Genomic DNA, 57270 nt, shown 5'->3' with positions numbered 1-57270 from the left:
GAGGAGGTGATCCACTGTGGCTGACCAGCGCGTGGACGCCGACACCCCGGTGTTCGCGATCGCCGTCGCCGCCCAGCTCTCGGGTCTTCACCCGCAGACGCTGCGGCAGTACGACCGCATCGGGCTCGTGGTGCCCGGTCGCACCTCCGGCGGCTCTCGTCGCTATTCGACCCGCAACATCGAACAGCTCCGCGAGGTCGCCCAGCTGTCATCCGAGGGCATGAGTCTTCCGGCGATCGCGCGTGTCCTCGACCTCGAAGACGAGAACCGGATGCTGCGCAGCCGCGTGGCCGAACTCGACGCCGCGCTGCGTGCCGAGCGCGACAACCGTCCGGGCATGCGCGTGTTCGCCGCGGGATCCGCCGGCGTCATTCCGGTGCCCAGTGGCCGCCGCATCCGCCGCTCGGCCGAGGTCGTGCTCTGGCACCCGGGCAGCGGCCGCAGTTGATAGTCGGCGAACTGCACGACTGCTAGGCGGCACCGAAGAATCGGGTTGCGATGTCGGCCACCTCTTTGTCGAGCGTGTCGATGCGCGCGGTCAGTTTCGAGTCGAGAGCGTCGATCCTGCCGTTGAGCCGCCACTCGAGCGACTCGATCTGTCCGCTGAGCCGGTGGTCGAGTGCTTCGATCTTGCCGGTGAGTCGGTGGTCGAGTGCCTCGATCTTGCCGGTGAGCATTCCTTCGAGCCCGCTGATCTGTCCGGTGAGCCTGCCGTCGAGACGGCCGATCTCAGCCCGGATGACTCTGCTGAACTGCGTGGTCATGACCGTCACGACCCCCAGCATCGTCGCGGAGAACACCGCGATGAGCGTCCAGATCTGAGGTTCGTTCATCGTCATGTCTCCATCCTGTGAACGTCGCGCCAGAATGGCAGTGTTGCGTGATCGGACGAGGCCCGACCGCGATGATCCCGCAGGCGTGGGGGCGGATCGAGCGGCAGGCGAGTCTGTGCAGGAGGGGTCCTCGCACGCGTCGGCCACCCGCGCGCGGTATCGTTGCGACACGATGAGGATGACGCGTCGCACACTGCTGATGGGCGCCGGAGCCGGTGTCCTGGGAGTCCTGCTGGCCTCCTGCACGCCCGAGCCGGCGCCGTCGCCCACGCCCGATCGCTCGCCCACTCCGAAGCCGACCGCGGGTGCGATCACCCCCGCCGCGTTCGCCCGCAGCTCGTGGACGACCGACCCGTTCGCGCTCGGCGCTGCGAGCTTCACTCCGGTCGGCACACAGGCGAGGGCCCGCGAGGCGCTGGCCGAGCCGGTCGACGACCGGCTCTTCTTCTCGGGCGAAGCGACCGACGTCGAGGCGCCGGGCACGATCGCCGCCGCGCTCCGATCCGGTGATCGAGCCGCCGACGAGCTCGTTCGCGCCGCCGACAGCGGTGAGCGCGTGGCGATCGTCGGCGCAGGTCTCGCCGGTGCCGCCGCCGCTGCCCGACTCGTCGCCGAGGGGCTGCAGGTCACGGTGTTCGAGGCGCGTGACCGCATCGGCGGACGCGTGCACTCGGTGGTCGACGACATGGCCTGGCCCTTCCCCGCGCAACTGGGCGGCTGGCTGCTCGGCTCGTCCGACGACGTCCTGCTCGAGACTCTCAACGCCCGTGACATCCGGACGGCTCCGATCTCGGGTTCGCTGTGGCGATCGACTGACGGAGACGTCGAGCCGGTGCCGATCGAACCTGTGCAGGCGGCGATCGCCACCGCCCAGCAGGGGCCGACCGACTCGTCTCTCGAGGATGCGCTGACGGCAGCGGGCGCTGATCCTGACGAGCCGGGACTCGCGGCGCTGCTCGCTTCGATCGCGGCCGCATCGGGGGCCGATGCCTCCGACGAGTCGACCTGGTTCCCCCCTCGGCTTCCCACCGACGAGCTGGTGGCACCTCTCGGCGACCTGACCCCGGCCCTCGACGAGCTTCTCGAGGGCGCGAAGCTGAGCCTCTCATCGCCCGTCAGTCGCGTGGCCTACGACGACGCCGGCGTCAGCCTCGGCATCGCCTCGGGGGAGTCGCTGTCGTTCGACCGGGTCCTGATCACGGTGCCGCTCGGAGTGCTGAAGGGCGAGGGCGTGGAGTTCGCTCCGGCGCTGCCCTTCGGTCATCGCGGTGCCATCGCCGAGCTCGGGATGGGACTCATCGAGACGGTCTGGCTGCGCTTCGACGATCCTCTGATCGTGTCGGCACCCGAGCCCGAAGGTGACGCTGAAGGCGACGCCGAAGAGGGTGCTGACGCCGAGTCCGCTGCGACGCTCTGGCACGTCGTCGGCGGCGATGCGCTGATCCGCACCTGGATCAACCTCGCACCGGCCACGGGCGAGAACGTCGTGGTGGGCATCGTCGGCGGAGAAGCGGCAGCCACGTTCGCCGAGATGAGCGAGCAGAAGGCGCTCGAGGCGGCGATCGCCTCGCTCGCACCGTTCCTCACGGCACCGGCCTGACTCTCCCGAGCCTGACTCGCACCGGCCTGACTCGCACCGGCCGCAGCGGGCTCAGACCTCCGGGCGCTCCTGACCGCGTCGCCGCATCCGGCTGACGAGCACGATGAACGTCGCGACGAGCGCGAAGATCGCCAGCGCCACCCCACTGGTGAGCAGGAATTCGGGAGGCCCTGATACCTGTCGGGGGTCGAGGAAGTAATACGGGTACCACCCCACAGACGGCCCGCGCCACATCGTGACACCGCCCCACGCGAGCGGGAAGGTGAGCGCCGTCGGCACCACCCACCAGGGCACGCCGCGGTGCCCCGGTGTGAGCACCCAGGCGAGGGCGGTGCACGCAGGCAGCCAGAAATGCAGCACTTGATCAGACCATGGCACGTCGACGCGGATGCCGCGGAGCCCCGCCTGCCAGACGATCAGCGCGAAGGCGAGTCCTGCCGTGATCGTCCAGGTGAGCACGAGCGCCAGCGCGACCGTGAACCAGCGAGGATCCGTCGCCCGGATGAAGGCGAGCACCGCGCCGATCAGCAGCACGACCACGAGCGCGCAATTGGACTGGACCGTCAGGTACGCGAAGAAGTTCTCTCCCGCGATCGATCGGGAGCTCAGGCCCCAGAACAGCCGGTGCACGAGCGCGACGGTGCACACTGCGGCCGTGGCCAAGCGCAGCACGCCGAACGCCGATCGTGCCCTCACTCTCGCCTCGTGCCCCTTTCCGGCTGTGCGCATCGTCGTCCAGACGGCGCATCTCCCATCCGGCGAGTCTACGGAAGGCGCGGCGAGCGGGGCTGCGACGAGCTGCGCACAGGAGACGGAAAAGTCGTCTGAATAGCGTGGAAGGAGGGATAGCCCCTGCTCCGCGCCTGGCGCGCGGTGTCCTGCCACGAAGGAACACCTCCTCATGACGAACACCACCGCCCCCTCCGCCGCCGCCTCGCTGGGACTCCTCGTCCTGCGCATCGTGGTCGGCGCCGTCTTCACCGCTCACGGGGCGCAGAAGATCTTCGAATACACGATCCCCGGCACGATCGGCAGCTTCGCGGGCATGGGGGTCCCCATGCCCGAGATCGCGGCACCGTTCGTCGCCTTCGTCGAGCTGATCGGCGGAATCCTGCTGGTCCTCGGCCTCTTCACCCGCCTGGCCGGCATCCTGCTCGCGATCGACATGGTCGTGGCGCTGGTCCTCGTGCACCTCGCCGCGGGACTCTGGGTCGGTGAAGGCGGATACGAGTTCGTCGCCGTGCTCGGTGCAGCCGCGCTGGCTCTCGCGCTCACGGGCGCTGGGCGCTTCTCGCTCGACGGCGCCTTCCTGCGCGGCCGGGTTCCCGCCTGGCTCAGCTGACGAGACGAGGGGGCGTTCCACGGGACGCCCCCTCGGCCGGTGTGTATCCTGTCAACAGTTAACAGGAGGTCACCGTGACACAGACGGTCAAGCGCGGAGAGTCCCTCGGCGCACAGGTGGCGCAGGTCCTGCGTCAGCGCATCGTCCGAGGCGAGCTCTCGCCCGGCGCGCGCATCACCGAAGAGGCGCTCGCCGAGGAGTTCTCGGTGAGCCGGGGGCCGATCCGCGACGCCCTCACCCAGCTCAGCTTCGAGAAGCTCGTCGAAGTGCAGCGTCCGCGCGGGGTGTACATCACGGGTCTCTCGCAGGACGACGTCGATCAGCTCTACAGTCTGCGCGGCGCTCTCGAGCAGCTCGCGCTCTCACGTGCCATGAGAGTCGACGACGACGCGCGCTGGGCGGCGATGGCGGCCGCCGTCGAGAGAATGGGGCAGGCCGCGGACGCGGGCGACCATGCGGCGTTCGTCGCAGCCGACCTCGAGTTCCATTCGGAGATCTACGTGCTGGCCGACCATCCGCGCCTGCAGGGTGCGTGGAGTCAGTATCTGCCGACCTTCGCGTCGCTTCTCGAGGTCACCATCAACCACGACGACGACCTTCACGAGTCCTCCGACGACCACATGAAGCTCATGGACGTGATGCGCTCAGGCACGCCCGAGGAGGCGGCGTCAGTGCTCACCGCGCACCTCGACGGCGCGCGCGATCGGATGCTCAGCGAACTGGCCGACCGGCCGGCCTGACTGCGGCTGCCGCCTGACAGCGGCTGCCGCGCGGCGCCAGGCGCCGGGCTCAGGCGTGCGGTGCGAGACGGCGTCGCAGCACCCAGGTGTTGCCGGTCGCATCGACGCTGTGCTCGAAGTCGTCGAGCACAGCCGTCGTGAGGGCCAGACCGCGTCCGCTCTCGCTGTCGACGCCGGGCATCGCCACCGCATCCCAGTCGATCCTGGCCGGATCAGCCGTGTCGACGAAGGTGGCGACGAGTTCATCGTCGGCCACCGCGATGTCGACCTCGACGGTGATGCCGGCATCCGGCTCGCCCTCGGCCTCGCCGTGCGCGGCGATGTTCGTGGACACCTCGCTGACCGCCAGCGCGAACAGCGTGCGGTCTTCCGGGGCCACGTGCGGAGACGCCTCCCACAGCGCGTCGAGGGCGTCGAGGACGTGCTCGACGAAGGCGGGCCCAGCGAGGCCGGCGACGTGCGCGGTGCGCCGGTCAGCGCCCATCGAACGCCGTCTCGGGCGTGGGGTGGTCGAGCAGGACGCGGTCGAGGTTGGTCAGGTGCAGCACCGTCCGAACCGCCTCGGGCACTGCCGCGATGCGCAGATCGCCGCCCGCGACCCTGGCGCTCTTGAGTCCGCCGACGAGAGCGCCGAGACCAGAGGAGTCGACGAACTGCAGGTCGGTCATGTCGATGACGATCCGGGAATCGCCTCCTGCCACGAGGTCGTTGACCGCTTTGCGCAGCAGAGGCGCTCCTGTCGCGGTGAGGCGGCCGGACAGGGCGATCACGGCGAAGCCGTCTCTGATGTCAGTTCTGAGATCCATGGTTCTCCTCCTCGAGGGTGCGGGCCGGTCCGCGGTAGCGGGCGGCTTGGATGATGACGCTGAGCACGACGAGGTCGTACAGCACCCACACCGTGTTGACGAGAGTGCCCGTCCCGTCGCCGGTGCCGATGATGACCCGGGTCACACCGATCACGAGAGCGATGCCGAGCACGACCATCGCCGTCAGCTGCGGCCAGATCTCCCGCCACGGCACCCCTCGTGGATCCCGTCCGTCCTTGCGCGTCACGGCGAATGTGAGCGGGCGGTGGAGCACGACGTTGGCGAACGCCGACCAGCAGGCGCGGATCCAGACAGGGAACAGTGCGAGCGAGTACTGCTGCCCCCTCCACGTTCGCAGCCCCTTGGCCACCACGAGGAACAGCACCTGGTTGACGAGGAAATACGGGAGGAACCTCACGAAGAAATCGACCGACCAGGCGGTGACCGGCAGCACGCCGAAGACGAGGTAGACGACCGGCGCCGTGAGGTAGACCACAGCGGCGAACCCGGACAGGTAGCTCCACATCGTGGCGAAGTACATCAGCCGCTGACCGATCGACAGCCCGCGCTTGGCGAGCGGGTTGTCGCGCAGCATGACCTGCAGGGTGCCCTGCGCCCAGCGCAGACGCTGCGTCAGCATCGTGCGCAGATCCTCGGGGGCGAGGCCCTTGGCGAGGATCTCGTGGTGATAGACGCTGCGCCAGCCGAGCGAGTGCAGCTGCATGGCCGTGGCCATGTCCTCGGTCACCGAGATCGTGGCGAGGGGGAGGATCGGCTGCGCCTCGTCGCCTCGATCGAGCCGGAGCGCGTCGAGCAGTGCCCTGACCGCATCCAGCGCGTTGATGGGGGAGAGGTCGGAGTCGGCGAGTGCGGTGAGGCCCACCTCGTCGACGACGATCGCATCGAGCTGCGCGTCGTGTGCGATCGGCAGCGAGCCGAGCTCTGCGAGATCGGCGCGGATCCCCGCGAGGTCCTTCGCGACGAGGATCACCGACGCGTTGTGCACCGCAGCGAGCACGGCGTCCGCGACCTCCCTGACGGGGGCGCCGCCGGCGAGATCGCGACGACCCCGGCCGATCGCCACGTGCAGCGCGAAGAGCTCGCGGCGGAGTTCGGGATCGGATGCCGAGCGCATCTCCTTCTCGATCAGGGTCTCCGACGTGCGCAGCGCGCGGGCCGCGGTGTCGGTCACCTCTCGCACGTAGCCGATGATGCCCAGTTGCATCAGGGCGTCGCGACGGAGCACCGCGTTGGATCCGCAGAAGAACGCCGCGTTCCAGCCGTCCTTGCCCTGCTGGATCGGGCCGTAGAACAGCGGAGCCTGGCTGCCGAGGGGGTCTGCCTCGTCGACGTTGACGAACCACTGCGGGGTCTGCACCACGGCGACCTCGGGATCGTCGGCGAAATACCCCAGGGTGCGGTGCAGGATCAGCGGGTCGGGTATCTGGTCGGCGTCGAGGATGAGGAGGAATTCCCCGTCGGTCTCGAACAGCGCGCTGTTGAGGTTGCCCGCCTTGGCGTGGCGCGGCTTGCCCGTCCAGTCGTCGGAGCGGGTGAGGTAGCCGATGTCGGCCTCGCGAGCCGCCCGCTCGAGTTCGGGGCGGGCCCCGTCGTCGAGGATCCAGGTCGTGTGCGGGTAGGCGATCCCCCGTGCGGCGCGGGCCGTCGTCATCACGAGCTCGATCGGCTCGTCGTACGTGGTGATGAACACGTCGACCGTGCCCTGGGGCGGCGAGACGGGCGCCGGGCGCTCTTTCGCTCGCCACATCGTCAGGCAGAAGAGGAAGGTGTCGATCAGGCTGTAGGTCTCGGCGACCACGAGAGGCACGGCGATCCACCATGCCGACCAGTTGACCGATTCCAGCCACCGCCAGGTGACGTAGTTCACTCCCAGCAGCACCGAGAGAACAGCGATCACCCGGATCGCGGCGAAGCGAGCTGTCATGCGTCGCGCCTCACCACGACCACGGTGATGTCGTCGGTCGCCCTGTCGTCCGAGATGAGCCGGAGCGCCTCGCCGATCGCCCCGTCGGGGCCGAGGGTGTCGAGCACCCTGGCCACGTGGGCGAACGGGTCATCGGCGTCGAGCACGTCCAGCAGCCCGTCGCTGCAGCAGACGAACGCGTCACCGGGTTCGAGGCGGGTGCGCCGCGACTCCCGAGCGCCCTGGTCGGGCAGTGCGGCGCCCATTCCGAGGGGCAGCCCGGTCGAACGAAGGTGCTCCCACGAGCCGTCGCCGCGCAGGATGAACGCCAGGCTGTGACCGGCATCGATCACCTCCAGGTCGCCGGTCTCGGGCTGGAGCTCGGCATGGACGGCCGTGACGAACATCGTCGTCTCCGAGAGGTCCTCCTCGAGAAGGCGGTCGGCGTCGGCGATCGCTTCGGCGATGCTGCGTTCGGGTGCCGTGCGCAGCGATGCGCGCACTCCGGCCGCGACGATGGCGGGTCCCGTGCCCTTGCCCATCGCATCGGCGAGGGTGATGCGCAGAGCCCCGTCGTGGAGGCGCAGGTCGTAGAAGTCCCCTGCCAGGCGCCCGCGCGAGGCGCCGCCGCCCGCGACCGTGTATCCGGTGATCGTGGGGATGGACTGCGGGCGCAGGGCGCTCTGGATCAGAGTGGCCTGATCGAGTTCGACGTCGGAGGCGATCTCGCTCTGCACCCAGAAGGCGAGGTCGCGGAGCAGGCCGCGCTGCGCCTCCGAGAACGAGTGCGGTTCCGTGTCGAGCACGCACAGCGTGCCGACGGGCTCGCCGCCGGGTGCGTGGAGCGGGTGGCCGGCGTAGAACCGGAGGTGCGGGTCACCGACAACGAACGGGTTCGTGGCGAACGTCTCCGTCGCGCTGGCATCCTCGATCACGACCGTGCGGTCCTGGCCGACCGTGTAGTCGCAGAACGAATCCTGCCGCGGGGCCTCGTCGCCGCCGAGGCCGATCTCGGATTTGCGCCACTGGCGGTCGCCGTCGAGCAGAGAGACGCTCACCATCGGCACGCCGAACATCTGCTTCGCCAGGCGGGCCACGCGATCGACTCGTTCATCCCGGGGGGTGTCCAGGATCCCGAGTTCCTCCAGTGCCTGCTGTCTTCTGAGCTCGTCGAACATGCTCCGCCTCCCTCGTAGCTGCTCTCATACTGGCATCTTGGAGGGCGGTGCGGACAGTGAGCCTCGCGGGAGGAGCACAGGGCAAGAGTGTTGACTGTTAACAGTCAACACTGGTACGGTCGGGGAGTCGACAACAAGGTCGACCCACGTAGAGGAGCAAAGATGCCCCGCAAGCGCATCACCCGGGCGGCCGCCGCCCTCGCGGCCGTCGCCGCCACCGCTCTCGTCCTGTCGGCCTGCACGAAGGTCGAAGAGGGGGAGGAAGCGGCGTCGACCTTTCCGGAGAACGACATCCGCCTGATCATCCAGGCCAACCCCGGTGGGGGATCCGACCTGTCGTCCCGCGCCCTCGCGACCGAACTCGAGGGCATCCTCGGCGTGAGCGTGATCCCCGAGAACATGCCGGGCGCCGCAGGTGCGCTCGCCATGGAGTACGTCGGAGCGCAGGACCCCGACGGCTACGTCATCGGGTTCGCCCCGGTCGAGATCGCGATGCTCAACACCACGCAGAGCGCGAACGTCCTGCCCGAGGACTTCGACCTCCTGGGTCAGATCATGCTGGCTCCCGGCGTCGTCACGGTCGGCGCCAACAGCGGGATCGAGACGCTGGAAGACCTCGTCACGCAGGCGGAGTCCGGCGCGGTGACCGTCGCCAACTCCGGAGCCGGCTCGATCTGGGAGGCCGCGACGATCGGCCTCGGCGACGCGACCGGCGCCGACTTCACCCCGGTGCCCTATGACGGTGGAGCCACCGCCGTGGCGGCCGCGGCCTCCGGTGAGACCGTCGCCGCGGTGTCGGGCCTCGGCGAGGCTCTCGCACAGGGCGAAGCCGTGCGCATCCTCGCCGTCCTGAACGATGAGCGTCACCCCGATGCGGAAGACGTGCCGACGGCCGACGAGGCCATCGGCGAAGACGTGGTCTTCGGCGGGTGGGGCGGCATCTACGCCCCGAAGGGTCTGCCGGACGACGTGAAGACCGAGCTCGAGGCAGCCGTCAAGGAGGCCGTCGAGTCCGACACCTACCAGCAGTTCCAGAAGGACGCCGGCAACCTCGTGGTCTACCGCGACTCCGCCGAGTGGACGACGTTCGTCGACGAGCAGTTCGACCTCTTCAAGGACCTCCTGGGCTGACCGGCCCGGACTGCGGGGCCGGCCGCCACGCCGGCCCCGCAGCCAGTCGCCGAACGTCAGACCAGGGAAGGAGCACCATGTCCCACGCCGATGCCACATCCGCGGTCGAGCAGGACGAACACCAGGGCGCACCCGCGTCCAGACCGCTCGAGATCGTCTTCGGGGCCGTCGCCCTGGCCTTCAGCGCCGGGTATCTCTTCCTCACGACGCAGATCCCGCTGCGCCGCGAAGCGCTCCCGGGTCAGATCGACGCGCGCTTCTGGCCGATGGTCATCGCCGTCACGGCGGTCGTCATCTCGCTCGCGATCCTGGCGCTCGCCGTCACCCGGCCCGCGCCGGGGCGCGAGGATCTCGACCGCATCCAGCCCGGCGGTGTGGTCAGGGTCGTCGCCACCCTCGCGATCACGGGAGCGTTCATCGCGGTGTGGTCGCTGGGCACCGTCATCCTGTTCGGATACCGCATCGAGGTCTTCCCGGTGGCCGCCGCCGTGCTGATGGCCGCTCTCATGCTCCTCTACGGCCACCGCCGCTGGCTGAGCCTGATCATCTACTCCGCCTCCGTCACCGCGTTCGTCTACGTCGTGTTCGGCATGCTCCTGAGGATTCCCCTGTGAACGCGCTCATGGAGGGGCTGAACTCGCTCCTCGACATCTCGATCCTGCTCTACATGCTCGTCGGGCTGCTGCTCGGCTTCATGGTCGGAGCCTTCCCCGGCATCACCGCGACCATGGCGGTCGCGCTCGCCGCCGGATTCACGCTCACGCTCGAGCCCGTCCAGGGTCTCGCCGTGCTGCTGACGATCTACGTGGCCGCGAACTTCGGTGACCGCGTGCCGTCGATCCTCATCAACACCCCGGGCACGCCCGCCTCGATCGCCACGACCCTCGACGGCTATCCGATGGCGAAGCAGGGCCGCGCCGGTCTCGCCCTCACGATCTCGGCGATCGTCTCGGCCGTCGGCATCCTCGCCTCGCTGGTGCTGTTCGCTGTCGCAGCCGTGCCGATCGCCAGCTTCGCCCGCGACTACTTCAAGTCGCCCGAGCTCTTCGCCCTGGTCGTCTTCGGCATCTCGATCATGATCGGCATCTCGTCGAAGTCGATGCTCAAGGGCATCCTCGCCGGACTCTTCGGGCTCATGCTCGGCACCGTCGGCACCTACGCGGCGACGGCCGATCAGCGCTTCACCTTCGGCGTGCTCGAGCTCGTCGAAGGCGTCAACTTCATCGCGGTGATCATCGGGCTCTTCGGCATCGCCGAGCTGTTCGACCAGCTGCTCACCTACCGCAAGTCGAACGTGCGGCCCATCTCGAGCCTCGGCCGATGGTGGCCGAACAGGGCCGAGCTGAAGCAGAGCGGACGCGCCACCGCTGTCGGCGGCGCTGTCGGACTCGGTGTCGGGCTCATCCCCGCGGCCGGTGGCGACATCGCCGGACTCATCGGATGGGAGCGCGCGCGCAAGGCGTCGAAGCACCCCGAGATGTTCGGCAAGGGGTCGATCGAGGGCGTCGCCGCCTCCGACACGGCCTCGAGCGCCACGCTCGGCGGTTCGCTCACGACCACGATGGCCCTCGGCATCCCCGGCGACTCGGTGATGGCCGTGATGATCGGCTCGATGATCATCTGGGGCATCACGCCCGGACCCACGCTGTTCACCAACCGCCCCGACCTCGTCGTCTCGATCGTCGGCATCATGCTCGTCGCGACGCTGCTCTCGCTGGCGCTGAGCCTCGTCCGTATGAAGGGCATGGTCAAGCTGCTCGACGTGCCGCAGCCGTACCTGTGGAGCGGCATCCTGATCTTCTGCATCATCGGCACGTATGCCACCTCGAACAGTCTCTCGACGGTCGTCACCATGCTCGTCTTCGGCGTGATCGGGGTGCTGCTCAAGCGGATGCAGGTGCCTGCCGGCCCGATCGTGCTCGGCCTGCTTCTCGGGCCTCTCGCCGAAGAGAACCTGGCTCGCACCCTGGCGATCCTGCCGACGCGTCCGTTCTTCGAGGTGGTGAGCCCGATCGCGATCGTGCTGCTCGTGCTCGCCGTGCTGTCGATCGTGATGCCGGCCATCCGTGCCGCCCGCACCCCGCGCGCCGAGCGGGCCTCCCTCTCGGAGTCGATCCTCCCCGCCGAGAGCCGCGAGCAGATCGAGAAGGCGCACGGCGAGCTCGCCGCAGACCCGGATCTGCTCACCTCGACCGTCCGCAACGTCGACGCTCCTGCGCGGCGCCCGCGAAAGACCCGAAAGAACTCCAAGGAGAACGAGAAGTGACCCGCTACGACATCCTCACCGCCGTGCCGACCGCCTTCCACAGCGACGGTGCACTCGACCTCGAGGGATCGCGAGCGATCTTCCGCTTCGTCGCCGAATCAGGCAACGAGGGCGCGTTCATCCTCGGCACCACGGGCGAATTCCCCGCGATCGACGCGATCGAGTTCGCCGCGATCGTCGAGGCGGCGCTGGCCGAGCTGAAGGATCGCATGCGCGTCGTCGTGCATGTCGGTCAGCCGAGCACGTTCGAGGCGCTGCGGCTGGTCGAGATCGCGAAGGGCCTCGGTGCGACCGAGTTCGCCGCCCTCACCCCCTACTACCTGAAGGCCACCGACCAGTCGATCTTCGACTATTTCGAAGCGCTGTCGGCAGCGGTCGGCGACGGCCGGCTCTACGTCTACATCTACCCGGCGCGCAGCGGCAATCCGGTGTCGGTCGAGCTGCTCACGCGCCTGGCCGCGCTGCCGAACATCGTGGGCGCGAAGGTCAGCGAACTGTCTCTCGACGAGATCGCCGCCTACCGAGCTGCGGTCCCGGACGACTTCGACCTCTACACCGGCGCCGACCGCGACCTGATCGCTGCGGTGCGCTCGGGTGCGCAGGGTGTCGTCTCAGGGGTCTCCTCCGTCACTCCCAAGCCGTTCCGCGCGTTGGCCGACGCCGGCCGCTCAGGGGATGCGGATGCGATCGCCGCAGCCCAGGCCGCCGTCGACGACGTCGTGTCGCTGATCGGTGGCGACATGGCGCGCATGAAGGAGGCCTACCGCGTGCTCGACGTCGTCGACACGCACTGCCGCATGGCGATCGCCGAGCCGACGGATGCCGAGCGCGAGGCCGTCGCGCGGGTCGTGGCGGTGCACCGCTAGACGCGTGCGTCGGAGCAGGGCGGGGGAGCCTCACAGCCGACCGGGGCAGGATGGAGGACATGTCCGTCAACCCGCACGAATCCCGGCCATGGCTCGCCTCCTACGCAGATGACGTTCCTGCGGAGATCGAGGCTCCGACCCAGACGCTGCCCGAGATGATGGCGGCCAGCGTCTCCGCATTCGCGCGTCGCCCGGCGCTCGAGTTCTTCGGCGCGGTGACGACCTACCGCGAGCTCGGCGATCAGATCACGCGCGCCGCCGAGGGGCTCCGGCGCCTGGGCGTGCGCAAGGGCGATCGCGTCGCGCTGGTGCTGCCCAACTGCCCGCAGCATGTCGTGGCCTTCTATGCGGCACTCCGTCTCGGCGCCATCGTGGTCGAGCACAACCCGCTCTACACGGCGAGGGAGCTGCGGCACCAGTTCGAGGATCACGGCGCGAAGGTCGCGATCGTCTGGGACAAGACGGTCGACACGATCGCGGACTTCCCCTCGGACCTGCGGGTCGAGCACATCGTGAGCGTCGACCTCACCGAGGCGATGCCCGCCTCGCAGCGGCTGCTCCTGCGACTGCCCATACCCAAGGCGCGGGCGTCGAGGGCCAAGCTGACAGCCACCCCGAAGACGCGTCGCGCGCTGGCCTGGAAGAAGCTGGTCGACCATCGTCCGCTCTCGCGTCGCATCGAGGGCCCTTCGCTGGGCGACACCGCGCTGCTGCAGTACACGAGTGGGACGACGGGCGACCCGAAGGGCGCGATCCTCACTCACGCGAACCTGCGCGCCAACGCGATGCAGGGTCGCGCATGGGTGCCAGGACTCGTCGACGGCAAGGAGACGTTCTACGGTGTGCTGCCGCTGTTCCACGCCTACGGGATGACGCTGTGCCTGACGTTCGCGATGAGCATCGGCGCGAAGCTCGTGCTGTTCCCGACCTTCGACCTCGGCCTCGTCACCAAGGCGGCGCGCACGAGTCCGCCGACCTTCCTCCCTGCCGTGCCGCCGATCTACGACCAGCTCGCGCGTGCCGCGTCACGCGGGACCATCGATCTCTCCACGGTCCGGTTCGCGATCTCCGGTGCGATGAGCCTGCCGGTCGCGACCGTGCAGCGGTGGGAGGAGGCGACCGGCGGCCTGCTCGTCGAGGGATACGGCATGACCGAGAGCTCGCCCGTCGCGCTCGGAAACCCGATGGGCCGCAGCCGCCGCCCCGGCACGGTCGGCGTGCCGTTCCCGAGCACGGAGATCCGCGTCGTCGATCCTGCCGACACCGACGTCGACATGCCGGTGGGCGAGCGGGGTGAGCTGCTCATCCGCGGACCTCAGGTGTTCCAGGGCTACTGGGGCCGCTCGAGCGACACCGCCGACGTGCTGCTCGCCGGCGGCTGGCTGCGCACCGGCGACATCGCCGAGGTCTCTGCCGACGGCTTCGTGACGATCGTGGACCGCCTCAAGGAGCTCATCATCACGGGCGGCTTCAACGTCTCGCCCAGCGAGGTCGAGGATGCGCTCGAGGCGCACCCTGACGTGGCCGCCGCCGCCGTGGTCGGTCTTCCGAGAGCGAGCGGAGGCGAAGAGGTCGCCGCCGCGGTCGTGCTCCGCGAGGGTGCGACACTCGACTCCGGCGCGCTGCGCGACTTCTGTCGCACCCGGCTGACCCCCTACAAGGTGCCCAAGCGCATCACGGCGGTCGATGATCTTCCTCGTTCGCTGATCGGCAAGGTGCTGCGCAGGCAGGTGCGGGATCGGATGCTCGCCGACTGACCGTCGGACCTCGTGCGCCCGATCGCGAGCTCCCCGACGCGATTGAAATCGGTTACAGTGTGCCGATGGTCACGATCTACGACGTCGCTCGACTCGCGCAGGTCTCGCCGGCCACCGTCTCGCGCGTGTTCAACGGCACCAGCGTCTCGGCGTCGAAGGTCGAGGCGGTGCGTCGAGCCGCCGAACAGCTGCGCTTCACCCCCAACCGCACCGCTCGCACCCTGCGGCGGCAGAGCTCCGAGGTCATCGGCCTCGTGATCCCCGACATCGAGAACCCGTACTTCACCGAGATGGCCCGAGGCGTCGAAGACGTCGCCTCGGAGGCCGGGTACTCGGTCGTGCTCTGCAACTCCGACTCGCAGCTCGAGAAGGAGGCGACCTATCTGCAGATCGCGATCTCCGAGCACATGTCCGGCGTGATCATCGCGACCGCCGACGAGCGCTCCGACCTCGGCGGCATCCTCGCGACGGGGCGGCCGGTCGTCGCCGTCGACCGCAGCACGACCTACGACATCGACGGCGTCGTCATGGCGAACCGGGCGGCCGGCGCCTCGGCCGCGAAAGACCTCATCGATGCCGGATACCGGCGCATCGCCTACATCGGCGGTCCCGAGCACATCGACACGGCGGCCGAACGGGCCGCGGGCTGGCGACAGGCGCTGAGCGCAGCGCATCCGGATCTCGACCTCGACGACCTCGAGCGGTTCACCACGTTCCGCGTCGACGGCGGGCGAGAGGCGATGGAGCAGCTGCTCGCACTCCCCGAGCCGCCTGATGCCGTGGTGGCCGGCAACAACCTCATCGGCGTCGGAGCGATCCAGGTGCTGTCCGAGCAGGGCCTGACCCCGCCGCAGGTCGGCGTGGCGGTGATCGGTTCGCTGCCCTTCACGACGCTCTCGCCCACAGCCGTGACGGTCGTGCGGCTGCCCGCACGTCACATGGGAGTGACGGCGGCGCGGATGCTGCTGGAGCGCATCGGCGGCGATGATCAGCCGTCGCGCACGGTGGTGCTGCGCAACGAGATCCAGCCGGCCAGCGCCGTCGCCACGGCCAGGGGCTGACAGCACCCGCGGTCCCTCACTGAGACCGCCAGAACCGGGTCGCGAGGTGCGTGAGCTCGGTGTCGAGGTCGTCGACTTTGCCCTCGACACGAGTGAGTCGGGTGTCGAGGGAGTCGAGCCGCACGTTCATCACCTCGAAACCGGCTCGCATCTCAGTGCGCAGCACGTCGATCTCGCCGCGCAACTCGCCGCGAAGCCCTCCGATCTCGCCGCCGAGCTCGCTGCGAAGGCCGACGATCTCGCCGCCGAGCTCGCCGCGAAGGCCCCCGATCTCGGCGCGAAGCACCCGGCTGAACTGTGTCGTCATCAGGGTCATGCCGCCGAGCATCGCGCTCGCGAAGATGCCGATCATCGTCCAGGCCTGCGGATCGCTCAAGTCCATACCTCCATTGTTCGGCGCGGAACTCAGGATGTCACCGGGGTCCCGCGCTGTATGCCGGAGTTCACACTCGGTGTGCACAAGTCGGCGATGTTGGCGACGGTGTAGAACGGATGGCCGGTTGCGGTCTGAAACCGATTTCACATACAGTGGCAGAACACGTGCGATCAAGGAGGACGCGAGTCATGACCTACACCCTGCCGGCACCGGCATCCCGACCGGCGTCCGCGCCGAAGACCGCGTACCTGATCGCCTCGGGCGACCTGCGCGAAGCCGCCAACACCGGCGGCTGGCCCGTGCAGGTCGAGCTCGAAGCAGGCGTGACCGGCGTCTTCAACGACCTGGGGTGGACTGTCATCCGCGCCAACGACGTCGACCCTGCGGCCGGCCACGGCTTCATCTCGAGCCAGCGCATGGGTCTCGAGGTCTTCAAGAACATTCCGACGGATGCCCCGCTGATCGTCGCCGAGGCGGTGTGGCAGTACTCGCACCACGTGCTCGCAGGTCTGCGCACGCATGAGGGTCCGATCCTCACCGTCGCGAACTTCGCGGGTGACTGGCCCGGCCTCGTCGGGCTCCTCGGCCTGAACGCCGGCCTCACCAAGATGGACAAGCCCTACGCCACGATCTGGTCGGTCGACTTCACCGACGACTGGTTCCGGGCCGGGATCGAGGAGTGGACCGAGACCGGCTCGATCACGCACGACGCGTCGCACGTGCGCCCGCTGCCCGAACTTCCCGACAGCCCCGAGAAGCTGCTGGGCGAGGCGCTGGCCGCCGAGCTTCGCGCCGAGAAGGCCATCATCGGCGTCTTCGACGAGGGCTGCATGGGCATGTACAACGCGATCTTCGACGACGAGCTGCTCAACAAGACCGGCATCTACAAAGAGCGCCTCTCGCAGTCGGCTCTGTATGCCGAGATGCTCGAGGTGGGCGACGACGAGGCGGATGCCGCCTACGACTGGCTGATCGACGCGGGCATGACGTTCCGGTACGGCGAGGACGCCGAGACCGAGCTGACCCGCGAGCAGGTGCAGTGGCAGCTGAAGATGTACATCGCCGCGCTCCGCATCGCCGACGACTTCGGCCTCGACGCGGTCGGCATCCAGTATCAGCAGGGCCTGAAGGACCTGGTCCCGGCATCGGATCTGGCCGAGGGGATCCTGAACTCGACCGAGCGCCCGCCCGTCACCTCCCGTGACGGCTCGCGCGTGCTGCACGAGGGCCGTGCGTTCCCGCACTTCAACGAGGCCGACGAGGGCGTCGCGGTCGACGCGCTGGTCACCGATCGGGTGTGGCGCGCGATGGGACTCGTGCCCGACAACACCCTGCACGACGTGCGCTGGGGCGAAGATCACGACGGCCAGTTCGTCTGGGTCTACGAGATCTCGGGGTCGGTGCCCGCGTCGCACCTCGGCGGCTGGCAGAACGCCGAAGGATGGCGTCAGGGCCACGTGTTCTTCCCGGCGGGCGGCGCGACGATCAACGGCGTCTCGAAGCCCGGCGAGATCGTGCTGTCGCGCGTGTTCATCGCCGACGGCATCCTGCAGGCCGACATCTTCCGCGCCTCCGTCGTCGAGCTCCCGGCGGAGGAGACCCAGCGCCGCAAGGATGCGACGAACCCCGAGTGGCCGATCGCGCACGTGGTGCTGCACGGCATCTCGCGCGATCAGTTCATGGCGCGGCACAAGGCCAACCACGCTCAGCTCGTCTATGCGCCGGATGCCGAGACGGCCGACAAGGCGCTGGTCGCCAAGGCTGCGATGTTCGCGGGCATGGGCATCAAGGTCAACCTGGTCGGAGACGTGACGATCTGACCGCTGGGTGAGGGTGAGCTCCGGAGGGCGGCCGGGGGAGGGGGCGGATGCTGCGGCATCCGCCCCCTCCTGGCTGTCGGGCCGGACTTCTTCCGCGTGGCGTACTTAAGCGCTATAGTCGGCCGCAGGTCGCGACGGTGCGGCCGGATTCGACAACGACGCCGAAGGAGACGATCCGTCATGAGTCAGAACGTCAGGAATCACCGATTGCGAAAGAGCATCGCCGGGCTGGGGGTGCTCGCGACCGCTGCTGCAGGCATTCTCACCGGTTCGCTGGGGGCTGCCGCCGAGAGCGCTGAGCCGGCCGACCCGAAGCTCGCCGTCTATGTCGAGGTGAACTCGAACGATTTAGCCAACGTCGCCGACTACACGCTCGCCGAGTCCGGCGATGCAGCCATCGACATGGCGATGATCTTCGCTGCGAACATCAACTACGACGGTGAGAAGGCATACCTGCACTTCAACGAGCGGGTCACCGAGACGCTCGATGATGCCGAGACGCAGATCCGTCCTGTGCAGGCGAAGGGCACCAAGGTGCTGCTCTCGGTGCTCGGCAACCACCAGGGTGCCGGCTTCGCGAACTTCACCTCGTTCGCGCAGGCCGATGCGTTCGCCGCTCAGCTCGCCGACGCCGTGACGACCTATGGGCTCGACGGCATCGACTTCGACGACGAGTGGACGAACTACGGCGCCAATGGCACGCCGCAGCCCAATGCGGAGTCGTTCGGATGGCTGGCCACCGCGCTGCGCGACCGCCTCGGCCCCGACAAGATCATCAGCCTGTACGCGATCGGCCCGACCTATACGACGACCGACTTCACGCTGTTCGATGCAGCGAGCGTGCTCGACTACGCCTGGAACCCCTACTACCCGACCTACGATGCGCCCGTCGTTCCCGGCCTCGAGGACCGCGGTCTGCTCGGGGCTGCGGCCATCGACCTGGCGAACACGAGCGCAGCCACCGCCGCGGACTTCGCGACCCGCACTGTCGCCGACGGCTACGGCGTCTATGTCGCCTACAACCTCACCGCGACCGACCAGTCGGCGTATCTCTCGGGCATCACCGAGGCGCTGAAGGGCGAGGCGACCGAGTATCGGGCGGCGCCCCGCGACACGACGCCCCCGACCGTCACGGTCAAGGAGGGCGCGCGGTTCACGAAGGGCGATGCGGCGGCCGGCTATCAGCGGGTCAGCTTCACGCTGTACGACGAGGGCAAGATCGACAGGCTCTACGTCAACGGCGTCGAGAAGGATCTCACAGACAACGAGTGGAGCGACCTGAACTTCGTGAAGTCGGGTGCCTTCGGAGCGGTCACTGGCGCGAACACGCTACAGGTCGTCGACGTCGCCGGGAACACCACCGAGGTGTCGTTCATCCTGTCGAAGTGATCACCTGAGATCGAAGCGATCACCTGAGATCGAAGTGATCACCTGAGATCGAAGCGATCACCCGAGGTCGAAGACCTCGATCTGACGGATCGTGACCCCGGCCTCCGCCCGCACGCGGATCGCCGGGGTCACGACCGGTGCCGCCAGCTCGAACGGGGTGGTGCGGTCTGCGGCCAGCTCCGCGTCGTGCGTGGTCGGTGCCGCGGTCCAGTTCCCGTCCTCATCGATGACCTCCCACTGCAGGCGCGACGATGGGGCTGCAGCGACCATCGTCACGGTGAGGTCGCTCACGGCGCGGGGCTCGGCGAAGCGGCATCCCGCCCATTCGCCGGCGGCCAGGGCGACGCCGCTCGAACCGCCATGCGCGCCGTCGTCGAAGAGGCGCCGGGCATCGACGACGGATGCCGCTGCGATCGCATCGGCTCGCTCGGCCGTCAGATCGCGACACCAGGTCGAGTGGGCTGCCGGTGCGTGCTCGCCCGTCTCGAGGGCATCCGAAGGATCGGTGACGAAGACCAGTTCGAGGTCGGCGTCACCGGCCAGCGCGGCGATGGGGAGCTCGGCGCGATCGAGATCGACCCCGTCCAGTCGCGCGCTCTGCAGCACGTGGGCGGCCGGCTCGCTGCGGTGAGAGCGGATGCGCAGCGAGGAGCCGTCGGCGCGATCGACGCGGATGTCGTCGAAGAGGGGATACCCGATCCGCAGCACTCCCGACGCGAGCTCGAGCGGGTAGAGCCCGAGAGCCGCCCACAGCCACCACGCGCTCATCTCGCCGTTGTCCTCGTCGCCGGGGAAGCCCTGACCGATGTGGGCGCCCGCGAAGAGGCGGGCGGCGAGCTCGTTCACGATCCCCGCGGTGCGCCATGGCCGGTCACTGAACGCGTACATGAAGGGGATGTGGTGGGCGGGCTGATTCGAGATCGCGCACATGCCGGAGCGCAGCGCCCGCGCCTCGCGCTGCTCGTGGATGACCGCGCCGTATGCTCCGCCGAAGCGCTCGTCGGCTGTCTCGGGCTCCGCGAAGAGGTCGTCGAGATGCTGGCCGAAGGCGTCGCGGCCGCCATGCAGCGTCGCGAGTCCGACTCCGTCGTGCACGGCGCCGACCGACATGCCCCAGGCGTTCGTCTCGACATTGTCGCCGCCCCAGGTCCGCGGGTCGAAGGCCGGCGCGAAGCCGCCCGCGGAGTCCTTGCCGCGGAGGAAGCCGGAGTCCGCATCGAACAGGGTGCGGTACGACAGCGCCCGGTTCGCGAAGTACCGGGCGAAAGAGCGGTAGCGCGCGGCATCCTGTGCGGACTCCGCATCGGCGGCGAGCTGCGCGGCGAACCGGCCGAGTGCGGCATCGCTCACGGCGTTCTCGATGGTCCAGCTCATGCCCTCCGGCACGTCGGACGAGATGAATCCGGTGAAGCGCCCGCGGGCGATGCCCTTGCGACCGCGCAGCGCATCGGGCCCCGGCTCGCAGGCGTTGCGCCAGCCGCTCTCGAACGCCTCCGCACGGTCGAACTCCACTCCCCACCGGGCGGCGTCGGCGAAGATCTGGTCGCTCGACGTTCCCACCATGCTGTCGACGTATCCCGGGGCGCTCCACCGGGCCATCCAGCCTCCACGGCGATACTGCTCGAGCTGTCCGTCGAGCAGCCTGCCCGTCACGGCAGGGTCGAGCAGCGCGAGTGCCGGCCATTCGGTGCGGTAGGTGTCCCAGTAGCCGTTGTTCACCACCAGCTCGCCGTCGACGATCGGGGCGCTGGTGGTGCGTTCGCCGAACGGCTCTCGCGCCGCGAAGACGTCGGCGAATCGAGGGATGGGGGCATCGGCGGTTCCCGCGTTCTCGGCGGCGGTGTTCGGATACAGATGCATCCGGTGCAGGGCCGCGGCGATCCGGCTCACATGCTCGTCGTGCGCCAGTCGGCGATACGGAGCCTCCGCCTCGGGGAGGGGCGGGATGGTCACGCGACCCAGCACGCGGTTCCAGGATGCTGCGGATGCCGCCCGCACCTCGTCGTAGGTCACCTCGGCCGGCGCTTCGAGGTCGAGGCTGCGTCTGGCCTGCTCGATAGACACGAACGACACCGCCACGCGCACCTCGAGCGAACCGCGCCCGCCGACATAGCCGGCGACGTGCACCCGCTCGGCGTCGTCGAGCGCGCCGCGCGGGCCCGACGCGTCGTCACCCTCGCTGCGCAGCACCACGCCCGCGAAGTAGCAGCGCGGAGCGTTGCCCCAGTCCTCGGTGCCCTCGGGCGTCCACCCTTCGAAGCCGCCGTCCTCCGTCCAGGTCAGGCGTCCCTCGTCGGTCGGCTGATCGATCACGAACCCGACGATGGCGTCGGCCTCGGCGCCGCGCACCCGGAAGGCGGCGGCGTGCGAGGTCGCGGTCATCTCTGCGCGCAGTCCGCCGAGGTCGACCGCGTACTCGTGCGGGCGGGCGCGCTCGGACCCGGGGGTGATCCAGCGTCGACGCTCCCCACGGTCAGACATCGGGCGTCCGTCGAACGGCATGAGCTGGAGCACCGAGCGGTCGCCGATCCATGGACTGGGCTGATGGGAGAACTGCAGCGCTTCGAGGCGTCGCCCCGGCGGGTCGTCGTGGATGCTGGGGCGGTACGGCCAACGGGTGTCCGAGGCATCGGTCGCCGGAGTGACGAACGTGAAGCCGTGCGGAACGGCGACCGCGGGGATCGTGTTGCCGCGCGAGAAGCGCGGTCCGGAGTGCGTGCCTCGACGGGTGTCCACGCGTTCGACGGGAGGAAGGTCCGCCGCCGCGGGCTGCTGCGGCATCTCCTCGACGACGCACTGCACGAAGCCGCTGACGCTCGAGGGGAGATCCGCGTCGGTCGCCAGGGATCCTGTGCCCAGGACGAGTTCGACGGTGACCGAGGTGTGCGGCACAGAACCCGAACACAGCGGGGCGAGAGACACCGTGTCGGCGTTCCACTGCTCCGGCAGACTCCAGCGGGCCCCGAACTGCGCATCGGCGGTGAGCGGGAAGTCGTAGCGGTCGCGCACGGCGGCGATGTCACTCAGCCTCGCGCCGTCGGCACGCCGCGCATCCACGGTCACCGCGAGCGCCGCATGCGGGGCGAGGGTCGCGTCGGCGCCGTCGGAGTAGAACGCCCAGTGCAGCACGGTGTCGGACGTGACGGGGATGTCTGCGAGTCCAGGCACGTCGATCCGCTGCTCACCCGCCGCGGGGTCGAACGAGAAGGCGAAGACCTGCCCGGGGATCACGCCCGCCCGAGGACGAGATGACGGTGGATCGACCGGCCCGTCGGCGGGCATGAGGTGCACGGTGCTCACCCCTTGACCGCGCCCTCCTGCACGCCCTTGAAGAAGAACCGCTGCGTGAACGAGAACATGATCACGATCGGCACGAGCGCGATCATGGTGCCCGCCGCGATCAGACGCGGATCGACGGAGAAGCTGCTGTTCAGATAGGCCATGCCGACGGTCAGCGTGTACTTCGACGGGTCGGAGAGCACGATGAGGGGCCAGAGGTAGTCGTCCCACGCGCCGATGAAGGCGAAGACGGCGACGACCGAGACCATGCCCCGGATGTTGGGCCACACGATATGGCGGATGCGCTGCCAGGTCGTGGCGCCGTCGACGGTCGCGGCATCCAGCACGTCCTGGGGAATCATCCGGCACGCGGTGGCGACGAGCAGCACGTTCATGGCGCTGATCGCGCCGGGCAGGAACACGCCCCACAGGGTGTCGGCGAGGCCGAGCGCGCGGATCGTGAGGAAGTTGCTCGTCACGGTGACCTCGCCGGGGAAGAGCAGGGTCGACAGCAGGATGGCCATGACGATCCACTTGCCGCGGAAGCGCATGCAGCCGAGGGCGTAGCCCGCGAACGTGGCGAGGATCACGTTGCTGAGCACTGTGCCGACCGAGACGAGCAGGGAGTGCCAGGCGTAGAGATAGACCGGGACGATCTCGGCGACGGTGGCGTAGTTCTGCAGCGTCGGCTCGCGGGGGATGAGGTTCGGCGGGAAGGAGTAGATGTTCTCCTGCGGGCCCTTGAACGAGGTCGAGAGCTGCCACAGGAACGGGCCGATGACGATCACCAGTACGAACAGCAGCAGAGCGTAGCGGCCGATCAGCCCGCCGAGCGTCGGCTTGCTGAAGTCGCCTGAGCCGCGGCGGCGGAAGATGCGTTCGCGTGTGGTCGCGGCGGTCTGATCGTCGGGACGCCGGTCGTCGTCGACGCGCGGCGGGGTGAGCGTGCTCATGCGGGGACCTTCGCCTTCTTCTCGCGATTCATGATGGCGATCGCGGCGAGCGGGATCAGGGTGAGGAGGAACAGGGCGACGCTGATCGCCGAGGCATAGCCGATGTTGCCGTTGAGACCGGAGCCGACCTGACGGATGAGCATGACCAGCGACATGTCGTAGCCGCCCGGCCCGCCGGTGCTCTTCGAGAGCACGTCGAGCTCGGCGAACACCCTCATCGCCGAGACCGCTATGAGCACCGCGATCAGGAGCATGGCACCGCGCACCGAGGGGATCGTCACCGAGAGGAAACGGCGGAACGACCCTGCTCCGTCGAGCATCGCCGCTTCATGCAGCTCCTTGCCGACGTTGCCGAGGGCGGCGAGGTAGACGACCATGTAGTAGCCGAGGCCCTTCCACACCGTCAGCAGGATCGCGCAGCCGAGCAGCAGCCAGCGGTCGACGAGGAACGCCATCGGCTTGTCGACCAGGCCGAGGAACTCGAGCGTCTGGTTGATGATGCCGCGACTGTCGAACAGCCAGGTCCAGATGAGCGCGACCACGACCACCGAGGCGATGACGGGGAAGTAGAAGGTGGTGCGGAAGAACGCGATACCCGGCAGCTTCTTCTGCACGAGCAGAGCGAGAAGCAGCGGGAGGATCGTGAGCAGCGGCACGCAGACGACCACGTAGATGATGCAGGTGGTGAGGGCGTTCCAGAACATCTCGTCGCCGAACATCCGCTCGTAGTTCGCCCCGCCGACGAACTCGGGGGTTCGCAGGGGGCGGGCGTCGGTGAAGCTCAGGAAGACGGTGTTGAGGAACGGCCAGAGCGCGAACACCAGCACCCAGATGACGGCGGGGCCGAGGAGCAGCCACGGGGTGAACCACCGGTGGGACGTGATGCTCTTCCTCCGGCTCCGGATGCTGGTGTCCGTGCTCATGGCTTACTGGTCCACGCGGTTCGCGTTGGCGTACTCGACGATCTTGTCGAGCTGCTCCTGCGCGTCGGCTTCGCCGTTGACGGCGAGCGCGATCTGCTGAGTCATGTACGTAGCCATGTCGGATGTCCACTGGAACGGGATGGCCTTGGCATCCTCCATCGCGGTGAACACGGTGTCGATCGCCGACAGCTGCTTCTCGTCGGTGATCGACGACGAGATGTTCTCGACCACGGCGTCACCACCCGACGACGTGCCGGGCGCCGTGCCCACGGCGAGGGACGAGAAGGCGACCTGGTTCTCCTCGTTCGTCGCGAACTCGGCGAACGCGAGTGCAGCCTCCTTGTTGTCGGAGTCGGCGGAGACGTTCAGTCCCTGCACATAGAGCGGAGGGATGCCGAGACGCTGCGTGGCGACGGTGTTCTCCAGCAGCGCGGGGGCGTCCTTGGCGAGGTCGGTCGTGAAGCCGGTGCCGCCGGTGGTGAAGGCGACCTTCTCCTGGATGTAGGCCTCGGCGTTTCCGCCGTAGTCGCCGGTCAGAGCCTCGGCGGGCATCGCCCCGGCCGCATACGCGTCGGCGTACTTCTCGATGATCGCTGCGGCCTCCTCGGTGTTGAAGTCGAACTCGCCCTCGTCGTTGATGACCTCCATGCCGGCGGAGGTGAAGGTGTCGAGAGCGGGGATCGACGACAGCAGCTGCACCTTGCCGCCGGACTCGGTGGCCACGTCCTTCGCGAGGGTGAGCAGCTCGTCGACCGTCGTGGGGAGGTTCTCCTCCGTGACGCCGTAGGGGGCGAGCTGCGCGAGGTTCCACCACGAGGCGTCGCTCGAGAGGTACCAGGGCAGACCGTAGGTGCCTTCGACGCCGGGGTACTGGCTGTACGCATCCCATGCGCCGGCGTTGTACCCGGACTTCAGGTCGGGGTCCGCCGTCTCGAGGTCGACGAGCTTGCCGGCGGCGACGAGGGGGTACGCGATGTCCGGCGGCAGGTTCAGCACGTCGGGGAGGGTGTCGGCGTTCGCCTGGCTCAGGATCTTCTCCTGGTAGCCGTCGCCCGGCTGGTCGAGCCACTCGACCGTGACATCCGGGTGCTCCTTCTCGAACGCGTCGATCAGGTCTTCGAAGTAGGGGGTGAACTTCTCGTTCTTCAGCGACCAGGTCTGGAACTGGATGGTTCCGCTCAGCTCACCGGAGGTGTCGATCGGACCGGCGGCACCCGATGTGGCGCCGCCTCCGGTGCAGCCGGCGAGCGCCATGGCGCCGATCGTGAATGTTGCCAGAGCGACAATGCGTGCGGGAACTTTCATCGTGCTTCTTCCTCGAGGCGGGCGATTGGCGGTGTCCGTCCGGCGGACTACAACGCTTTAGCAGATGAAACCATCCGTCGCGGTCTCTGTCAAGGTCTCGACGCTCCGCGTGCATGCAGATAGCGGAATTCCGGGTGGCGGCCTCGTGCTCAAGCGTTATAGTGGTGCGAAATGTCCTCGCCGGAGGGCTCTGTCGGAAAGGTCCGGACACATGACGCAGCGCCGCGCTCTCGATGCTCGCCTGAGATTCGGGGCGAACTACACGCCGTCGAAGGACTGGATGCACTCCTGGCTCGACTTCACCCCCGATGACGTGCGGCGCGACTTCGCGGCCCTCGCAGAGCTCGGACTCGACCACGTGAGGGTCTTCCCCCTGTGGACGGTGCTGCAGCCGAACCGCACGCTCATCCGCACGAAGGCGATCGACGATGTCCGCGCCATGGTCGACATCGCTGCCGAGTTCGAGCTCGATGCGAGCGTCGACGTGATCCAGGGGCACCTGTCGAGCTTCGACTTCGTGCCCTCCTGGCTCTACACCTGGCACGACCGCAACATGTTCACCGACCCGACAGCGCTCAGCGGGCAGGTCGACCTCGTGCAGACGCTCGCCGGCGCGCTGCGCGACGTCCCGAACTTCCTCGGGCTGACCCTCGGCAACGAGACGAACCAGTTCTCGGCGCACACGCATCCGTCGCCCTGGCCGGTCACGACCGACGAAGCTGGGCACTGGATCGAGTCGCTGCTCGCTGCCGCCGAAGGAGCGGCACCCGGCCTCTCGCACGTCCACAGCGAGTACGACGCGGTCTGGTACATGGACGGGCACGGCTTCACCCCCGCGCATGCGTCGCGCCTGGGCGAGATGACCACGATCCACTCCTGGATCTTCAACGGCACGGCTCAGCGCTACGGCGGCAGGTCGGTCGCCGCCGACCGCCACGCCGAGTACCTCATCGAGCTGTCCCGCGCCTTCGCCACCGATCGCGAGCGACCGGTCTGGCTGCAGGAGGTGGGCGCCCCGTCGAACTGCCTCGACGAGAGCGAGATGCCCGGCTTCCTCGAGGCGACGCTGCGGTCGGCGGTGCGAACGGAGAATCTCTGGGGCGTGACCTGGTGGTGCTCGCACGATGTGAGCCGTGAGCTCGGCGACTTCCCCGAGCTCGAGTACTCGCTCGGCCTGATCGATCAGAGCGGTGCGGCCAAGCCCCTCGGCCGCCGGTTCGCCGAGCTGATCCCCGAACTGCGCGAGCGCCGCGCGGTGCCCGCCCGCGAGACGGCGATCGTGGTCGACGTCGACGAGCGCGAGGTGCCCGTGAGTCGCGCGGCTCTCAGCCCGGGCGGTGCGGTCTTCCAGGCCTGGGTGGATGCCTGCGACGCCGGCCTCGACCCTGCCTTCGTGACGTCGCAGACGGCTCTCGACGACGCGGCGCTCGCCACGCGCGGCATCCGTCGTCTCATCCGTCCTGATCTCTCGACGAGCGAGGTCGACCCCTACGGCTCCGTCAACACCGTCGTCGACGGCTGACGACGACGTCGCGAGACGCCGGAGAGTCGTCGTCAGGATGCTGCCGCCGGCGGAGCCGTGCTCTCGCGGGCGGTGAGGGTCGGCGTCGGGCCCTGAGCGCTGGGCAGGTTGAGGCCGGCGACGATCTGCTGCAGCAGCAGTGTCGCGGCCTGCTCGCCGAGCTCGAACGTGTCACGGGTCATCGCGGTGATCGACGGGTTGATCAGACCGGCGATCACCGAGTCGTCGAAGGATGCGATCGAGACGTCGCGCGGAACGGCGCGGCCCATCTCCTGGGCGACCCTGAGGCCGGCCACCGCCATCACGTCGTTGTCGTAGACGATCGCCGTCGGGCGCAGGCGGCCCGAGAGCTGGGAGCGTGTGACGGCGGAGGCCCTGGCGGGGGAGAAGTCGGTCGTGATCACCTCGCCCGCGATGCCGTCGGATGCCATGGCGTGCAGCACCTCAGCGCGCAGACGGGTGTGCTCGAGCTCGGCGGGGCCGGCGACGTAGGCGATGCGCGTGTGCCCCAGGGCAGCGAGGTAGGAGAAGAGCGTCTCGGCCACCTCGTCGTCGGCGATCCAGACGCTCGGCACTGCTCCCTCGGGGGAGGGCTTCGAGCCGATCATCACCGCGCGGGCGTCGAGCGCCGCGATCCGGTCACTGCGGGGGTCGTCGTCGCGAGGGTCGATGAGGATGATGCCGTCGACCTGGTTCGACGACCGCCACTGCCGATGCACCTCCATCTCCTCGGCGATGTCGGTGACCAGGCGCAGCTGCAGACTGACCTTGCTCTCGGAGAGCCGCGACTCGATGCCGGCGATGAGGTCGGTGAAGAACGCCTCGGATCCGAGCGAACGGGCGGGACGCGCGAGTGCGAAGCCGACCGTGTTGGCGCGGGCGCCGACCAGGGCGCGCGCCGCGGAGCTGGGCTGCCAGTGGTTCTCCTCGACGATCGCGAGGATGCGCTGACGGGTCTCGTCGCTCACGCCGGGGCGTCCGTTGAGCGCGAACGACACGGCTCCGGGCGAGACTCCGGCCATGCGCGCGATGTCCGCGATGGTGACGCGTTTGCCCGAGGTCATGCGCCTCACACTACTTGATCGGTTTAGCCGCTCGGAAGCTGTCGAGCGTGATTCCGGGCGAGTTTACTAGATCGCTTTAGTAAATCCGATAGCATTGTCGGCAACCGCCCGACTCCCGGGCGCGAGTCAGGTCCCCTCTCACCGTCGAGCCCGGAGAATCACACCATGCATGACGACACCTCGCTCACCGTCGGCCGCGTCAAGCGGGTGCTCGACGAGCGCATCCGCCCGGCCGTCCACTCCGCATCCGTGCCCCTCACGATCGAGGTGAACCAGCTCCCGGGTGAGCCGATCAGCCCCGCGGACGGGCTCGCTCTCGACTTCGCCCCGGCCTCCGTGCCGAGCATGTGGGGCCCCGCCTGGTCGACGACCTGGTTCAAGATCACCGGTCGCGTGCCCGCCGAATGGGCCGGCCGCCGGGTCGAGGCCGTCATCGACCTCGGATTCGACATCAACATGCCCGGCTTCCAGTGCGAGGCGCTCGTCTACCGGCCCGACGGCAGTCCGGTCAAGAGCATCAACCCGCGCAACCAGTGGCTGCCCATCACCGAGGACGCTCACGGCGACGAGCCCGTCGAGCTGTATCTCGAGGCGGCCGCCAACCCGGTGCTGCTCGACTACCACCCCTTCCTGCCGACGCAGGAGGGCGACATCCGGACGTCGTCCCGAGAGCCGCTCTATCGCACCCGCCGCATCGACCTCGCCGTCTTCGAGCAGGAGGTCTTCGAGCTGTCCCTCGACCTCGAGGTGCTGTTCGAGCTGCAGGCCGAGCTGCCGGCGACGTCGCCGAGACGCATGCAGATCCTGCAGGCCATGGACGACGCCCTCGATGTGCTCGATCTGCAGCGCATCGTGCAGACCGCACCCGACGCCCGCGCTCGCCTGGCAGACGTGCTCGCAGCGCCCGCCGAGGCCAGCGCGCACCGCATCTCGGCGATCGGCCACGCGCACATCGACTCCGCCTGGCTATGGCCGGTGCGCGAGACGATCCGCAAGGTGGCCCGCACCACCTCGTCGATGACGACGCTCATCGACGAGCAGCCGGACTTCCTCTACGGCATGTCGAGCGCGCAGCAGTACGCGTGGCTCAAGGAGCACCGGCCCGAGGTGTACGCCAGGGTCAAGGCCGCCGTCGCCGAGGGGCGCTTCCTGCCGCTCGGCGGAATGTGGGTCGAATCCGACACCGTGATGCCGACGGGTGAATCGCTCGTGCGCCAGTTCTCCTATGGGCAGCGCTTCTTCGAGCGGGAGTTCGGCATCCGTTCGAAGGGCGTCTGGCTTCCCGACAGCTTCGGCTACTCGCCGGCTCTGCCGCAGCTCATGCGCCGTGCCGGGTTCGAGTGGTTCTTCACGCAGAAGATCTCCTGGAACCAGCAGAACGTCTTCCCGCACCACTCCTTCCTCTGGGAGGGCATCGACGGATCGCAGGTGTTCACGCACTTCCCCTCGATGGACACCTACAACTCCCAGCTCAGCGGCATGGAGGTCGCCAAGGCCTCGCGTCAGTTCAAGGAGAACCGCGTGACATCGCGGTCGATCGCCCCGGTGGGCTGGGGCGACGGCGGTGGAGGCACCACGCGTGAGATGACCGGCAAGGCGAAGCGCCTCGAGAACCTCGAGGGCAGCGCGCGGGTCGTCTGGGAGCACCCGGACACCTTCTTCGACGCCGCCCGCGCCGAGCTGCCGAACCCGGCCGTCTGGGTCGGCGAGCTCTACCTCGAGCTGCACCGCGGAACCCTCACCAGCCAGCACGCCACGAAGGCGCTGCACCGCTGGGCCGAGCACGCGCTGGTCGAGGCCGAGCTGTGGGCGGCGACGGATGCCGTGCGCACCGGCGCCGCATACCCGCAGGCCGAGTTCGATCGGCTGTGGGAGACCGTGCTGCTGCACGAGTTCCACGACATCCTGCCGGGCACGTCGATCGCGTGGGTGCACCGCGAGGCCGTCGAGGTCCTCACGAACGTGCTGTCGGATGCCCGGGACATCTCCGATGCCGCTCGGCGTTCGCTCGCGGGCGAGGGGGATCGCGAGCTGCGGTTCGTCCCGACGTCGGTCGGTGGCGGTGGACGCGCGCTCGGGGCGGGCTTCGTCGAGGCGCCTGCCCCGGCATCCGTCATGCTCTCCGGCGAAGACGGCGGGTGGCGCCTCGAGAACGAGCTCGTCTCCGTGCTGATCTCCTCCGAGGGGCTCATCGTCTCGGCGGTCGACAAGACCTCGGGTCGCGAGGCGGTGGCCGAGGGGCGCGCGGCGAACCTGTTCCAGCTGCACCAGGACTTCCCGAACATGTGGGACGCCTGGGACATCGACAAGTACTATCGCAACAGCGTCGACGACCTCACCGCGGTCGACTCGATCTCGGCATCTGTCGTCGACGGCACGGCCTCCGTCGTCGTGACCCGGTCGTTCTCGCAGTCGACGGTCGAGCAGACCATCACCCTCGCGCCCGGTCAGCGCACCGTGCTGCTCCGCAACGACATCGACTGGCACGAGACCGAGAAGCTGCTCAAGCTGGCGTTCCCGCTCGACGTCCAGGCCACGCACACCGAGGCCGAGACGCAGTTCGGCTACCAGGCGCGCGTGACGCACACCAACACCAGCTGGGAGGCGGCGAAGTTCGAGACCTCGATGCACCGCTTCGTGCTGGTGCGCGAGCAGGACTTCGGCGTCGCGCTCGTGAACGACTCGATCTACGGCTACGACACCTCGCGCGAGGTGTCGGATGAGGCCGTCACGACCACGGTGCGGCTCTCGCTGCTGCGCGCGCCGCGGTTCCCCGACCCCGACACCGATCACGGCCACCACCAGATCGAGATCGGGTTCGTGGTCGGTGCGGACGCCGCGATCGCGACCGCCGAGGGCATCCGCCTCAACTCGCTGCCGACCCTGGTGCGCGGCGCGCACGAGGTCGCGCCGCTCGTGAGCGTCGAGGGTGAGGGCATCGTGGTCTCGGGTGTGAAGCTCGCCGACGACGGCTCGGGCGACGTGATCGTGCGACTCTACGAGGCGCTCGGGCGCCGTGCGGTCGGGTCGCTCGCTGCCGACTTCGAGCATCAGGAGATCCGCGAGGTCTCTCTGATCGAGGACGCGCTGGACGACGGGCGCGTGGGCGGCGAGCTGCGTCTGCGGCCGTTCGAGGTGCGGACGCTGCGCATCGTGCGCTGAGACCTGCGTCATCCGCGGTCGCCATTGTGGCGGGCTGCCTCATGGGAGGACGATGGGCGGATGGCGACAGTCGATGACGTTCGAGAGATCGCGCTCGCGCTGCCCGGCGTGACCGAGCGCGTCGGTGGTCACACGGGCGAGCCCTCCTGGCGGCTGCCGAGCGGTCAGATCGCCTGGGTGCGCGGCGCCAGCAAGGTCGATCTGCGCCAGCTCGCAGATCTCGGGCTCGTCTGGCCCGACGGCCCGGTGCTGGGCGTGCGAGTCGCGAGCCTCGAGGAGAAGGCGATGCTGCTGGCGGCAGAGCCCGAAGGTCTGTTCTCGATTCCGCACTTCGACGGATACCCCGGCCTGCTGGTGCAGCTCGACGCGGTCGAGCGCGACCGGCTGGCCGAGATCATCGCGGACGCGTGGCTCGTGCGGGCTCCGGTGCTCGTCGCGAAGCAGTGGCTCGCGGAGCGCGGTCTCGACTGATCAGGTCGCCGTCAAGAACGGCCGGGCCGCGTCGATGAAGCTGCGAGGTTCATCGGCCCACAACCGGATGCGGTCGACGTGGTGCACTCCGCCCTTCGGTGCGAGACCAGGGAGCCGGATCGCGACCGGGCGTTCGAGCTCGATCTCGATGTTGGTCTCGTCCTGCATCCGCTCGGCGTACTCCGAGCCCGTGATGCGCGGCTGCTTGGGTTCGTCGACCCGGCGGCTGATAGCGACCGACGCGATGTCGGCCCAGCCGATCGGCACATCGAGCTCGAGTCCGCTGCGCACCCGCACTCCGTCGGGCCCCACCGAATGCGGCCGCATGAGCATCGCGCACAGCAGGCCGACCATCCACGTGACGCCCCAGATGCCGAGCACCAGCAGCGTGATCCGCACGGCTGGCCACTGGTGCACGATGAGGTCGAGGATCGGGATCTCGACAGCGGAGAGGCCGATGAAGATGAACAGCACCGTGAGCACGGGGCGGTGGTAGCCGATTCCCGTGCCGCCCTTCGGGACTGCGGGGCGGCGGGCGATCGCGCGGGCAATGCTCGAGTACACCCGCAGCTCGGCGATCCATGCGCGATGGAGGAAGTCGAGGATGCGCGCGATCGGGGTCGGGCTCGGAGCGGTCGTCTGCAGTTGCTCGGTCATGCGGTGTCTCCGCGAGGGGAGGCGGCGCCCGCGCTCTCGGGAGCGGGCATGGCGGCGGTGGTCACGAGGTGCTCGAGGTGTGCGGCCACGGCCGAGAGGCCGCGCTCGACGGCCGCGCGGTCGGCAGGGGCGATCGCCGACAGCAGAGTCTCGTTGAGCTGCGCGTGCTCGTCCTGCATCCGCGCCATCGTCTCGGTGGCGGTGTCGGTCAGCTCGACCAGAACCGCGCGTCGATCGGTCGGGTGCGGGGTGCGGCGGACATGCCCCGACTTCTCGAGCGCATCGACGAGCCCGGTGATGTTGCGAGGGGTGACCTCGCAGAGCTGCGCCAGCGCCTGCTGCGTCGACGGCCCCGCGTGCTGGAGTACCCAGAGCAGGTGCACGCGGGCTGTCGTGAGGCCGGTGCCGTCGAAGGCACGGGCCATGTCCCTCTGGAAGAGGTCTGCGATCAGCAGCAGGCGGTCGACGAAGAGCGGTTCCATGATCGTGATGGTACTACATAGTTACCTATCTTCACTAGGTTGTCGCTGAGCCGGGTGCGAGGCTCTGCTCGACCGCCCGCATCGCCGTGATGCCGTCCGTCAGCGCCTGGCGACGGTCGGGGGCGTCGCGGAAGAGCGTGATCACGGCTGCGACCGCCGCCGGGTCCGACCCCAGATGATAGGCGTCGATGATCGCGGGCGTGCGACCGGCGATCGAGACCGTCAGCTTCGGGCCATGCGGTCCGACGAGGTCGACGGCGCCGATCTCCTCCCAAGGGACGTCGAACGACGAGGCTCCGCGCACACCGTGCAATCCGCGACGGTCGAGGACGAGACCGAGCGGCGTGCGGAGGGACAGGAGCTCCCGTCCGAGTCCGACGAGCGAGACGAGTCCGAGCACGTACGGACCCCACTCGAGAAGCCGTCCGCCCATCGTCGGAAGCTCGAGTGTCTGGACGAGGAGATTCACCACGGCGGGGAGCACGCCGACGGTCGGGACGAGCCAGAGCACCGCGCGCGCGCCGCCGGACGGCGTGAAACGCAGGGGACCGACTGTCGAGATCCGGACGAGGCGTTCCCGCAGCGACCTCGCGCGGACGACGAGCGCGACGGCCAGCGTGCCGGCGTAGACGGCGAGTGACAGCATGACGAGTCGGAATCCCGACCGCCCGTCGACTATGGCGAGCAGCAGGGGCAGAAGCGGGAGTACGCCGACGAGCATCAGTGCTGCAACGGGGAAGTGCCCCTTCGGATGTACGGACCGGGAACCGTCGACGATGCGAGGTGATCGGGCGATCGTCTTCATCAGCATCCGTTCAGCCTGCCAGCTGAGGCGGCTGCCAGAAGCGCGTGCCGTCCTCGAGCCACTCGTCGATCGACTCGCGGGCATCGACCGGCACCCACGCCTCCCAGGCCCACGTCGCTGCGGACCCGACAGTGACCGTGGCGACGACCGCGCCGCCGATGACCCATCCGAGAGGTCCTCCTGCTGCGGCTATGGCGCCGCCGGCCGCCGCACCGCCTGCCGCTCCTCCGAGCGCTCCGGCGATCTGGGACGAGCCCGATTCGCCCTCTGCGATCGCGGCGCCGATCGTGACGATCTCGATGGCCGGTCCGACGATGGGGATGATCTTGCCGATCCGACTCACCTGTTCGACGTGGTCGAGCAGCTCTTCCATGCCCTCGCGGATGGCTCGCGGATTGGCGGCCTCGGCCGCTGCATGCGTAGCGGGATTGCCGGATCGGAGCTGGTCCGTGAACGTGTCGGCGTCGGTCTGCATCTGCTGAGCCAGGGTCCGCCACTCCGCCAGGTCGCGCTCGGTGCGAGCGTCGGCGGTTTCGAGCGCGGCGTCGACGACTGTCTTGTTCGGATCCGTGGCGCTGAGTTCGCCGAGGAGTCCGTCGAGCGGCGACAGATCCCCGAGGCACGCGATCAGCGGGGCGAAGTTCTCCGAGCACCACGTCTCGAGCTCACCCCACCACGTACCGACGCGCGTGGCGAGGTCGTTGTACGTGGTCACCTTCGAGATGAAGGCATCCCATTCGGCGGTCAGCTGAGGGTCGGCGTCAGGCGCCGGGCACGCGGAGAGATCGGTTGTCGGCTCCATCACGACCTTGCCGTGGACGGTGAGCCCGCGGTCGGCCGCCTGAGTCAGGTAGGAGTCGAAGTCCTCGCGGCCACGGTCGAGCCGATTCGCATAGGCGTGGATCACGGGTGAGGCATCACCCAGGTACTTCATGGCGGGACTGCAGCGGTTCCGCACGGCGGTGGCGGTGCGCTGGAACGCGCTGCCCGCCTCTCCTCGCAGGTAGTTCTCGCTCTGGCCCGCGACGTAGGCGAGCTCGAGGTCGACCTCGACGAGCGAGGAGCTCATGCGGGACATCCAATCACCGAGCGCCCGGACGGCTGTCGGATCGCCGGGGATGCGGAGACTGATGCTCATCGCCCGTCCAGCTCCTCTTCGATGTCGCGGATGTGGTCGGCTATCTCTTCGTTCTTCACCGTCATGTCGTCGAGGACGTCGTTCGTGATGGCCGACAGCCCCCTCGTGGCGTCGTTCGCGACGCCGGCCGCCTCGGCTCCAGCCGACGCGATCAGAGCGATGATCGACGTGGCGATACCCGCGTCGGGCGCGGAGGGAAGATCCGAGAGCGTGGCGTCGGACTCGTCGATGCGGGCGATCACCTCTCGAAGGCGGATCTCCATGCCGTCCCGATCCACATAGATGTCCGTCACGCGAGTCGCCCTCCCGTGCGCAGGGATGCCGGAACGGGGAGATCGAATGCCACGATGTCGAACGCCTGGACCTGTTTCACGCGGCCGAGTTCGGGAGTCTGCAGCATGACCCACGGCTGCGCCTCGCCGCAGCACGCCGCGAGGCGATCGAGCGCCGTGTAGGCGAGAAGCCCGGTCCGTCCGTCGGTCAGCGGGCGGACGGCAAACTGCCTTCCCTGGTCTTCGGGAAGATCGATCACCGGAAGGTAGAGCACCGGCGGCACGATCGTGCCTCCGGTCGCCGCTATCGGCTGGCTGTTCCACATCTCGTTGCCCCCTCGGTCGTGGATATGGCGCCGATCATACCCGCCCGTGGCGGCTCAGCCGTCCGGCTGCGACGCTCGGATCGTCACGCCGGGTCGAGCCTCAGCACCTCGGGCGACTCGCCTCCCGCGACCTCGTCGGCGACGCGGATGCTGCGCGCCAGGTCGTCGAGAGCGCCGTCGAGCGTGCCGAAGCGTTCGCGGTCGCTGCACATCGCGGTCAGTGTCACCAGATGCGTGCCGGTGTCCCAGGTGTAGGTGGCGAAAGGCGGTGACGCGGGCGACGGCGGCATCGCGACCACGAGCTTCTCTCCCGTGCCCAGCCACCGGCTCGAGAACGACTGGGTGTCGTCATAGTCCATCGGCATCGATGCGCGAGCGACCCGCACCTGAGGGGTCAGCGCCTGCACGGTGGCCATCGCGACGACCAGCTCCGGATCAGCCTTCCACGTCCACACGAGCACGCGACCGTCCGCCCGACGCATCAGCATCGGCGCCGCCTGGCTCATCGCCCACGCGCCGATCCGCGAACCCGGGCGCTCGGTGACGCCGATCGCCGAGTTCACCTGCCCCAGCAGCATCCTTATCGCAGCCTTGCGATGCCGGCGCCCCTTCCAGCCGAGCGAATCGGTGACGGGGATCCACAACCGGGGGTCGGCGTCGGCAGTCAGTCGCATGCCTCCACGCTAGGGGGTGAGGCTGAGGGATGCCGGTATGCCTCGGCGGCCCGATCAGGCCCCTCAGGTAGAGTGGCCAGCGCCCGATCGGGCTCTTTGACCGCCGTACCGTAAGGCAGAATGTCCTCCTCTACCTCCGATCCGACGAGCGCTCCCGACGTCGCCCCCGACTCCGGGCAGCGTCCGCTTCGCATCCTGATCGGCTGCGACACCTTCGCGCCCGACATCAACGGCGCCGCCCGCTTCGCCGAGCGTCTCGCGGCCGGACTCGTGCAGCGCGGTCATGACGTGCACGTCGTCGCACCGAACCAGGCCTACCGCCGAGCTGCACCGCGCACCGAGGTGATCGAGGGCGAGCCGATGACCCTGCACCGGCTGCCGTCGGTGCGCTGGGCACCCCACGACTGGCTGCGGTTCGTGTGGCCGTGGCGGGTGAAGCACTACGCCCGCAAGATCTTCGACAGCGTGCAGCCCGACATCGTGCACATCCAGTCGCACATCGTGATCGGCCGCGGCCTCTCTCGCATCGCGCACGAACGTGGCATCCCCGTGATCGCGACGAACCACGTGATGGCCGAGAACATCCTCGACCACACCACCATGCCGAAGTTCATCGACGATCTGGTGCTGCGGTTCGCCTGGGCCGACGCGAAGCGCACGTTCGGCCTGGTGCGCGCCATCACGACACCGACCCGTCGGGCGGCGGACTTCCTCGAGCGCACGGTGGAAGTCACGGGCGTCATCCCGGTCAGCTGTGGCATCGACCGCACGCAGTACACCCCGGTGATCGCTCCTCGCGATAAGAACCGCATCATCTTCGTCGGACGCCTGACCGCCGAGAAGCAGGTCGAGGTCATCCTCGAGGCGATGACGAAGCTCGACCCGGCGCTCGAGGCGACGTTCGACATCGTCGGCGGTGGCGACCAGCGCAAGCAGCTCGAGAACCTGGCAACTCAGCTGGGCATCGCCGACCGTGTCACCTTCCACGGCCGCACGACGGATGAGCAGCTGCGTGCACTGCTGTCGCGCGCGTCGGTGTTCACCATCGCCTCGATCGCCGAGCTGCAGTCGATCGCGACCATGGAGGCGATGGCCTCGGCGCTGCCGATCGTCGCAGCGGATGCCGTCGCCCTGCCGCACCTCGTGCACGACGGTGAGAACGGCTACCTGTTCGAGCCGGGCAACGCGGATGCCCTCGCCGCGCGATTGACCGACGTGCTCACCGCATCGCCAGGCGAGTACGCGCGGATGCAGCAGGCATCGCTCGACGGCGTCGCGATCCACGACATCAACCGCACGCTCGACACGTTCGAGGCGCTGTACCGCGACGAGCCGCTTCCCGAGTGACGACGCCCGTCATGCACATCGTCTTCTTCGGCGATCAGCACCTGGACTCCCTCGGCGGAGCTCAGGTGTCGATGCGGCTGCAGCGAGAGTTCCTCGAGCGCGCCGGCCACACGGTGACCGTCGTCGCACCGAAGATGCACGGGGCTCGCGCCTCACGCATCGCCGACTCGTCGAACGTCGATCTGCCGTCCGTGCCGATCACCACCGACCGCGAGTACTCGATGAGCTGGCCCGGCCGATCCACCGACCGTGCGCTCGACCGCAGGATGACGCACCGCCCTCCGGTCGATCTGGTGCATGTCCAGGCCGACTTCTGGGGCGCTTTCATCGGCCACCGGTATGCCGCTCGTCACGGCATCCCCGTCGTCCACACCATGCACAACCGCGTCGATGTCGGGATCGCCGCCGTCACGCCGCTGCACGGCCCGGTGCTTCGAGCACTCAACCTCTGGCGCCGCCGCGCGCTGCGAGGCGCCGCGGAGCAGATGCGCGGGAACGACGGCTGGGCCTTCCTGCGTGGCATCGCGAGCGGCTCGTCGGCCGTGACCGCACCCTCGACGCATTTCGCACGCCGCCTCGAAGAGCACGGGGTCTTCAGTCCCGTCGACGTGGTGTGGAACGGCATCGACGACGACGTGCGCGAGGCGACGCTCGCCGCCGCACCGATCGGACGCGCACCTGGGCGTCCCCGCTTCGTCTGGCTCGGGCGCATGAGCCCCGAGAAGCGCCTGCTGCCGTTCCTCGAGGCCTTCGTCGAGTCGGGAATCGACGCCGACCTCGAGATCATCGGGGGCGGCGCTCAGCGCGCCGCCGCCGAGAAGATCGTCTCGGGCCTGTCGAACGTGCACTTCGCCGGCAAGCTCAGCTACGCAGACACTCTCGCCCGCATCGCCGCCGCCGACGCACTCGTGCAGACGTCGATCGGCTTCGAGACGCAGGGCATGACGCCGTTCGAGGCGGCCACCCTCGGCACGCCGTCGGTGATCAGCGACCCCGACATCGCGGCAGAGCTCGGGGGCGGACTCTGGGCCGCGCCCGGGGCAGCCGGCACCGAGGATCAGCGACGAGCGGGTCTCGTCGAGACTCTGCGCCGCGCGGCATCCGACATCGCCGCCGGCATCGCACCGCAGCCGATGCGCGAAGTCTCGGAGTCGTTCCGCCAGTCTTCGCGCACCGCGGCGATGATCGAGATCTACGAGCGCGTGCTCGCGGGCTGATCCTCGGACTCAGAACCCGAAGTAGTAGAACACGCTCGACACCCACGCGACGAGCGTGCCGATGACCGTGCTGCCTCCCACGCCGATGGCGATCGCCGGGAGCAGATGAGGCGCCGGGCGTCGAAGCGCGATGATTCCGAGCACCAGGGCGACACCTGCGCCTGCCATCACGACCAGGTTCACGAGGTTCGACAGCAGGTCGACGACGCCGAAGCCGACGCTCGAATACAGGAACGGGGTGACGAGCTGCCAGAGCAGCCCGATCGCCACGGCGCCCACGGCGATCACCAATGCCGTGCGACCGAGACCTCCCGAACGGCGTGCGGTCGCCTGGCCCGGAGCATAGGCCGCCGCCGCGACTCCATCGGGCTGGCCCGGTCGGGCATACGGCTGTCCGGGTTGCGTGTAGGGCTGGCCGGGGTGGGCATACGGCTGGCCGGGTTGCGTGTAGGGCTGGCCGGGGTGGGCATGCGGCTGGCCGGGTTGCGTGTAGGGCTGGCCGGGGTGGGCATACGGCTGGCCCGGTTGTGCATAGGGCTGGCCGGGCTGCTGCGGCCGGTCTGGATTCTGCTGCTGCTCGCTCATCGATTCTCCGGACGATCAGAAGGAAAACGCGTAGAAGAGGTTCGACACCCACGAGATGACGATCCCGGCGAGCTGCGAGGCGGTGACGCCGATCGCGATGCCCGCGAGGATCTGCGGCCCTGGTCGCCGCACCGACATCAGACCGAGGATGAGCCCCACGACGGCGATGATCAGCACGAGCCCGTTGCCGACCGCTCCGAACGCGCCGATGGCTGATGGATCACCCATCATCCGGTACATCAGCGGAAACGACAGCGTGACGAGGAGTCCGATCCCGAGCGAGATCACGGCGAGGAGGAAGGCGAGACGACCGAGTCCTGAGCTGCCAGAGGAAGCCGCACGCTGTGGCTCAGGATATGGCTGCGCCGGGTATGGATGCCCCGCGTACGCCTGCCCACCGTAGGGCTGGCCGGCGTCCGGCTGGGATGGTTGCGGCGGCCGGGACGGCTGTGCCGGCTGCGGCGGATAGTGCGAGCCCGCGAACTGCGGGGGAGTTCCGTGTGGCTGCGCGGGAGGCTGCTGAGGCTCGCTCATGCTCCCGAGCGTAGCCGCGCGCGTCATCGGATGGGGGAGATTGCTCGCCCCGGGTCACCGATAGACGTGGCCGGCCTCCGCGCGGTCGAGGGCATCCCTTTCGGCGACGCGAGTCCAGTCGGTGGGAACGCGTCGATGTCCGTCACGGCGGAGTTCGATGATGGTGGCGACGACGGCCCAGACAGCGAGGGCGAGAAGTGCGATGAGGAGGATCATGGCAGAAACGCTACGATCACTCTTGATCTGCCACGAGTGGCAGAATAGAATCTCCTCGTAGGAAAACTGCCAAAGCCGGGAGAGAGCCATGATGAAGACCGTCGCCTGCATCGTCCAAGACGGATTCGCGCCGTTCGAGTTCGGTCTCGCCTGCGAGGCTTTCGGCCTCGACCGGTCGAACGACGGCGTGCCGAACTTCGACTTCCGGGTCATCGCGCCGCATCCCGGCGTCGTGACGTCGAAGCTGGGCTTCTCGATCAACGTCGAGCACGACCTGTCCTTCGCGTACGAGGCCGACCTCGTTATCTTCTGCCCCGTGCCTCGCGAGTACTGGACGCAGATCGATCCGCTGCTTCTCGAGGTCGCGCGCGACGCGGTGGCGCGGGGGGCCTGGGTGCTGACCATCTGCAGCGGATCTTTCATCCTCGGCGCCGCCGGTGTGCTCGACGGGCGACGCGCGACCACGCACTGGATGTACTCCGAGGTGATGGCCGAGATGTATCCCCAGATCGACATCGACCCCGACGTGCTCTTCGTGCAGGACGACCGGATCATCACGAGCGCCGGCACCGCGGCCGGCATCGACGCGTGCCTGCATCTGCTGCGCATCGAGCTCGGCGCCGAGCTCACCAATCGCATCGCCCGCCGCATGGTCGTCCCGCCGCAGCGCGACGGCGGTCAGGCGCAGTTCATCGACCGCCCGATCCCGGTCGCCCAGAACGACTCGATCGCTGCCGTCGCCGATTGGGCGGTCGAGCATCTGCGCGACGACCTGGGCGTCGATCAGCTCGCGGCCCGCGCTCTCATGTCTCCCCGCACCTTCGCCCGCCGGTTCAAGGCTGAGTACGGCGCGACTCCTGCGGCCTGGCTCGCGCGACAGCGCGTGCTGCACGCCCAGCGGATGCTCGAGCGCAGCGATCTGTCGCTCGAGCAGATCGCTGACGAATGCGGCTTCGGGTCGGCCGCGGTGCTGCGACAGAACTTCTCGCGGGTGCTCGGAACCACCCCGACGGCCTACCGCGCGCGCTTCTCGTGCGCGGAGGAATCGGAGTCGTCTGCGGCGTGACCGCTCGATCGCCTGCCGCGCGGTGACGAGCGCGCAACGAGCGCTGCGACGAGCCCCGTGAAGAGCGCTGTGACGAGCGCTGCGCTCAGTGGTCCCAGTGTCCTGGGCTCGGGAGGGCGCGATAGTCCACGTCGACGCCCTCGGGGGTGACCGACGCGGTGCAGTACAGCAGCGACTGCGTCGGATAGCCATGCGGACGGTTGTCGCGGATGATCGCCCGATCATCCTCTGGGTCGAGCTGAGCGGACGAGGCGAGCAGCGACGTCCACGCACCTGACCAGTCGGGGCTGTCGGCGGTCGCGCCCAGACCGCGGAATTCGGGCAGCCAGGCGGCGATGCGCGGAGTGTCGAGATCGTCGAGGTCATCGTGCGCGATCATGTGGATGCCGTCGGCGAGCGATGTCTCTCGCAGTTCGGCGCCGTCCCAGCTGAGCACGCGCGCTCCCTCCGGCCGCACCTCGAGCAGGTTGAAGCCGTGCATGGGCAGCGGCGCGGCCGGCGAGCGGCCCATGACCGACTCCAGGGCGAGCGAACCGCGCGACACCGCGACGTCGGCGGCGAGGTCGACGACGTCGGCGCGGTTGAGGAGCACCGCGAGTCGTCGCTCGGCGGGGTTCACCGCGAGCCAGGCGCCGCCCGCCCGCCGGTCGCGGATGCCCGAGACTCCGGGGTAGGCGTCGGGCCACCATTCGCCGAGGGCGTCCCACTCACGCTGAGGGTCTTCATCCCGCACCGCGAGCAGCCGCGCGGTCTCGGGGCCGGCCACATCGATCACCACGGTGCACACGCGTTTCAGTCTAGAAGCGGGTCGAGCAGTCTCGGGCCCGCGGCCTCGGATGCTGGGGCAGAATCGAACCGTGAACATCGTCGTCGGGGTTACGGGTGGCATCGCCGCATACAAGACAGTGCACCTGGTGCGTCTGCTGACCAAGGCGGGACACGATGTGACCGTCGTTCCGACCGAGGACGCGCTGCGATTCGTCGGCACCCCCACCTGGGAGGCGCTCAGTCGGCATCCGGTCACGACCAGCGTGCATGACGACGTCGCCCGCGTGCGGCACGTCGCGCTGGGTCAGGGTGCCGATCTCGTGATCGTCGCCCCCGCGACGGCCAACTCGATCGCGAAGATCACCGCGGGCATCGCCGACGACCTGCTCGGCACCACGCTGCTCGCCACCGAAGCGCCGGTGCTGCTCGCGCCGGCGATGCACGCCGAGATGTGGCGCAACGCCGCCACGCAGGCGAACATCGCGACGCTGACGTCGCGCGGGGTGCACCTCGTCGGCCCGGCCGACGGCGAGCTCGCCGGCGGCGACAGCGGACCCGGCCGCATGGCGGAGCCCGAGCAGATCCTCGAGGCGGCCCTCGCGCTGCTCGCGCCGCGCGACCTCGAAGGGCTTCGGGTCGTCGTCTCGGCGGGCGGCACGCGTGAGCCGATCGATCCGGTGCGCTTCCTCGGCAATCGGTCGAGTGGTCGGCAGGGCATCGCGCTCGCCGCGGATGCCGCGGCGCGCGGCGCCGACGTGACGGTGGTCGCTGCGAACATCTCGGCCGATGTGCTCGCCGATGCGCGGCATCCGTCCATCAGAGTCGTCCCGGTCGGCACCGCAGCGGAGCTCGCCGACGCGATGAAGGAGGCGGCGCGGGCGGCCGACATCGTGATCATGGCCGCAGCCGTCGCCGACTATCGCCCCGCGACGGTGTCGGAGCACAAGCTCACCAAGGAGCAGGGCGTGCTGACGCGCCTCGATCTGGTCGAGAACGAGGACGTGGTCGCCGCGCTCGCCGCATCGCGCGCCGAGGGCCGAGCGCCGCAGGGCCAGACGATCGTCGCCTTCGCCGCCGAGACCTCGGAGGATCCGGTCGAGCGCCGGGAACGTGCTCGCCGCAAGCGGGAGCGCAAGGGCGTCGATCTGCTCGCCGTCAACCTCGCGAATGCCGATCACGGTTTCGAGAAGAGGGACAACGCCGTCGAGATCGTAGGAGGGGGTGGCGCCGTCGTGTCATCCGCGTCAGGCTCTAAGCACGCGGTCGCGCGAGCGATCCTGGATGCCGTGCGCAGTATGCGCTAAACTTGAGTCAAGTCCACTCAACTTTGCGGACCATGACAACAAGACAGTGATCAGAAGGAGTCTCCCCAGGAGGAACCCATGCCCAGCCCACAGAGCACGCAGAACGACGACCAGCAGTCCGCCCTCGAGCAGTTCGGGATCAACCTCACCGACCGCGCCCGCCAGGGCAAGCTCGACCCCGTGATCGGACGCGACAGCGAGATCCGCCGCGTCAGTCAGGTGCTCACGCGCCGCACGAAGAACAACCCGGTGCTGATCGGCGAGCCGGGCGTAGGCAAGACCGCCGTCGTCGAGGGCCTCGCCCAGCGCATCGTCGCGGGCGACGTCGCAGAGTCGCTCAAGGACAAGGAGCTGGTGTCGCTCGACATCTCGGCCCTCGTCGCCGGGGCCATGTACCGCGGGCAGTTCGAGGAGCGGCTGAAGAGCGTGCTCAAGGAGATCACCGAATCCGACGGGCAGATCATCACCTTCATCGACGAGCTGCACGTGCTGATGGGCGCCGGCGGTGGTGAAGGCTCGGTGGCCGCATCGAACATGCTCAAGCCCATGCTCGCGAGGGGTGAGCTGCGACTGATCGGCGCGACGACCCTCAACGAGTACCGCGAGTTCATCGAGAAGGATGCCGCTCTCGAGCGGCGCTTCCAACAGGTCTACGTCGGCGAGCCCACGGTCGAAGACACCATCGCGATCCTGCGAGGGCTCAAGGGGCGCTACGAGGCGCACCACGGGGTGACGATCGCCGACAGTGCGCTGGTCGCCGCCGCTGCACTGTCGAACCGGTACCTGCCCGCGAGGCAGCTCCCCGACAAGGCGATCGACCTGATCGACGAGTCGATGTCGCGTCTCAAGATGGAGATCGATTCGTCTCCCGTCGAGATCGACCAGCTCAAGCGCCAGGTCGACCGCATGAAGCTCGAAGAGCTCGCTCTCAAGCGCGAGAAGGACGCCGCCTCGAAAGAACGACTCGCGGCCCTCCGCGAGCAGCTCGTGGGCATGGAAGCGCAGCTGGCCGAGCTCGAAGCCCGCTGGGCGCGCGAGCGCCAGGGGTTGAACCGGGTCGGAGAGCTCAAGAAGCAGCTCGACGACGCGATCACGCAGCGCGACCTCGCCATGCGCGAGGCCGACTACACCCGCGCCTCGAAGCTCGAATACGAGACGATCAAGCGCCTCGAGCGCGACATCGCCGAAGCCGAGCAGGCCGAGGCCACGGTCTCGACAGAGGGGCGCATGGTCAACGAGCAGGTCACCGACGAGGACATCGCCGCCGTGATCGCCGCGTGGACCGGCATCCCCGTCGGTCGACTGCTGCAGGGTGAGAGCGAGCGGCTGCTGCACCTCGAATCCGAGCTCGGCAAGCGCCTCATCGGGCAGAAGGATGCCGTCAAGGCGGTGTCCGATGCGGTCCGCCGTTCGCGGGCGGGCATCAGTGACCCCGGTCGGCCGACCGGATCGTTCCTGTTCCTCGGGCCGACAGGCGTCGGAAAGACCGAGCTGGCGAAGGCTCTGGCCGACTTCCTGTTCGACGACGAGCGCGCCATGGTGCGCATCGACATGTCGGAGTACGGCGAGAAGCACTCGGTCTCGCGGCTCGTCGGCGCCCCTCCGGGATACGTCGGCTACGAGCAGGGTGGGCAGCTCACCGAGGCCGTGCGGCGGCGTCCGTACAGCGTCGTGCTGCTCGACGAGGTCGAGAAGGCGCACCCCGAGGTGTTCGACGTGCTGCTGCAGGTTCTCGACGACGGTCGTCTGACCGACGGGCAGGGGCGAACGGTCGATTTCACGAACGTGATCCTGATCCTGACCTCGAACCTCGGTTCACCGATCCTCATCGACCCGACGCTCTCGCCCGATGAGAAGCGCGAGCAGGTGATGGCTCTCGTGCACCAGGCGTTCCGGCCCGAGTTCCTCAACCGTCTCGACGACATCGTGATGTTCTCGGCGCTCAGCCAAGACGACCTGGCCCAGATCGTCGAGCTGTCGATCGATCAGCTGCACGACCGGCTGCGCGACCGCCGACTCACGCTCGCGGTCACTCCCGATGCTCGGGCGTGGCTCGCCGAGCGCGGATACGACCCGATGTTCGGTGCTCGCCCGCTGCGCCGTCTCATCCAGACCGAGGTGCAGAACAAGCTGGCCACGGCGCTGCTCTCCGGCGGCGTGCACGACGGCGACCTGGTGAGGGTCGACGTCGCGGTCGACGGCGCGGGCCTCGTGCTCACGTCGACCTCGCCCGAGCCCGAACCCGACCTGGGATCCGGCGAAGACGACGATGTGATCGAGGCCGAGCTGCTCGACGAGTAGAACCGGGTACGACAAGAGGGGCGGATGCTGCGGCATCCGCCCCTCTTGTGTGCCCCGGGCCGGGGGCGACTGCTGTGTCTGGCGCCGTGTCAGGCGCTGAGGATGACCGTCTCGGCGATCGGGCGACGCACGCGCGGCGCCGTCTCACCCTGCTGGAGGCCCTCCGGAAGGCCCGAAGCGTCGCCGAGCTCGCCGACCGCGATCACGGTGATGGCGGAGAACCGCGGCGACAGGTCGGCGAACTCGCGGACCGCCTCGGGGTCGAAACCGCTCATCTGGTGCACGAGGAGACCCTCGTGGTGGGCCTGCACCGAGAAGTGCGCCACGGCCTGGCCGAGGTCGTAGACGGCGTGACTGATGGCCTTGCCGTCTTCGGACTCGGTCTCGGCGATCGCGACGATCAGAGCCGAGGCCTTCGAGGCCCAGAGCTGGTTGAACTCGACCAGGGAGTCGACGACCTGGTCGAACAGAGCGGTGCCGCGCCGAGCGACGATGAAGCGCCACGGCTGCAGGTTGTAGGCGGAGGGCGACCAGCGAGCGGCCTCGAGGGCGGCATTCAGCTTGGCGTCGTCGATCGAGTTCTCGGCGTCGTACGCGCGCGGGCTCCAGCGCCCGGCGAGGACGTCGAGGACGGGGTGCTCGGTGGGGGCGGTGCGGTCGATCACGGGAGTGCTCACGGAAGTGCCTTTCAGAAGGAGTCGATCGGACTCCTTCGTCCGGGTACGAGGATCTCAACAGATGCATGTGAATGCATATTCCCGATGACGCCGCGTGACGTCCAGCTCGTCTGTCACCGGGCATCGCGGCGTCCGCGTTCGGCACGCGATCCGCGGCGCTGCCCAAAAGCAAGGGGCTTCTCCGGTCGCCCGGGGTCTGGTTGTCTCTCGAGATCGGGCGTGGGGCGGCCGCCCTTCACCCACGCCACGGACGGAAGAACAAGATGGCCAGCAAGACCCATGACAAGAAGAAGAAGCAGAAGCACGCTCGCATCGACAAGAAGCTCTATGAGAAGGAGTTGCGGCGCCTGCAGATCGAGCTCGTCAGCATGCAGCAGTGGGTCATCGCGGCTGACGCGCGGATTCTGGTGATCTTCGAGGGCCGCGATGCCGCGGGCAAGGGCGGTGCGATCAAGCGTGTGATGCAGTACCTCAATCCACGGCACGCCCGGGTGGTCGCCCTGCCGCAGCCGTCCGAGCGGGAGAAGGGGCAGTGGTACTTCCAGCGCTACATCGAACGGCTGCCCACCAAGGGCGAGATCGTGCTGATGGATCGCTCATGGTACAACCGCGCCGGCGTCGAGAAGGTGATGGGCTACTGCACCGACGAGGAATACGATCGCTTCCTCGCGCAGGTTCCCGTCGTCGAGCAGATGCTCGTCGACGACGGGATCATCCTGCTGAAGTACTGGTACTCCGTATCCGACATCGAGCAGGAGAAGAGATTCCGATCGCGCCTGAACGATCCGATGCGACGCTGGAAGCTCTCAGACACCGACCTGGCCTCCATCTCCCGCTGGGAGGACTACTCCCAGGCCAAGGACGCGATGTTCGACGTCACCGATCGCGAGAGAGCGCCCTGGTGGTCGATCGACAGCGACGACAAGAAGGCCGCCAGGCTCAACACCATCCACCACCTTCTGAGCCAGATCCCCTATCGCCGGCTCGACCCCGAAGAGGTCCACTTTCCCGATCGTCCCGCGGCGTCCGGAGCTCCGCGCCCGCCGATCGACGAGCACGCATTCGTGCCCGATCACGCAGCGACCCTGTAGGCGACCTGACGTCGCGCCCTGCGCGCGCCCGAGCGTGCGCGCATCCGTGCCCGACTGTTCGTCGGCTCAGTCCAGCAGGTTGCGGGATGCGGCAGATGCGAGTGCGCGGCGCACCGCGCGGATCGACGGGGCGGCGGCCGACACCCGGCGAGCCGACGAGAAGATCTCCCGACGCGGCTCATCGGGCAAGGGCGTGAGCGCCACGGTGGGCGCCTCGCCGGCCCACACGAGCTCGGGCAGCAGACCGACGGCGAGGCCCGCGCGTATGAGGCGAACGTGCGCGGTGAGGTCGGCGACCTCGAAGCGCACGTCGGGTTCGAAGCCGGCCGTGCGGCACAGCTGCTCGGCCCAGGCTCGCGACGCTGTGCCTGCGGGCTCGAGCACCCACGGCTCGTCTCTCGTCGACCACAGCGCCGCAGTGGCAGCGGCGGCTGTGGCAGCGGCGGACTCCGGCGTGCCCGGACGCCGGGCGAGCGCGATCGAGTCGTGCACGAGCACCACCCGGTCGAGGTCGGCATGGATCGGGCGGGTGCGACCGGGGTACTGCTCGGCGAGGATCAGATCGAAGTCGCGGCTCGAGACGCCCACGAGTCCGGTCTCGGGGTCGCTCTCGGTGACCTCGACGCGGAGCGCGGGATGCTGCTCACGCAGCGTGTTGAGCGCGCCGGGCAGCAGGGAGTGCGCCGTCGACTGGAAGACGGCGATGTGCACCGTTCCGGTCACCTCCGTCAGCGACTCGGCGACGGCGACCTCGGCGTGCTCGAGCTGATCGAGGATGCCGATGGCCTCACCCACGAGCACGTTGCCCTGCGGGGTGAACTGCACGCCTCGCCCGACGCGGCGGAGCAGCGGGACTCCCACGTCTCGTTCGAGCGCGCTGAGCTGCTGAGACACCGAGGCCTTGCTGTAGGAGAGCGCGTCGGCGACGGCTGAGAGGGTGCCTCGACGCGACAGTTCGACCAGCATCCGCAGTCGGTTGACGTCGAGCATCCGCTCCCTTTCCGAGTGGTTCGAATCGTTCACTCTGAATGAACAGAATGCTCGCGAATCGGTTGATAGACGTAGCCTACTCCCGCGCCTGACAATGATCGAGCCGCACACGTACCCGGGTGTGCGATCCCCCTGGAAGGTTCCCCGATGACTGTCGCCGCCGACACCACCACCCCCGACGCCACCTCCCGCGGCGCCACCCCCCGCACGGAAGAGGTCGCCGCCCTCGTGCAGCGCTGGCTCGCCGAGAGCGAGACCCACCCCGTCGAGCCCGCCGCCCAGCGCCTGTCGGAGGTCCTCAAGGACCCGAACGGACTCGCGTTCACCGTCGGCTTCGTCGACGGCGTGATGCGTCCCGAAGATCTCAGCGTCGCGGGCCGTGCGCTCGCCGACCTCTCGGAGATCACCCCCTCGCTGCTGCCCGGATACCTGCGCGCCGCCATCAAGACGGGCGGGTTCTGGGCGCCGAAGCTCCCCGGCGTCGTGGTGCCGATCTCGCGGCGCGTGCTGCGCGCCATGGTCGGACACCTCGTGCTCGACGCGACCCCGTCGAAGCTCGGCCCCGCGATCGCGAAGCTGCGCAAGAGCGGCAACCGCCTCAACCTCAACCTCCTCGGCGAGGCCGTGCTCGGTGAGCGCGAGGCCGGTCGTCGCCTGCAGGGCACCTACGACTTCCTCGCCCGCAAGGACGTCGACTACGTGTCGATCAAGGTCTCGAGCGTCGTCAGCCAGCTGTCGATGTGGTCGTTCGACGAGGCCGTGGCCGACGTCGTCGAGAAGCTCACCCCGCTCTACGAGCTCGCGGCGACCTCGGAGGCCGCCGGCAAGACGAAGTTCATCAACCTCGACATGGAGGAGTTCCGCGACCTCGACCTGACGATCGCGGCGTTCACCAGCATCCTCGATCAGCCGGGTCTCGAGAAGCTCGAGGCCGGCATCGTGCTGCAGGCATATCTGCCCGACGCGCTCGGCGCGATGCAGCACCTGCAGGAGTGGGCCGCCGCCCGGCGCGCGAAGGGCGGAGCGCCGATCAAGGTCCGCGTCGTCAAGGGCGCGAACCTGGCGATGGAAGAGGTCGACTCGAAGGTGCACGGCTGGCCGCTGGCGACCTATGGCACGAAGCAGGACTCCGACACGAACTACAAGCGCGTGCTCGACTGGTCGATGACTCCCGAGCGACTGGATGCCGTGCGCATCGGCGTCGCAGGCCACAACCTGTTCGACATCGCCTACACGTGGCTGCTCGCGCAGGCGCGTGGCGTGACGGACGCCGTCGAGTACGAGATGCTCCTGGGCATGGCGACCGGCCAGGCGGAGGCCGTGCGCAAGGACGTCGGTCAGCTGCTGCTCTACACACCCGTCGTGAACCCGGCCGAGTTCGACGTGGCCATCGCCTACCTCGTGCGTCGCCTCGAAGAGAACGCCAGCCCCGAGAACTTCATGTCTGCCGTGTTCGAGCTGGCCTCCGACCCGGCGCTGCTCACCCGGGAGCGCGAGCGGTTCGAGCGTTCGCTCGCCGGCCTCGAGGCCGACCGCTCGGTGCCCTCGTCGAACCGCGTGCAGGACCGCGCCGCTGAGGCGGCTGCCGGTGCGGGCGGGGCCGTCACCACCGGCTTCGAGAACCAGCCCGACAGCGACCCGGCGATCGCCGTGAACCGCACCTGGGGTCGTGAGATCCTGCAGCGCTCGGTCGATTCGACGCTGGGTCTGGACTCGATCGCTCTGGCCAAGGTCGAGACGACCGACGAGCTCGACGGGATCTTCGCCGCCGCATCCGCCGCCGCCGCTCGATGGGCGGCGCTTCCTGCCGCCGAGCGTGCCGCCGTGCTGCACCGCGCGGGTGATGAGCTCGCCGCCCGACGTGGTCAGATGATCGAGATCATGGCGCACGAGGCGGGCAAGACCATCGCCGAGGCCGACCCCGAGGTCTCCGAGGCGATCGACTTCGCGCACTACTACGCCGAGCGCGCCCTCGACCTCGAGAGCATCTCGGGCGCCGAGTTCGTGCCGTCGAAGGTGACCGTCGTCACCCCGCCGTGGAACTTCCCGGTCGCGATCCCCGCCGGTGGCGTGCTCGCGGGTCTCGCCTCCGGCTCCGGTGTGATCATCAAGCCGGCCAAGCTGACGCAGCGCTGCGGCGCGGTCATGGTCGAGGCGCTGTGGGCCGCGGGTGTTCCGCGCGACCTTCTCGCACTGGTCGATCTCGCGAACCGCGACCTCGGCACCCGCCTCGTCGCCAGCCCCGTGGTCGACCGCGTGATCCTCACCGGTGCATACGAGACGGCGCAGCTGTTCCGCTCGTTCCGCTCCGACCTGCCGCTGCTCGCCGAGACGAGCGGCAAGAACGCGATCATCGTCACACCCTCGGCCGACCTCGACCTGGCGGCCGCCGATGTGGCCCGCAGTGCATTCGGCCACGCCGGGCAGAAGTGCTCGGCCGCATCGCTCGCGATCCTCGTCGGCTCGGTCGCCGACTCGCAGCGGTTCGAGCGTCAGCTCGTCGATGCGGTCACCTCGATGCGCGTCGGACTGCCCGAAGACCCCGCCACGCAGATGGGTCCGATCATCGAGCCGGCGAACGGCAAGCTGCTCACCGCGCTGACGACCCTCGAGAAGGGCGAGCGCTGGCTCGTCGAGCCGAAGAAGCTCGACGACGAGGGCACGCAGTGGACGCCGGGCGTCAAGATCGGCGTCGCCCCCGGTTCGACGACCCACCTGACCGAGTTCTTCGGACCGGTGCTCGGGATCATGCACGCCAAGGACCTCGACGAGGCGATCCGCCTGCAGAACGCCGTGGACTACGGCCTCACCGCCGGCATCCACTCGCTCGACTCCGACGAGGTCGCCACCTGGCTCGACCGCGTCGAGGCCGGCAACCTCTATGTCAACCGCGGCATCACCGGCGCGATCGTGCAGCGTCAGCCGTTCGGCGGCTGGAAGCGGTCGGCCGTCGGCGCCGGCGCCAAGGCCGGTGGCCCGAACTACCTGTTCGGTCTCGGCGAGTGGGCTCCGGCCGAGCTCCCCGCCGCGGCTCCCGGGGCTGCGGTGAACCCCTCGGTCGAGGCGGTGCTCAGCGCGGCCGGCTCCGACCTCGGCGCCGTCGAGATCGAGTGGCTGCACCGTGCCGCCGCCTCCGACGAGCGCGCCTGGGTCGACGAGTTCGGCGCCGTGAGCGACAAGTCGGGTCTCGGCGTCGAGCGCAACGTGTTCCGGTACCGCCCGGTCGCCGTCGACGTGCGCATCGCCGAGGACGCACCGCTCGCCGACGGCATCCGCGTGATCGCCGCGGCCCTGCGCAGCGGCAGCCCGTTCACGGTGTCCGCATCGGCCCTGCCCTCGCGGGTCGAGAAGGCGCTGCGCGCCCAGGGCGTGACCCCGAAGCTCGAGAACGACGCGGCCTGGGTCAAGCGCTACGCGAAGGCGGCGGCGAAGGCCGAGCACAGCTGGCAGCGTGTGCGTCTCGTCGGCGGCGATGCGGCTGCGCTGTTCGAGGCGCTCGGCGGCACGCCCGATGTCGCCGTCTGGTCGCATGCGGTCACGGGGGCCGGTCGAGTCGAGATGCTGCCGTTCCTGCACGAGCAGGCCGTGTCGATCACCAACCACCGGTTCGGCAACCCCACCACCCTGTCGGACGGCCTGATCTGAACCGGTCCGTGACCATCTGAACGACGAGGCCCCACCCCGCAGACATCTGCAGGGTGGGGCCTCGTCGTCGGAGCGGGCGTCAGGGGCGGGGCTGTGATCAGCCGCGCAGCGCCTCGCCCAGCTTGACCCGCGAACCCATGCGGAGCAGCGAGTTCTCGTAGATCTTCGCGCCGATCACGATCGCCGCGACACAGCTGGCCAGCAGGATCACGAGGCTGAGCAGCGGCTCCCACCACTGCGCCTCGCCCACGAAGAGCCGCATCGGCATGCCGACCGGAGCCGAGAACGGCACGTACGACATGATCGTCAGCACCAGCGGGTTGTCGTTGAAGACGATCACGAGCACGTACGGCGCCATGATCAGCATCGTGATCGGAGTCGTGGTCGAGCCGATGTCCTCCTGACGCGACACCATCGATGCGGCGGCGGCGAACAGGGCCGCGAGCAGGATGAACCCGAACAGGAAGAACACCGCGAACCAGATGATGGGGGCGCCGAGGGTCGACAGCACCTCGCGTTGACCCGTCGCTATGAGCCCTATCGTCGCGACCGCCGCCAGGGCGAGGATCTGCCCCATCGCGAGGATCGTGTTGCCGATCACCTTGCCGGCGAGCAGGGTGCGGGCCGAGATGGTCGACAGCAGGATCTCGACGACGCGGGTCTGCTTCTCTTCGACGACGCTCTGCGCGATCGTGCCGCCGAAGGTCGCGGCCGCACCCATGAACACGGCGCCGAATGCGATCGCGATGAAGTACCGCAGCAGCGGGTTCGTCGTCGCGGGTTCGAGGATCTCGATGTCCGGAGCCTGCGAGAGCGCAGACACGAGACCGGTGGGCGCGTCCTTGAGAGCGATGATCGTGACCCCGGTCGGGCCCTCACCGGGGACGACCGCGGCATCGACCTTCTCCGAGCGCACGAGCTCTTCGGCCGCGGCCTGGTCGGCCACCTCGGTGATCTCGAGATCCGGCAGGGCAGACACCGCGGATGCGGTCTCAGAGGTCACGGCCACGGGCATCGCGTCGGTGTTCTTGCTCGCGAAGCCGCCGATCACGATGGCGGCGAGGGCGAGGAACAGCAGGATGCCGGTCGAGATCAGGAAGGCCTTGCTGCGCAGCTTCGATCCGATCTCCCGCTCGGCGACGAGCCAGATCAGCGATGCCTGCGACGGCGAGCCGGTGGTGTTCGAGGTGCTCACTGGATGACCTCCTTGAAGATCTGGGCGAGGGACGGATGCTTGGGCGCGAAGCTCGCGACATCGCCGCGGTCGACGGCGGTGCGCAGGACGCGCTGGGCGGTGTCGACGTCGTCGGCGTCGAACAGGGCGTAGCCGCCCTCGAAGTCGACGACGGTGACGCCGGGTTCGGCGCGCAGCCATCCGGCATCCCCTGCCGAGACGAGCTCGTACCGGTTGCCGGCGTGCTGCGTGCGCAGCCCGTCACGGGAGCCGGACGCGCGGATCGTGCCTCCGGCGAGGATCACGAGGTCGTCGCAGAGTCGCTCGACGACGTCGAGCTGGTGAGACGAGAACAGGATCGACGCACCCTTGGCGGCGCTCGCCTGCAGCACCGACGCGACGACGTCGACGGCGAGCGGGTCGAGGCCCGAGAACGGCTCGTCGAGGATCAGCACCTCGGGGTCGTGCACGAGCGCTGCGGCGATCTGCGCGCGCTGCTGGTTGCCGAGCGACAGCGATTCGATCGTGTCGTCGAGGCGCTCCTCGAGCCCGAGTTCGGTGAGCAGCGCGGTCGCCCGTGCCGTGGCATCCGCCTTGCTCATCCCGTGCAGTCGGGCGAGGTACACGATCTGCTCGAGCACCTTCATCTTGGGGTACAGGCCACGCTCCTCGGGCATGTAGCCGAAGAGGCGGCGGTCTGCGCTGGTCAGGGCGACGCCGTCGAGTTCGACGCGTCCGCCGTCGGAGCCGAGCAGGCCCAGCACGATGCGCATCGTCGTGGTCTTGCCGGCGCCGTTGCCGCCGACGAACCCGGTGAGGCGCCCGGGGGACACCTCGAACGAGACGTCGTCGAGCACGCGCCGAGAGCCGTAGCTCTTGGTGATGCCGGTGAGTACGAGCTTTCCTGTGGTCACTTCGACTTACTCCGTTCGCTCAGTGCATCGCATGCCCTCACGCTATGGCGCGGTGATCGGCCTCGGCATCCCCCCTGCGGCGGATCCGTGCGGGGGATCTGCGGGTGCCCCGCGTGGGCAGTCGTCAGCCGTGCGGGGGAGAGCGGTGAAGCGCGCGCGGGAGAGCGAAGTGCTCAGTGCAGGAACAGCACCGAGAAGATCCCGAGCGCGAACGGCGCCGCGGTCACGACGAACGTGATCCCCAGGATGATCCCGACGATCAGCCAGGGACTGCGTCGCCTGAGGCGCTGACCGGGCGGGGCGACGCCGATGGGCGGAGGGGTCAGCATCCCCGCCGGAGCGGCGAACGGCAAGGCGGGTGCTCCGGCAGGCGCCGGAGCCGGGGCGCCGTAGGTCGGGAGGGACGGATGCTGCGCCGCGAGCCGCAGCCTGTCGTCGCGCCAGCGCGCCCACTGATCGAGCTTGGTGAGCAGCGCCCCGACCGCGCCGAAGAGCCACGCCCAGGTCGCGGGGTCGAGCGTCGACAGGTTGCGGCGCGCATAGAGGAAGAGCCAGTCGTCGACGATCTCGACGTCGAGCTGCGCCGCATGGTCGATGAACCGCGCCATGACGTCGGGGGTGAACAGATACAGGGCGTCGACCTCGTATCCGGTCGGGCAGTACAACGAGAAGTACCGGTCGAAGTCGCCCTCGAGCGAGAGCCGCTGGTCGCTGCGGAACGCGGCCGCGAGCGTGCTGCCGAGAGTGTTGTTGCCGAGCGCGTCGAGCACGATGTTCGGCAGCGGCACGTCGAGCTTCACCGCGACGTATCCCCAGCGGTGGGTCGTCGACTGCTTGCCGTTGCTGGTCGTGTACTGGTAGTTGCCGAACTCGACGAAGCGCGGTTCGACCCCTCGCAGCACGTCGGTCGACATGCGGCTCGACCCCGACGAGAAGATCATGCCGGGCAGCGGCGGGTCGTCGATCCGCTCGATGTAGCTCATCGCGTTCGCCCCGGCGAAGCGCGCGAGGCGGAATCGGGTGAGATTGCGCAGACGGATGCTGCGACGCACCAGCATCACGATCCCGATGACGAGGCCCGCGAGCAGCATCAGTCCGAGGAGAGCGGCGACCGCGACCCCCGTCTCACGACCGATCGCATAGCCCAGGCCCAGGATCATGATCGCGAGGACCGGCACCACGCACAGCAGGGCGAACCCCGCGACCACCCACGCGACGATCCGACCGGCCGGCGTGGGGTTCGCCGCGCGCTGCGCTCGGGCGAAGGCGTCGACCTCGGCGGGATTCACCGGGTCGAGCAGTGCACGTGCGTCGAAGTATCCGACTGGCGCACCGGCCGACGGCGCAGGAGCAGGCGTGGGAACTGTCACGCGTCCACGGTAGCCGAGGGCGCTCCGTGAGGTGCCGGCGCCGGCCGGTGCCAGTGCTGGCCGGTGTCAGTCCTCGCCGGTGTCAGTCCTCGCCGGTGTCAGTGCCGGCCGGTGTCAGTGCTGGCCGGGGTCAGCGGCGCCCGGCATGCAGCACCGTGCGCACGACGAGGCCCGCGACGAGAGCCCAGAAGGCGGCGCTGACTCCCAGCACCGCGATGCCGGAGGCCGCGACAAGGAAGGTCACGACCGCGGGGATGCGCTCGCCCGGGTCGTCGATCGCCTGCTGCACGGACGACCCGAAGGCGGCGAACAGCGCGAGACCTGCCACCGCAGGGATCACCGCCTCGGGGGCCAGGAGCACGAGCGTGGCGAAGGCCGCCGAGAACCCGCCGAGCAGCAGGTACGAGACTCCGGTCGAGACCCCGGCGACCCAACGGCGCTTCGGATCGGGGTCGGCGTCGGGCGAGGCGGCGAGGGCGGCGCTGATCGCCGCGAGGTTGATGGCATGGCCGCCGGCGGTCGCGCCGACCGCCGTTCCGACTCCCGTCACGAGCGTCGCAGGACGCCAGGGGACCTCGTAGCCGAAGCTGCGCATGATGGCGATGCCGGGGACGTTCTGCGAGGCCATCGTGACGATGAACAGCGGCAGAGCCAGACCGACGAGAGCGCCGACCGTGAAGGTGGGGGCGGTGAGTTCGAGCCGGGGCACGAGGAGTCCGGCGTCGACTGCTGAGCGCTCCTGGATCAGCGAGACGGCCACCACGACCGCTGCGGCGACGAAGGCGAGGGGCACGGCCCACCGCGGCGCGATACGTGCGAAGACCAGCCACGTCAGCACGACCGGAACCACGCCCCACGGGTTCGCCACGAGGCCGGTGATCGGCGCGAGACACAGTGGCAGCAGCACTCCGGCGAGCATCGCCTGCGCGATGGACGGCGGGATGCGGGCGATCAGCGCACCGAGCGCCGGCCAGAGCGCCGTGAGCAGGATGAGCCCGGACGCGACGAGGAACGCGCCGACGGCGGCAGGCCATCCGCCGTCGACCACTCCGGTCGCGGCGAGGAGTGCGGCGCCGGGGGTCGACCAGGCGACGGTGATCGGCATCCGATACCGCCAGGCGAGCACGATGCAGGCGAGTCCCATCGTGAGGCTGACGGCGAGCAGTCCGCTGGCCGCCTGCGCAGGTGTGGCGCCGACAGCGCCGAGACCCGTGAGCACGACGGCGAACGAACTCGTGAATCCGACCAGTGCGGTGACCACCCCGGCCAGGATCGGTCGAGACAGAGGTGCGGCGGTGGTCATGGATCCGAGGGTATCGGGGTCAGCGTTACGTGAGTCCCATCCGGTGCGCGAGCACCACGGCCTGCACGCGATCACGCGCACCGAGCTTCTGCAGGATCCGCGAGACGTGGGTCTTCACGGTGGCCTCTCCGATGAACAGGGCGCCGGCGATCTCGGCGTTGCTGCGGGCGTCGGCCAGCAGCACCAGCACCTCGGCCTCGCGCTCGGTGAGCGGGTCGAGGAGCACGGTCGGGGCGACCTGTGACGGCGCGGCGGTCGGCGTCGATTCCCCGGCGGATGCCGAAGCGGATGCCGATGAGGATGCTGTCGTGAATCGAGCCAGCACCCGACGCGTGACCTCGGGCGCCAGCATCCCGTCGCCCGCTGCGAGAGCCCGGACCGCCGCGATGAGATCCTCCGCACCGGCGTTCTTGAGCAGGAAGCCGCTCGCTCCGGCATCCAGCGCCTGGTAGAGGTAGTCGTCGCGGTCGAACGTCGTCACGATCGCGATGGCCGCTCCGACGCCCGCGTCGGCGACGATCCGCCTGGTGGCCTCGATGCCGTCCATGTCGGGCATCTGCACGTCCATCGTGATCACGTCGGGGCGCAGGGCAGACGCCTGGGCGACCGCCTCGGCGCCGGTTGCCGCCTCGCCGACCACCGAGAT

Annotated in this window: 52 protein-coding genes; 22 read left to right on the top strand and 30 right to left on the bottom strand. The window is 69.0% G+C overall.

The genetic code is table 11. The annotated features are described in order from the left end of the window. Positions 1-16: 16 nt before the first annotated feature. Entirely contained in the window at positions 17-448 is a 432-nt protein-coding gene (locus RU09_RS01670; protein ID WP_042536837.1) for a heat shock protein transcriptional repressor HspR, read from the top strand. Positions 449-470: 22 nt separating this feature from the next. Here RU09_RS01670 and RU09_RS01665 read toward each other — a convergent pair whose 3' ends face one another. Next, a complete protein-coding gene (locus RU09_RS01665) occupies positions 471-839 on the bottom strand; it encodes a hypothetical protein (protein WP_042536836.1) in 369 nt (122 codons plus the stop codon). Between the two features lie 172 nt (positions 840-1011). Between RU09_RS01665 and RU09_RS01660 the strand changes: the two genes are divergently transcribed. After that, on the top strand, positions 1012-2433 hold the full coding sequence (locus tag RU09_RS01660) for an FAD-dependent oxidoreductase (RefSeq protein WP_231567445.1): 1422 nt from the start codon (positions 1012-1014) through the stop codon (positions 2431-2433). A gap of 51 nt (positions 2434-2484) precedes the next feature. On the opposite strand, the gene RU09_RS01655 is transcribed toward RU09_RS01660, so the two are convergent. Next, on the bottom strand, positions 2485-3129 hold the full coding sequence (locus tag RU09_RS01655; protein ID WP_056374645.1) for a Pr6Pr family membrane protein: 645 nt from the start codon (positions 3127-3129) through the stop codon (positions 2485-2487). A gap of 205 nt (positions 3130-3334) precedes the next feature. Here RU09_RS01655 and RU09_RS01650 point away from each other — a divergent pair, with 205 nt between their 5' ends. Together RU09_RS01650 and RU09_RS01645 are read left to right on the top strand one after the other, a co-directional pair. After that, positions 3335-3775 (top strand): DoxX family protein, encoded by a 441-nt coding sequence (locus tag RU09_RS01650; RefSeq protein ID WP_042536833.1) that lies wholly within the window; start codon positions 3335-3337, stop codon positions 3773-3775. A gap of 74 nt (positions 3776-3849) precedes the next feature. Beyond that, positions 3850-4515, top strand: a complete 666-nt coding sequence (locus RU09_RS01645; protein WP_042536832.1) for a GntR family transcriptional regulator — start codon at positions 3850-3852, stop codon at positions 4513-4515. A 49-nt stretch (positions 4516-4564) separates the two neighbouring features. Here the strand turns inward: RU09_RS01645 and RU09_RS01640 are convergent, their stop codons facing one another. The 4 genes from RU09_RS01640 to RU09_RS01625 are packed head-to-tail and all read right to left on the bottom strand — an operon-like array spanning position 4565 to position 8423. Continuing rightward, the gene (locus RU09_RS01640) at positions 4565-4999 is read right to left on the bottom strand and encodes an ATP-binding protein (RefSeq protein WP_052492811.1); all 435 of its coding nucleotides are present in this window, start codon (positions 4997-4999) and stop codon (positions 4565-4567) included. Beyond that, the gene (locus tag RU09_RS01635) at positions 4989-5321 is read right to left on the bottom strand and encodes an STAS domain-containing protein (protein ID WP_042536831.1); all 333 of its coding nucleotides are present in this window, start codon (positions 5319-5321) and stop codon (positions 4989-4991) included. The genes RU09_RS01640 and RU09_RS01635 overlap by 11 nt, the downstream gene beginning before the upstream one ends. Beyond that, positions 5305-7266, bottom strand: coding sequence for a glycosyltransferase family 2 protein (locus tag RU09_RS01630; protein WP_042536830.1), 1962 nt, complete (start codon positions 7264-7266; stop codon positions 5305-5307). The genes RU09_RS01635 and RU09_RS01630 overlap by 17 nt, the downstream gene beginning before the upstream one ends. Further along, positions 7263-8423, bottom strand: a complete 1161-nt coding sequence (locus RU09_RS01625; protein WP_042536829.1) for a PP2C family protein-serine/threonine phosphatase — start codon at positions 8421-8423, stop codon at positions 7263-7265. The genes RU09_RS01630 and RU09_RS01625 overlap by 4 nt, the downstream gene beginning before the upstream one ends. Positions 8424-8585: 162 nt before the next feature. Between RU09_RS01625 and RU09_RS01620 the strand changes: the two genes are divergently transcribed. The 6 genes from RU09_RS01620 to RU09_RS01595 all read left to right on the top strand — a co-directional run bounded on the left by RU09_RS01620 (position 8586) and on the right by RU09_RS01595 (position 15504). After that, a complete protein-coding gene (locus tag RU09_RS01620) occupies positions 8586-9554 on the top strand; it encodes a tripartite tricarboxylate transporter substrate binding protein (protein ID WP_042536828.1) in 969 nt (322 codons plus the stop codon). 77 nt (positions 9555-9631) lie between these two features. Beyond that, entirely contained in the window at positions 9632-10168 is a 537-nt protein-coding gene (locus RU09_RS01615) for a tripartite tricarboxylate transporter TctB family protein (RefSeq protein WP_042536827.1), read from the top strand. After that, complete coding sequence (locus RU09_RS01610; RefSeq protein ID WP_042536826.1) at positions 10165-11820, top strand: tripartite tricarboxylate transporter permease; 1656 nt, start codon at positions 10165-10167, stop codon at positions 11818-11820. The genes RU09_RS01615 and RU09_RS01610 overlap by 4 nt, the downstream gene beginning before the upstream one ends. Beyond that, on the top strand, positions 11817-12686 hold the full coding sequence (locus RU09_RS01605; RefSeq protein WP_042536825.1) for a dihydrodipicolinate synthase family protein: 870 nt from the start codon (positions 11817-11819) through the stop codon (positions 12684-12686). The genes RU09_RS01610 and RU09_RS01605 overlap by 4 nt, the downstream gene beginning before the upstream one ends. Positions 12687-12745: 59 nt before the next feature. Continuing rightward, positions 12746-14443, top strand: coding sequence for a long-chain-fatty-acid--CoA ligase (locus RU09_RS01600; protein ID WP_042536824.1), 1698 nt, complete (start codon positions 12746-12748; stop codon positions 14441-14443). A gap of 65 nt (positions 14444-14508) precedes the next feature. Then, entirely contained in the window at positions 14509-15504 is a 996-nt protein-coding gene (locus RU09_RS01595; protein WP_042536823.1) for a LacI family DNA-binding transcriptional regulator, read from the top strand. 16 nt (positions 15505-15520) lie between these two features. Here the strand turns inward: RU09_RS01595 and RU09_RS01590 are convergent, their stop codons facing one another. Continuing rightward, positions 15521-15886 carry a hypothetical protein gene (locus RU09_RS01590; RefSeq protein WP_042536822.1) on the bottom strand — a complete coding sequence of 122 codons (366 nt, stop codon included), beginning with the start codon at positions 15884-15886 and terminating at the stop codon, positions 15521-15523. A 182-nt stretch (positions 15887-16068) separates the two neighbouring features. Here RU09_RS01590 and RU09_RS01585 point away from each other — a divergent pair, with 182 nt between their 5' ends. Both RU09_RS01585 and RU09_RS18830 read left to right on the top strand, forming a co-directional pair. Further along, a complete protein-coding gene (locus RU09_RS01585; RefSeq protein WP_042536821.1) occupies positions 16069-17700 on the top strand; it encodes a fucose isomerase in 1632 nt (543 codons plus the stop codon). Between the two features lie 180 nt (positions 17701-17880). Beyond that, positions 17881-19089 carry an endo-beta-N-acetylglucosaminidase H gene (locus RU09_RS18830; RefSeq protein WP_231567444.1) on the top strand — a complete coding sequence of 403 codons (1209 nt, stop codon included), beginning with the start codon at positions 17881-17883 and terminating at the stop codon, positions 19087-19089. 57 nt (positions 19090-19146) lie between these two features. Here RU09_RS18830 and RU09_RS01575 read toward each other — a convergent pair whose 3' ends face one another. From RU09_RS01575 to RU09_RS01560, 4 genes are read right to left on the bottom strand one after another with little or no spacing between them, the layout of a single operon-like run. Beyond that, a complete protein-coding gene (locus tag RU09_RS01575) occupies positions 19147-22389 on the bottom strand; it encodes a GH92 family glycosyl hydrolase (protein WP_231567443.1) in 3243 nt (1080 codons plus the stop codon). After that, on the bottom strand, positions 22386-23321 hold the full coding sequence (locus RU09_RS01570) for a carbohydrate ABC transporter permease (protein WP_042536820.1): 936 nt from the start codon (positions 23319-23321) through the stop codon (positions 22386-22388). Before RU09_RS01570 ends, RU09_RS01575 begins: the two co-directional genes overlap by 4 nt. Further along, positions 23318-24244, bottom strand: coding sequence for a carbohydrate ABC transporter permease (locus RU09_RS01565; RefSeq protein WP_197065931.1), 927 nt, complete (start codon positions 24242-24244; stop codon positions 23318-23320). The genes RU09_RS01570 and RU09_RS01565 overlap by 4 nt, the downstream gene beginning before the upstream one ends. A gap of 3 nt (positions 24245-24247) precedes the next feature. After that, complete coding sequence (locus tag RU09_RS01560) at positions 24248-25549, bottom strand: ABC transporter substrate-binding protein (RefSeq protein ID WP_042536819.1); 1302 nt, start codon at positions 25547-25549, stop codon at positions 24248-24250. Positions 25550-25760: 211 nt separating this feature from the next. Between RU09_RS01560 and RU09_RS01555 the strand changes: the two genes are divergently transcribed. Then, a complete protein-coding gene (locus RU09_RS01555; protein ID WP_042536818.1) occupies positions 25761-27071 on the top strand; it encodes a glycoside hydrolase 5 family protein in 1311 nt (436 codons plus the stop codon). Positions 27072-27103: 32 nt separating this feature from the next. On the opposite strand, the gene RU09_RS01550 is transcribed toward RU09_RS01555, so the two are convergent. Further along, positions 27104-28135: a LacI family DNA-binding transcriptional regulator gene (locus tag RU09_RS01550; protein WP_042536817.1), complete on the bottom strand. Its 1032-nt coding sequence runs from the start codon at positions 28133-28135 to the stop codon at positions 27104-27106. Between the two features lie 165 nt (positions 28136-28300). On the opposite strand from RU09_RS01550, the gene RU09_RS01545 reads away from it, so the two are divergent. Further along, a complete protein-coding gene (locus RU09_RS01545; RefSeq protein ID WP_042536816.1) occupies positions 28301-31297 on the top strand; it encodes an alpha-mannosidase in 2997 nt (998 codons plus the stop codon). A gap of 60 nt (positions 31298-31357) precedes the next feature. After that, positions 31358-31768 (top strand): MmcQ/YjbR family DNA-binding protein, encoded by a 411-nt coding sequence (locus tag RU09_RS01540; protein WP_042536815.1) that lies wholly within the window; start codon positions 31358-31360, stop codon positions 31766-31768. Here RU09_RS01540 and RU09_RS01535 read toward each other — a convergent pair whose 3' ends face one another. The 7 genes from RU09_RS01535 to RU09_RS01505 form a co-directional block, all read right to left on the bottom strand. Beyond that, positions 31769-32425: a hypothetical protein gene (locus RU09_RS01535; RefSeq protein WP_042536814.1), complete on the bottom strand. Its 657-nt coding sequence runs from the start codon at positions 32423-32425 to the stop codon at positions 31769-31771. It abuts the gene before it with no gap. After that, complete coding sequence (locus tag RU09_RS17975) at positions 32422-32907, bottom strand: MarR family winged helix-turn-helix transcriptional regulator (protein WP_082040993.1); 486 nt, start codon at positions 32905-32907, stop codon at positions 32422-32424. Before RU09_RS17975 ends, RU09_RS01535 begins: the two co-directional genes overlap by 4 nt. 34 nt (positions 32908-32941) lie before the next feature. Continuing rightward, positions 32942-33718, bottom strand: a complete 777-nt coding sequence (locus RU09_RS01525; protein ID WP_042536813.1) for a hypothetical protein — start codon at positions 33716-33718, stop codon at positions 32942-32944. A 4-nt stretch (positions 33719-33722) separates the two neighbouring features. After that, a complete protein-coding gene (locus tag RU09_RS01520) occupies positions 33723-34850 on the bottom strand; it encodes a hypothetical protein (protein ID WP_042536812.1) in 1128 nt (375 codons plus the stop codon). Then, positions 34847-35143: a hypothetical protein gene (locus tag RU09_RS01515; RefSeq protein WP_042536811.1), complete on the bottom strand. Its 297-nt coding sequence runs from the start codon at positions 35141-35143 to the stop codon at positions 34847-34849. Before RU09_RS01515 ends, RU09_RS01520 begins: the two co-directional genes overlap by 4 nt. Further along, entirely contained in the window at positions 35140-35448 is a 309-nt protein-coding gene (locus RU09_RS01510; protein ID WP_042536810.1) for an SAV_915 family protein, read from the bottom strand. Before RU09_RS01510 ends, RU09_RS01515 begins: the two co-directional genes overlap by 4 nt. Before the next feature lie 83 nt (positions 35449-35531). Next, positions 35532-36122 carry a hypothetical protein gene (locus RU09_RS01505; RefSeq protein WP_042536809.1) on the bottom strand — a complete coding sequence of 197 codons (591 nt, stop codon included), beginning with the start codon at positions 36120-36122 and terminating at the stop codon, positions 35532-35534. A gap of 120 nt (positions 36123-36242) precedes the next feature. Here RU09_RS01505 and RU09_RS01500 point away from each other — a divergent pair, with 120 nt between their 5' ends. Continuing rightward, positions 36243-37469 carry a glycosyltransferase gene (locus tag RU09_RS01500; RefSeq protein WP_042536808.1) on the top strand — a complete coding sequence of 409 codons (1227 nt, stop codon included), beginning with the start codon at positions 36243-36245 and terminating at the stop codon, positions 37467-37469. After that, entirely contained in the window at positions 37466-38686 is a 1221-nt protein-coding gene (locus RU09_RS01495; RefSeq protein ID WP_331451819.1) for a glycosyltransferase family 4 protein, read from the top strand. The genes RU09_RS01500 and RU09_RS01495 overlap by 4 nt, the downstream gene beginning before the upstream one ends. A gap of 9 nt (positions 38687-38695) precedes the next feature. On the opposite strand, the gene RU09_RS18660 is transcribed toward RU09_RS01495, so the two are convergent. From RU09_RS18660 to RU09_RS18655, 3 genes are read right to left on the bottom strand one after another with little or no spacing between them, the layout of a single operon-like run. Next, positions 38696-39271: a hypothetical protein gene (locus tag RU09_RS18660; protein ID WP_197065929.1), complete on the bottom strand. Its 576-nt coding sequence runs from the start codon at positions 39269-39271 to the stop codon at positions 38696-38698. A 15-nt stretch (positions 39272-39286) separates the two neighbouring features. Beyond that, on the bottom strand, positions 39287-39805 hold the full coding sequence (locus RU09_RS18415) for a hypothetical protein (RefSeq protein WP_042536806.1): 519 nt from the start codon (positions 39803-39805) through the stop codon (positions 39287-39289). A gap of 54 nt (positions 39806-39859) precedes the next feature. Next, on the bottom strand, positions 39860-40021 hold the full coding sequence (locus RU09_RS18655) for a hypothetical protein (protein WP_197065927.1): 162 nt from the start codon (positions 40019-40021) through the stop codon (positions 39860-39862). A gap of 91 nt (positions 40022-40112) precedes the next feature. Between RU09_RS18655 and RU09_RS01480 the strand changes: the two genes are divergently transcribed. Beyond that, positions 40113-41087: a GlxA family transcriptional regulator gene (locus tag RU09_RS01480; protein ID WP_197065932.1), complete on the top strand. Its 975-nt coding sequence runs from the start codon at positions 40113-40115 to the stop codon at positions 41085-41087. An 85-nt stretch (positions 41088-41172) separates the two neighbouring features. Here the strand turns inward: RU09_RS01480 and RU09_RS01475 are convergent, their stop codons facing one another. Next, positions 41173-41874 (bottom strand): NRDE family protein, encoded by a 702-nt coding sequence (locus tag RU09_RS01475; RefSeq protein WP_082040992.1) that lies wholly within the window; start codon positions 41872-41874, stop codon positions 41173-41175. A gap of 70 nt (positions 41875-41944) precedes the next feature. Between RU09_RS01475 and coaBC the strand changes: the two genes are divergently transcribed. Continuing rightward, the gene (coaBC, locus tag RU09_RS01470) at positions 41945-43159 is read left to right on the top strand and encodes a bifunctional phosphopantothenoylcysteine decarboxylase/phosphopantothenate--cysteine ligase CoaBC (RefSeq protein ID WP_042536888.1); all 1215 of its coding nucleotides are present in this window, start codon (positions 41945-41947) and stop codon (positions 43157-43159) included. A gap of 78 nt (positions 43160-43237) precedes the next feature. After that, a complete protein-coding gene (locus RU09_RS01465; RefSeq protein ID WP_079113711.1) occupies positions 43238-45460 on the top strand; it encodes an ATP-dependent Clp protease ATP-binding subunit in 2223 nt (740 codons plus the stop codon). Between the two features lie 89 nt (positions 45461-45549). Here RU09_RS01465 and RU09_RS01460 read toward each other — a convergent pair whose 3' ends face one another. Then, positions 45550-46137 (bottom strand): nitroreductase family protein, encoded by a 588-nt coding sequence (locus RU09_RS01460; RefSeq protein WP_042536804.1) that lies wholly within the window; start codon positions 46135-46137, stop codon positions 45550-45552. A 263-nt stretch (positions 46138-46400) separates the two neighbouring features. Between RU09_RS01460 and ppk2 the strand changes: the two genes are divergently transcribed. Beyond that, the gene (gene ppk2 / locus RU09_RS01455; RefSeq protein ID WP_042536803.1) at positions 46401-47228 is read left to right on the top strand and encodes a polyphosphate kinase 2; all 828 of its coding nucleotides are present in this window, start codon (positions 46401-46403) and stop codon (positions 47226-47228) included. Positions 47229-47294: 66 nt separating this feature from the next. Here ppk2 and RU09_RS01450 read toward each other — a convergent pair whose 3' ends face one another. Next, complete coding sequence (locus RU09_RS01450) at positions 47295-48218, bottom strand: LysR substrate-binding domain-containing protein (RefSeq protein ID WP_042536802.1); 924 nt, start codon at positions 48216-48218, stop codon at positions 47295-47297. Between the two features lie 147 nt (positions 48219-48365). Here RU09_RS01450 and RU09_RS01445 point away from each other — a divergent pair, with 147 nt between their 5' ends. After that, entirely contained in the window at positions 48366-51863 is a 3498-nt protein-coding gene (locus RU09_RS01445; RefSeq protein WP_042536801.1) for a proline dehydrogenase family protein, read from the top strand. Positions 51864-51960: 97 nt separating this feature from the next. Here RU09_RS01445 and RU09_RS01440 read toward each other — a convergent pair whose 3' ends face one another. The 5 genes from RU09_RS01440 to RU09_RS01420 all read right to left on the bottom strand — a co-directional run. Next, a complete protein-coding gene (locus RU09_RS01440) occupies positions 51961-53058 on the bottom strand; it encodes an ABC transporter permease (RefSeq protein ID WP_042536800.1) in 1098 nt (365 codons plus the stop codon). Further along, entirely contained in the window at positions 53055-53951 is an 897-nt protein-coding gene (locus tag RU09_RS01435) for an ABC transporter ATP-binding protein (protein ID WP_042536799.1), read from the bottom strand. The genes RU09_RS01440 and RU09_RS01435 overlap by 4 nt, the downstream gene beginning before the upstream one ends. A 173-nt stretch (positions 53952-54124) precedes the next feature. Further along, positions 54125-55321 carry a hypothetical protein gene (locus tag RU09_RS01430; RefSeq protein WP_042536798.1) on the bottom strand — a complete coding sequence of 399 codons (1197 nt, stop codon included), beginning with the start codon at positions 55319-55321 and terminating at the stop codon, positions 54125-54127. A gap of 130 nt (positions 55322-55451) precedes the next feature. Further along, positions 55452-56624, bottom strand: a complete 1173-nt coding sequence (locus tag RU09_RS01425) for a benzoate/H(+) symporter BenE family transporter (RefSeq protein WP_042536797.1) — start codon at positions 56622-56624, stop codon at positions 55452-55454. Positions 56625-56649: 25 nt separating this feature from the next. Further along, positions 56650-57270 (bottom strand): response regulator (locus tag RU09_RS01420; RefSeq protein WP_042536796.1); only part of this gene is annotated, 621 nt, incomplete at its 5' end.

Origin of the sequence: Microbacterium sp. MEJ108Y, from assembly GCF_000834175.1 — a bacterium.
Classification (GTDB): domain Bacteria; phylum Actinomycetota; class Actinomycetes; order Actinomycetales; family Microbacteriaceae; genus Microbacterium; species Microbacterium forte.
Note: the sequence above shows the minus strand (reverse complement) of the source record. Positions and strands in the feature narration are given on the sequence as shown.

Excerpts from the sequence above, each read along its gene's own strand:
- RU09_RS01665 (WP_042536836.1), bottom strand. The coding sequence starts at position 839 with ATGACGATGAACGAACCTCAGATCTGGACGCTCATCGCGGTGTTCTCC.
- RU09_RS01660 (WP_231567445.1), top strand. The coding sequence starts at position 1,012 with ATGACGCGTCGCACACTGCTGATGGGCGCCGGAGCCGGTGTCCTGGGA.
- RU09_RS01650 (WP_042536833.1), top strand. The coding sequence starts at position 3,335 with ATGACGAACACCACCGCCCCCTCCGCCGCCGCCTCGCTGGGACTCCTC.
- RU09_RS01640 (WP_052492811.1), bottom strand. The coding sequence starts at position 4,999 with ATGGGCGCTGACCGGCGCACCGCGCACGTCGCCGGCCTCGCTGGGCCC.
- RU09_RS01635 (WP_042536831.1), bottom strand. The coding sequence starts at position 5,321 with ATGGATCTCAGAACTGACATCAGAGACGGCTTCGCCGTGATCGCCCTG.
- RU09_RS01630 (WP_042536830.1), bottom strand. The coding sequence starts at position 7,266 with ATGACAGCTCGCTTCGCCGCGATCCGGGTGATCGCTGTTCTCTCGGTG.
- RU09_RS01625 (WP_042536829.1), bottom strand. The coding sequence starts at position 8,423 with ATGTTCGACGAGCTCAGAAGACAGCAGGCACTGGAGGAACTCGGGATC.
- RU09_RS01620 (WP_042536828.1), top strand. The coding sequence starts at position 8,586 with ATGCCCCGCAAGCGCATCACCCGGGCGGCCGCCGCCCTCGCGGCCGTC.
- RU09_RS01615 (WP_042536827.1), top strand. The coding sequence starts at position 9,632 with ATGTCCCACGCCGATGCCACATCCGCGGTCGAGCAGGACGAACACCAG.
- RU09_RS01600 (WP_042536824.1), top strand. The coding sequence starts at position 12,746 with ATGTCCGTCAACCCGCACGAATCCCGGCCATGGCTCGCCTCCTACGCA.
- RU09_RS01595 (WP_042536823.1), top strand. The coding sequence starts at position 14,509 with ATGGTCACGATCTACGACGTCGCTCGACTCGCGCAGGTCTCGCCGGCC.
- RU09_RS01590 (WP_042536822.1), bottom strand. The coding sequence starts at position 15,886 with ATGGACTTGAGCGATCCGCAGGCCTGGACGATGATCGGCATCTTCGCG.
- RU09_RS01585 (WP_042536821.1), top strand. The coding sequence starts at position 16,069 with ATGACCTACACCCTGCCGGCACCGGCATCCCGACCGGCGTCCGCGCCG.
- RU09_RS18830 (WP_231567444.1), top strand. The coding sequence starts at position 17,881 with ATGAGTCAGAACGTCAGGAATCACCGATTGCGAAAGAGCATCGCCGGG.
- RU09_RS01570 (WP_042536820.1), bottom strand. The coding sequence starts at position 23,321 with ATGAGCACGCTCACCCCGCCGCGCGTCGACGACGACCGGCGTCCCGAC.
- RU09_RS01565 (WP_197065931.1), bottom strand. The coding sequence starts at position 24,244 with ATGAGCACGGACACCAGCATCCGGAGCCGGAGGAAGAGCATCACGTCC.
- RU09_RS01560 (WP_042536819.1), bottom strand. The coding sequence starts at position 25,549 with ATGAAAGTTCCCGCACGCATTGTCGCTCTGGCAACATTCACGATCGGC.
- RU09_RS01555 (WP_042536818.1), top strand. The coding sequence starts at position 25,761 with ATGACGCAGCGCCGCGCTCTCGATGCTCGCCTGAGATTCGGGGCGAAC.
- RU09_RS01550 (WP_042536817.1), bottom strand. The coding sequence starts at position 28,135 with ATGACCTCGGGCAAACGCGTCACCATCGCGGACATCGCGCGCATGGCC.
- RU09_RS01545 (WP_042536816.1), top strand. The coding sequence starts at position 28,301 with ATGCATGACGACACCTCGCTCACCGTCGGCCGCGTCAAGCGGGTGCTC.
- RU09_RS01540 (WP_042536815.1), top strand. The coding sequence starts at position 31,358 with ATGGCGACAGTCGATGACGTTCGAGAGATCGCGCTCGCGCTGCCCGGC.
- RU09_RS01535 (WP_042536814.1), bottom strand. The coding sequence starts at position 32,425 with ATGACCGAGCAACTGCAGACGACCGCTCCGAGCCCGACCCCGATCGCG.
- RU09_RS17975 (WP_082040993.1), bottom strand. The coding sequence starts at position 32,907 with ATGGAACCGCTCTTCGTCGACCGCCTGCTGCTGATCGCAGACCTCTTC.
- RU09_RS01525 (WP_042536813.1), bottom strand. The coding sequence starts at position 33,718 with ATGCTGATGAAGACGATCGCCCGATCACCTCGCATCGTCGACGGTTCC.
- RU09_RS01520 (WP_042536812.1), bottom strand. The coding sequence starts at position 34,850 with ATGAGCATCAGTCTCCGCATCCCCGGCGATCCGACAGCCGTCCGGGCG.
- RU09_RS01510 (WP_042536810.1), bottom strand. The coding sequence starts at position 35,448 with ATGTGGAACAGCCAGCCGATAGCGGCGACCGGAGGCACGATCGTGCCG.
- RU09_RS01505 (WP_042536809.1), bottom strand. The coding sequence starts at position 36,122 with ATGCGACTGACTGCCGACGCCGACCCCCGGTTGTGGATCCCCGTCACC.
- RU09_RS01500 (WP_042536808.1), top strand. The coding sequence starts at position 36,243 with ATGTCCTCCTCTACCTCCGATCCGACGAGCGCTCCCGACGTCGCCCCC.
- RU09_RS18660 (WP_197065929.1), bottom strand. The coding sequence starts at position 39,271 with ATGAGCGAGCAGCAGCAGAATCCAGACCGGCCGCAGCAGCCCGGCCAG.
- RU09_RS18415 (WP_042536806.1), bottom strand. The coding sequence starts at position 39,805 with ATGAGCGAGCCTCAGCAGCCTCCCGCGCAGCCACACGGAACTCCCCCG.
- RU09_RS18655 (WP_197065927.1), bottom strand. The coding sequence starts at position 40,021 with ATGATCCTCCTCATCGCACTTCTCGCCCTCGCTGTCTGGGCCGTCGTC.
- RU09_RS01480 (WP_197065932.1), top strand. The coding sequence starts at position 40,113 with ATGAAGACCGTCGCCTGCATCGTCCAAGACGGATTCGCGCCGTTCGAG.
- RU09_RS01465 (WP_079113711.1), top strand. The coding sequence starts at position 43,238 with ATGCCCAGCCCACAGAGCACGCAGAACGACGACCAGCAGTCCGCCCTC.
- ppk2 (WP_042536803.1), top strand. The coding sequence starts at position 46,401 with ATGGCCAGCAAGACCCATGACAAGAAGAAGAAGCAGAAGCACGCTCGC.
- RU09_RS01450 (WP_042536802.1), bottom strand. The coding sequence starts at position 48,218 with ATGCTCGACGTCAACCGACTGCGGATGCTGGTCGAACTGTCGCGTCGA.
- RU09_RS01445 (WP_042536801.1), top strand. The coding sequence starts at position 48,366 with ATGACTGTCGCCGCCGACACCACCACCCCCGACGCCACCTCCCGCGGC.
- RU09_RS01425 (WP_042536797.1), bottom strand. The coding sequence starts at position 56,624 with ATGACCACCGCCGCACCTCTGTCTCGACCGATCCTGGCCGGGGTGGTC.